The organism is Microcoleus sp. D3_18_C2, from assembly GCF_036702395.1.
Taxonomy (GTDB): Bacteria; Cyanobacteriota; Cyanobacteriia; order Cyanobacteriales; family Microcoleaceae; genus Microcoleus.
In genome coordinates, this window is record NZ_JAUBTG010000041.1 from 7,501 (window position 1) to 56,662 (window position 49,162).

Consider the following 49,162-nt stretch of genomic DNA (forward strand, 5'->3'; position numbering starts at 1 on the left):
ATCCGTTACATCCGTTACATCCGTTAAACAATCCGTTGCCGAACTTCCTTCAATCCGTTACATCCGTTACATCCGTTAAACAATCCGTTGCCGAACTTACTTCCCCATCAGCGACTTATAGGCTGTCACCTTAAGATCGATCCCAGTAATATCTGCCCCGACAACAACAGCCACCGCTCCTAAATCCAAGGCTTTTTTAGCCATTTCCGGCCCCGATATCCCGCCTTCGCAGATAACGGGAACCTTAAGCTTTTCTACCATTTCCGCAACCAAATCAAATCCCGGCGGCGAAAATTTTTCCGTCTGGGAAGTATAGCCAAAAAGAGTAGTTGCTACAGTATCTGCACCAGCTTCGGTTGCCGCGATCGCAGCTTCTATTGTATCTACATCCGCCATCACTAATTTGCCCAATTCACTGTGAATTCGCGCGATTAACGTCTTTAAATCTTCGCCGGGAGGACGGTTTCTCTCAGTAGCGTCAACGGCGATAATATCGGCTCCAGAAGCAGCGATCGCCCGCGCGTCTTCAAACCGAGGAGTAATGTAAATCTCGCATCCCGGCAATTGCTGCTTCCAAATCCCAATTATGGGAGCGGATATCTGTTTACGCACCGCCCCAATGTGAGCCGGAGTGTCAATCCGCACCCCCGATGCACCTCGATTGATAGCGGTTCGCGCCATTGCCGCAATTACGATCGGATCGTGCAGCGGCGAATCAGCAGGTGCTTGACAAGAAACAATTAATCCTGTAGGAATTTGACAATTAATCATGGGGAATTGCGGATGGGGAATGGGTAATTGGGAATTACAAATTATACCAGTTCAAAAAAAGAATGTAACTGTAGACCATATCCCAACCCATATCCAATGAGTCAATCGATTTTAGATTTTAGATTTTAGATTTTAGATTGAGCCCACGGATAAATGCTCTTTCTTGAGGATTTTCTATTTTCGATTTTGGATTGATTCCAGGGATAAATCACGTGGCGGGTACCACATGAAGAAATTCGTGGTCATTCCCCAATCTAAAATCTAAAATCTAAAATCTAAAATTGTATTACCCATTACCAATCCCAGCCATTAAAGAAATAATTTTGTCCAGCAATTGCTCGGGATGAATCGGTTTAGCCAAACAATCGTTAGCTCCCGCCGTCACAAAAGATATCTGATCGGGCGGAATTTCATTAGCGCTTAAAGCCAGAATCTTGATATTTTCAGTAGCGGGTTTTTCGCGCAGTTGGTGAATTATTTCGCAGCCATTCATACCGGGCAAACGCATATCGACAATCACAGCATTCGGCTGCAAAAGTTCAATTTGTTCCACCGCCGCTGAACCTTCAATCATCCACACCACTTGCAGTCCTGCTGCTGTCAGGATATCGCAAATCAACATAGCAGTTTCTTCATCTTCTTCCACGAGTACGAGACTGCCCCGCGAGGAATAATGCAGCGGTAAAGATGAATTAGATTTTTCATAGGTTAATTTTGTGGATTCATCTTTGGTTAGAGTTTGGATGGGTATAAAAACGGTAAAAGTAGAGCCGACATCAACTGTAGAGTTAACTTCGATCGCACCGCCGTGAAGCTCTACTAACTGTTTAGTTAAGGCCAATCCCAGACCGGTGCCGCCGTATTCGCGGCGGTAGGGGGAATCCAACTGCTGGAATTTTTGAAACAACAGCGATCGCTGATCTTCGGGAATTCCAATGCCGGTATCTTTGATTTGAAAAACAGCGGTGCTGCCTGCAGGTGCAGTACCGGGATGCCGCACTGCCGACGTTCGATTTTTATCTTCTGTCACCCAAACTCGCAGGATGACTCGCCCGCCTTTGGGAGTAAATTTAATCGCATTTCCTAAAAGATTGAAGAGAATTTGTCTCACGCGGCGCGGGTCAGCGATGAAGCGATCGCACTCTTGTTTTATCCGCTGTTCTTGCAGCAGTTCCACGCCTTTAGCCGCAGCTTTTTCTTTGAGGGCGTGCAGGCTCTGAGAAGCTAATTTAGAAAGTGAAAATTCACTAATTTTTAATACTGCTTTTCCCGCTTCTACTTGCGATAAATCTAAAATATCGTTAATTAATTCTAATAAGTGGTCGCCACTGTCTCGGATAGTTTGCAGGTACTGCCGCTGCTTTTGCACTGGCACTTCTTTACTGCCAACTTTGCCGTAAGACCACCGCAGCAGCGTGTCAGAAATGCCGATGACGCAAGTCAGAGGAGTCCGCAATTCGTGGCTCATAGCTGCCAAAAATTCGCTCTTGGCGAGGCTGGCAGACTGGGCTGCAACCAGTGCATCGCGCAGTTCTCGCGTGCGCTCTATTACGCGCTGTTCTGAGGTGCGCTTTTGCTGCTGGACTTGTGCATAAAGTTCGGCTTGGTAAATCGCGATCGCCAAATGTTCTGCTATTTGTCGCAAAAATGTTTTTTTGCTTTCTTCCCACTCGCGAAAAGTACACTGGTGGGCAATTAGCAGCCCCCACAAGTCGTCTTGAACTACGATCGGCACTAGCAACTTTGCCCGCACCTTCGCCCGCCGCATCAACTCTAAAAAACAAGGCTGCGAAGAGTAACTTGTTTCCACATCCGCGACGCACAAAGCCAAACCTTTGCGATATTTTTCTCGGTCAATGACTCCATTGGTAAAACACTGCGCGTCTTCACTAAAATTTAGTACAGACGAGATACCATCATTGGCTAAAGCTTCGTAGGTAACGCGACCTAAATACAAGTAAGACCCGGAAGTTTCTGGGATTTCGCCACACCCAGAAACTGCCGCAGGATTTTCTTTAGCTAACTCGACCTTGTGCGGCGCTGGCACTTTTTCAAATTGATAAATTAACAGGCGATCGACATCCAAAAACTCTCGCACTTGCTCGACTGCTTTTGACAAAATTACAGGCAATTCCAAACTCTGGCGGATTTGAGTTGTCACCTGATTCAAAAGTCGCTCTTGTTCAAGCTGTTGCTGCAAAGCATCTTCTACTGGCTGACAAAATGAAATGCAGGGACTGGCAATTTGTAATTGATTGACGGCTTCGGCAATCTGGCTTTGTAGCGTTTCTGGATCTATAATTTTGGGCGCTGATTTTCCCTCTATTTCTGTTTGGCTGTGTAGGGGCAGGCGATTATTTTGGCTGGCCTTAGCAGCGAGAATATCCAGCAAATTTAGGGTGAATTCGCTTTGCAGAACGGCCGAGTTGGGCTGTATATTTTTAATTGCTTGTTTGAGGGCGCGAATGTCAATTTTCCACGGGGGTGCGGGCTTTATTTCTGCGAGTTTGTCTGCGATGGGAGACAGGAAATTGGCGATCGCCCCAGGGTCGAAAGTCAACTGCACATTCAATTGCGAATAGAGATTTTTTTCGCTGTGTTTGCGTCCGTTTGTTGCGAGCTCATCTAATACCTTGCCCTGCAGCAGCGCGCTAAAATGCTCTGATACTACTGCTGCAAACCTTTCCGACGAATTTTCCAGATTTTGAGAATCAGCGATCGCATCGTCGGTGAGCCAAATCGCCCCTGGGATTTCAGCCATTTGCTGTAACAACTGGTAAGCAGCCTCAAAGGTTGCTAGCGGCAAAGTCCGATTTAAGGTTTTTGGTTTCAATCTAGATATTTTCCCGGTTGTTTTAAAGAACAAAATATGAATGCCCCTGTTGTGAGGACGGAACCCGTGGGACAACTGGCGTGGCCGATCCAACAGACTTGAGATGACAATAGTCAGACACTAGGTAATAGAAGGCCCCAGGGTCAGAGAGTTAATTTTTCCCTATAGTTGTCCTTTTTCTTCTGGGCGAGTAACCCCCACTTCAGCGTTTTACGAGCGCGAAAGCGGTAGGAGGAAACAGGGGGAAGGGATAGGGCTGTATAATCGATCGCTTCTGGTTGTGTTTGTGAACCGGGTTGTTGATGGAAACTAAGCAATTCCACTCCCATTGCTGGGGTGAAGTTAGCACGCGCCTTTGTTTTCTGAGCTGATTCGCCTAATGGCACGTCCTTAACCCAAATAAAAATGTTTAACCCTTAACGACAGAACAGGGGACTAGCTACGCATCCGCTTGGTGTCATTACTCACAAAACCTAGACATCAAAGGTCTCAGGCTGGTCAACTGAAAATGAAGTTTTAGGCCCCAAGCCCAGTCACTTCCGTGCTGGGTCGTTGACTACTTTCAACAATCTTATTCCAGTATTGTAAAACTTCGTTGAGTTTATAAGCCATTATAAACAAGAATGGTATCATATCGCTATGAGTGTTGAACAAGAAATACGCACAGCCCAAAGAAGGGAAGTCTCAAATGCAGCTAACAGAGAGGCACATCATTAAATCCACGGAACACCGTTTCGCCCAAATAGACGAACTAGCTTTCAAGTCCAAAAACCTCTACAATGCCGCCAATTACGTCATTTGTCAGAGCTTTATTTATGGATGGGGTTATGTCAGTTATAACGAAATGAACCGATTGATGAAGTCTCATGAAGCCTACAAGGCTTTGCCTGCTAAAGTAAGTCAGCAAATCTTGATGGTGCTAGACAATAATTGGAAATCGTTTTTTGAAGCCGTTAAAGCTTACAAAGCTGATTCTTCAAAATTCACGGGTCGTCCAAAACTGCCAAAGTACAAAGATAAGACTAAAGGGCGAAACCTTCTCGTCTACACGATTCAAGCAATTAGCAGCAAACAGTTGAAGAAAGGAATCATTAAACTTTCCGGCACTGAACTTTCAATTAAAACCCAACTCAATCCCAACCAGATTTGTCAAGTTAGACTGGTTCCGAAATGTGATTCCTATGTAATTGAGGTGATTTATGATGAAGCGGAGTCCACCCTTGGCAATGCCAACTCTGTAGCTAGTATTGATTTGGGACTGGATAATTTAGTGGCGTTAACTTCAAATCAACCGGGATTTATCCCTTTGTTGATTAACGGGCGACCATTGAAATCGATCAACCAGTTCTACAACAAGCGGAAAGCACGATTGCAATCCCACTTAAAAGGGAATCGCAAAACTTCACCCCGCATGAGCGCGCTTAACTCGCTGTCGCCATCAAAAAGTTGATAATTACTTACATCATGCTAGCCGTCTAATTATTAACCTTTTGCTCACCAAGCAGATTGGGACGCTAGTAATTGGCAAGAACGCGCAGTGGAAAACAGAAATCGAGTTAGGGAAGCAAACCAATCAAAACTTTGTTAGTATTCCTCACTCTCGATTAATTGAAATGTTGGAGTACAAAGCTCGGTTGGCGGGAATCACAGTAATTGTGCAGGAAGAATCCTACACATCCCGATCCAGTTTTTTAGGTTTAGACCCAATTCCTGTTTATGGAAAAACAGAAAAAGAGCCTGTGTTTACTGGTAAACGGATTAAGCGGGGTTTGTACAAAACGTCGAGTGGTCAGCTAATTAATTCCGATGTGAATGCAGCGTACAATATCCTCAGAAAAGCAATCCCAAATGCCTTTAGCAATGGGATAGGGAGCTGCGTAGTTCAGCCGAGGCGGGTCGATCCGCTCAAAGCAAAAGTGAAAGGGGAGGGACTTAACGCCCCCCATGTCTATAAATGACTATACTTTTGCCAGCTATAATATTAATATATAATTTGTTAACTTGTACTTAACACTATCCGGGTAAATGAGCAATCCAACTCAACTCACCCCCGATTTCACGATCGGACATCTGCCGTGTCACGACTTCCAAGTGAGCGCTGCAACTCTAGGACAGGTAGTGGCTGAAAGATTTGAGCAAGAACCCGACCTGCCGGGAGTCATTATTACTCATGAATCACAGGTATTGGGCATGATTTCTCGCGTCAAATTTCGAGAGCAAATGAGTTTTCCCGATCGCGTAGAACTTTACGGGTCACACCCGATTCGAGCCTTGTTAGATTTTATTAGAATTCCGCCTTTGCTGCTTTCGGAAAACTGGAAAATTGACGATGCTGTCCAAGCGTCTTTCAACAGGCATAGAGACTTGATTTATGAACCGATAATTGTGGTAATGGAAGACCAGAGCCACCGCCTTTTGAACATTCATACTCTGGTGATTGCCCAGTCAAAGATTTTAGCACAAACCAACAAAGCTATTCAAAAATACAGACTAGAAAGACACAAGTATTTGGCGCTGATTCAACAAGAAAGAGCGAAAGTTCATGAATGTAATGAACTTTTAAAAAGCTACCAACGTCAAGCAGAAAAATCCCAGGTCAATCCGAATTCCCATCAAGCGGCGCTGGTCAAACAAGCTGAAGAAATTGCTCAAATGAATCAGCGATTTGTGAGGATTGCAAAACTGATTTCTTCGGAAGGTCGCCAAGCATTTCAAGCTACTTTTCAAGGTGCTAATTCTATTTGCAACAATACAGATAAAATTTTGGGCGTGGGCAAAGCCATAGCTAATGATTTAGAAACGGTTAACCGCACTTCCCGAACCATCCGGGAGGCGATCGAACAAGTCAGGCATTTAGCAGTACAGGTGGCTGTAGTTACCAATCAAATGGGAAGTCAGCCCAGCGGCCTGAGTAAAGTGAGTCTAGAAATTGGCAGACTGGCAAGTAAAACTTTTGAATTGGGGACTCAAATGGAGCAAATTGCCAGCCGATTTAAACTTCGAGTTCACGAACTCACGGAGGCAGCAAGAGCGGGTGCTAATGTGGCTAAATCCGTGACTATCAAGATCGATCGCGCCGAAATGGCTCTGTTAGAGTTGGAAGAATTAATAGCGGAAAAAAACTTCAATTCATTGACGGCTATCCAAGAACCTTTGGGAGTCATAAAAAGTGTTACCGCTGATTCTTTAGTTCGAGAAATAGAACACACAGAAGTGGCGGCTTCCGAGTTGGAAGATTTAGTTAAAAATCAAGATTCCTCGCAATATTTGATTCAAAAGATTCAGCAGGCGTTGAAGTCCAAAAAGCCCTAAAATCTCAGCCGCAATCTAATGAAATATTTGTAGAGGAAAATAAATAAAAAAAAATAATTTACAATCATTCTATTTCAAGAATACCATAGCAGTTCTCAAGCGTGGTGAGGTATGCCCAATGCCCAATGCCTTAGATCCGAGAGTACCTCATGTTACTGAGAAAGGCTATATTTGTTATACTGAAGGTGAGGAATTTTCAAATTCAGTTGTAAAAAGGCTATTTAATTAGCCCCAAAAACCTCTAAAAAATTCCAAGAATAGTTGGAAGGACAGGTGACGTTTATGAAAATCCTGCTGGTAGAAGATGACACAGTTACAGTCAGTTTGCTGACTCAAGCGCTGAACTCTCACAATTACAATGTGAATGCGGCAGCAGACGGTGAAACAGCGTTGCATTTGGTGCAGGCATACGATTACGACCTGATTGTTTTGGATGTGCTGATTCCTAAACTCGATGGCATTAGTTTGTGTCGAAAATTGCGATCGTCCGGCTGCCAAATGCCGATATTACTGCTGACAGCGCTAGATAGCAGCAACGATCGAGTCCAAGGTTTAGAGGCCGGTGCAGACGATTATGTGGTCAAACCCTTTAATCTCGAAGAATTAATCGCTCGCATTCGGGCTTTGCTGCGCCGGGGTAAGGCAACTTTGTCAAGTACAAATTTGACATGGGAAAAACTGCAAGTCAACCCGGACACTACGGAAGTAACTTATGCCGAAAAAGTGCTGCACTTGACTCCTAAAGAGTACAATTTGCTGGAACTTTTCCTGAGAAATCCCCGGCGCATTTTCAGTCGCAGCGCCATCCTCGATCGCATTTGGTCGGCCGGCGAATTTCCTCAAGAAGAAGCCGTTACTGCTCACATCAAGGGGCTGCGGCAGAAGCTGAAAGCAGCCGGGATGACTGTAGATTTAGTGGAAACAGTGTACGGATTGGGCTATCGGCTCAAAAGTCTGCCGGAGGAGATTGAGAGCCAACAAGTTGGACAGGAAACGGCAGAAACTGCTAAAACTCAAGAGACTTTATCTACTGAATCCAGCGGGTCGAGCCAGGAATTAAACAAAGACGAGCGCCGTCTCAAAGTCTTGAATGCGATTGCCCAAATGCGCGGAAATTTAAAAGCTAATTTTATAGAAAAGGTGGCGATATTCGATCGCGCGATCGATCAACTCAAAAGCGGAAGCTTGGAGGGCGAAGTGCGCGAGGAAGCCCAGGCCCAAGCTCACAAATTAGTCGGTTCTTTGGGAACGTTAGGGCTGCCGAAAGGTTCGGAAGTTGCGCGCCAGATAGAACATTTGTTCAAGGCTCAAAACATCTTGAAACCGGGGACAGCCCAGCAAATTGAGGAATTTCTGCATCAGCTCAAACAGATATTCGATCGCCCTTCGGCCGAACCAGAAGGCGATTTGGTTCCTGCGGTTTCCCAAAAGCGCCGAATGCTGATTGTTGATGATGATACTTTTGGGAGCGATCAACTGCAAACAGTAGCATCCGGTTCCGGCTTCCAGATAGAAGTCGCCAACTCTCCGCAATTGGCAAGAAATGCGATTTCTCAACAGCCTCCCGACGCGATTTTGCTGGATTTGACATTTTCCAGATCTCAGGAAAACGGACTTTCTCTCCTAGCCGAACTCCGCAGTGAAAAACCCGAAATTCCGGTGATGGTTTTTAGCGAGCACAATCAATTGAGCGATCGAATAGAAGTTGCTCGTTTGGGAGCTTCGGGCTTTTTACACAAATCTATCCCCCCAGCAGATATACTCAAAGCAGTCGCCCAACTACTCGACCAGACTGGCCCTGCTGAAGCTAAAGTTATGGTGGTAGACGATGACGTGCATCTATTGGCTGCACTGCAAGTGATTCTCCAACCTTGGGGATTTCAAGTAACAACATTGGACGATCCCGAAAAGTTCTGGGAGGTACTCGAAACGACTTGTCCGGATTTGCTAATTTTAGATGTGGAGATGCCCGGTTACAGCGGTATCGAGCTGTGTTTGGCAGTTCGCAACGATTTGCGCTGGAGCAAGCTCCCCGTGCTATTTTTGACAGCTCATTCCGAGTCGGAAACCGTGCGCCAAATGTTTGTCGCAGGTGCTGACGACTACGTTAACAAGCCGATCGTGAAACCGGAATTAATTGCTCGCCTCCTGAATCGTTTGGAGCGGACTCAACTGAGAAACAGACTGGCTCAGGCACAGCGCTAATCCCATTTTAGATTTAAAAAATTAAAGAATTGAAGAACTGGGAATGGCTGATGAGATATGGGTTTCGAGCACGTACCTACAGTTGTATTCTTTTTTTTAAATGGGATAACTAGGAGCAAATATGCAGTGCGTGTCCGAAACAAATCAGGAAGCCTTAGCCAAGACTGGGGATTGTTAGATTGTGTAATTCCGACGGGGTGCGGTTGATTGATGCTTACCCGCCGATCGAGAACACAGGCTAATTTAGAGAAATATTAATCAGATGAAAGCGATGGTATTGCCCTCAGACACAGGCACTCTCAATAACAGCGACTGCGAACTAATTTACGCCCCAGGTTCGATTCAACCTCACGGCATCCTTTTGGTGCTGGAATCTCCGGCGTTAAAAATTTTGCAAGTTAGCAACAATACTTTTGAGGCGATGGGCCTTTACCCCGAACAACTTTTGGATAAATTTTTAGAGGAATTTGTCGAGACTGAGGAAATTGAGGCTATTGAAAAAGCTTTATTTGAAAAAGACCAACGTAATGGTATCAGATTATCATTCAAAAGTCAAGACCGCCAGTCTTTTTTTGAGGGGACGCTACATCTATCAAATTCAGCATTAATTGTTGAACTAGAGTCGGTTGTTTCTCCAAAAACGAGCGATTGTTTCAATTGTTATAATTTAGTCCAAGAGCCGATAGACAAAATCCACAAAACACCAAACCTGCAAGTGCTGTGTCAGACAGCAGTTGCAGAAGTGCGGAGGATAATCGGTTTCGATCGAGCGATCGTCTATCAATTTGATGCCACCGGGGCGGGGGAAGTTGTCGCCGAAGACAAAGTAGAAAGTTTGGCTCCTTTATTGGGACTGCACTATCCGGCTACCGATATTCCCGCCCAAGCAAGAAACCTCTTCAACATGAATTTAATTCGGTTTATTCCCGATATTAACTGTCAGCCTGTAGAACTAATTCCTCACTGCAATCCGCTGACGGGTAGCCCTTTAGATATGGGCTGCTCTTTGTTGAGAACAGTTTCGCCTTGCCACGTTCAATATCTCAAAAATATGAACGTTGCCGCTAGCATGACCCTGACATTAATCAAAAATAAAAAACTCTGGGGATTGATTGCCTGTCACCATCCAACACGAAAGTATGTCAACTACGAAACAAGAACTGCTTGCGAACTACTAGCGAAGTTTGTGAATTTAGAACTCAGCTATAAACAAGATAGCGAAGACCGGGAATATGCTATTTATTTAAAAGCACTTTGTCAAAAATTTATCACGGAAATTTCTCAAAAAAACTGCTTTGTAGAAGGTTTACTAACCTACCGAGATGAATTGCTTGCCTTAGTGGGTGCTACCGGTGGAGTTGTGTGTGCCAATGAAAATTTAACAACCATCGGGCAAACCCCGGAATTGGTAGAAATCGAAAACTTAATTGCTTGGATAAAAACTCAAATAAATAATGACGTTTTTTATACAGATTCTCTCTCAAAACTGTATCCGCCCGCCGAGAATTTTCAAGAATTTGCTAGCGGTTTACTGGTGCTTGCCATGTCCGAAATGCAAAATTATTACATTTTGTGGTTCCGTCCAGAAGCACTTCAAACTGTCAACTGGGCAGGTACACCAGAGGGAAAAATTGAATTTAAACCGGATGGCACCCGATTAATTTCTCCTCGCATTTCCTTTGAGTTGTGGCAAGAAAATGTGAGGTCAAAATCTTTGCCTTGGCAGCAGTGCGAAGTCGAAATAGCCAGAGAACTTCGAGTTGCTATTACTAGCATTGAGCTGCGGAAAATCAATCAGCAGCTTAGCTTAGCTTTGTCGGCTACCAAAATTGGATTTTGGGACTGGGACGTGCAGAAAAATCACATAGTTTGGTCGAGGGAACACGAAGAGTTGTTTGGGTTGCCCCCAGGGACTTTTGCCGGAACTTATCAAAGTTTTGCAGCTTGCGTTCACCCAGAAGATTTTAAAAATATGGAGAATGCTATCAATCAGGCGATCGCCCAGCGAGGAGATTACTGTCACGAAAAGCGCGTGGTTTGGCCCGACGGCAGCATTCACTGGATGGAGGGAAAAGGTAAGTTTTTTTACAACGAAGCCGGCGATCCAGTGCGGATGGTGGGGACTGTTAGAGAAATTACCGATCGCAAAGCTAGAGAATTGCAGTTGCGCCTGTTGGAATCAGCAGTCACCACCACTAACGACGCCGTGTTAATTACCGAAGCTGAACCGATTGAGGAACCGGGGCCGCGAATTATTTATGTCAACCCAGCTTTCACGCGAATGACCGGCTATACACTAGAAGAAGTTGTGGGCAAAACGCCACGCATCTTCCAAGGTGAAAAAACTGATCGCGCCAGTCTCCATCGAGTTCGGACAGCTTTGAAAACCTGGCAGCCGGTGCGGGTTGACTCGATCAATTACCGCAAAGACGGGACGGAATTTTGGGTAGAAATGAGCATTGTCCCCATAGCGGACGAAAATGGTGAGTTTACCCACTGGGTATCAGTCCACCGCGATATTAGCGATCGCAAACTTGCTGAAGCTACCCTCCAACAGCTCAACGAACGGTTAGAAATGCGAGTTTTGCAGCGAACCAGAGAACTAGAAAGCTCTCAAGCAGAACTCCGGGAAAGCGAAGCTTTATTTCGCTCTCTGAGCGAGAGTTCCCCCGTGGGCATTTTCAAAATCGATACTGAGGGGAAATGTACCTATACAAATCCTCGCTGTCAAGCAATTGGTGGCTTCACATCGGCAGCGGCTTTAGGAAACGGCTGGATGCGGTTTGTTCACCGCGAAGACCTCAAACTAATTCTGTCTAAGTGGTCTCAATCGCAATCGCTAGATGGGGAATTTTCCGGCGAATTTCGCCACATCCAGCGAGACGGAACCATTCGGTTTTGTCGGCTTAAAACAGCTCCGATTTTTTCCGACAAAGCTCAACTAATTGGTCACGTGGGCACAGTCACAGATATCACAGAAAGTCGGGCAATTGAAAAAATGAAAAATGAGTTTATTTCGATTGTCAGCCACGAACTGCGAACGCCACTTGCCTCGATTCGCGGTTCTTTAGGTTTGCTGGCGGCTGGGGTACTGAAAAATAAACCGGAAACTGCCAAACAGATGTTAGAAATCGCTTCGAGCGATACCGAACGGTTAGTGCGTTTGGTCAACGATATTCTCGACTTAGAACGGCTCGATTCGAGCCAAGTTATCCTCGTCAAGCAGTGGTGCGATGCCCAGGTTTTGATGCGGAAGTCTGCCGAAGCTGTACTTTCTTTGGCTGCTGAAAATAACATTGATTTGTTGATTTTGCCCGGAACAGCAAAAATTTGGGCTGACCCCGACAGAATCGTTCAACTGCTGGTAAATTTGTTGAGCAATGCGATTAAATTCTCCGCTCCTGGAAGTACAGTAACTCTCAGGGTGGAAGATTTGGGCGAGCGGGTTTTATTTGAAGTCAAAGATCGAGGGCGGGGGATTCCGGCAGATAAACTAGAAACAATCTTTGGACGGTTTCAACAAGTCGATGCTTCTGACTCCCGCCAAAAAGGAGGTACGGGTTTGGGTTTGGCTATCTGTCGCAGCATAGTACAGCAGCACGGGGGCAGAATTTGGGTCGAAAGTGTTGTCTCACAAGGCTGCAGTTTCTATTTCACAGTGCCTGCACCGTTGGAAGGCGAGGGGGGAAAAAGTTTGGAGGTTTGAGATTGCTTTGATAATATCTCGCGCAAGCTCAAGTTCCTGGCAACCCACGCGGGTAGGATGATTTTGGGAGGCTGATAGGTCGATTTTTATGTTCAGGGCTTAAGTAGGTAAGCGGCAAAATCTATCAACAGCGCCCGACGATTAGGACGTTTTTAAGTGCGGAAACTCTTAATTTTATCGCTTCTTCCTTTTGCTATATCTTTCCAGAAACCCGGTTGAGGAGGCAGCGTGCCTAAGTTTTTTTTCGGTTTACCATGATTAATTTAAAATTTGAGTTTTAATTATGTCAGCAAAGCGCATTCTGGTCATTGATGATGAAAAAAACCTCTGCAGCGTGATTCAGGCTTGTCTGGAACATTTAGGCGGCTGGATTGTACTAAGCGCGCCCGACGGCAGCCAAGGATTGCTTTTAGCTGAAACTCAACTCCCTGACGCTATTCTGCTAGATGTGATGATGCCGGATATGGACGGACTTACTCTGTTTGGTTTGCTGCAAAACAATGGGGCTACTCGGGGGATTCCGGTGATTTTCCTGACGGCTAAGGTGCAGGCGATGGATTTGAGCGAATTTGCTGATTTGGGGGTAGCGGGGGTGATTGCAAAGCCTTTCGATCCTTTGAGTTTGGCACAGCAAGTGGCGGAAATTCTGGGTTGGGAACCGTTGCTTTAAAATCGGGTAAAAGGCGATCGCAGATAGCAGATCAAACTCGGCAGTTGAAACCGCTACTAGACAAACAAAGTCTGCCCAGCCCGACGCAAGAATCAAGCGGGCATTCAAGCCTGATGACGATCGCAAATGCGCTTTCTCGTTCCTTTGATTCTTGCGAAAATTACGCAATTATGTTGGTAAACCGGGTTTATGCGTCCAGGAAAGTTCTAGTTTTTCCTGCTATTTTCAGAATTTCCTCATTTTTTTGATTTAGCTTTGAGATGGATCGGTGATTGGTTAATTTAAACTCTGATTCCCTAGAAGTTCTAGAGATGATCTCAGGGAGTCGGGGTTTTTTGTTACCTGCAAAGCCGATCGGCTATCACCGTATTTACAGGCAGAATAACTCCTGCAGAAGTTACACAGATTGGCCTCAAGAACGGTTTTTTTTAATCCGAGCTCACAGATGCAGCGAAGTTTTTTGGTAAAAAACCCGGTTTGGGCCTGCTAATCCAAGATTTACGCAGATTTCCCTCAGAAACCGGGTTTTTTAACCCAGGAGCACAGATGGAGTCAAGTTTTTGGCTAAAAAACCGGGTTTTTGCTTAAGTATTGTAATCCCTGCTTCGGCAAAAGTAGATTTATCAAAAAAAATTGATTGTCTTCATAATTTCCTCATATTTTTTAGATAAAGTTTACTCCAAGCTCTGGATCTAAAGGTCGATCGCACTCTCAGCACCATTCCACTGCCAAAGAGTGAATCTGTTGTCAGGAGAGTTCAGGAAAGTGACGGTATTTTCGATTAACGGGTGCAACAGAACAACAACCTTAATAAGTCAGGATATAGGCCCTGCATACCAAACAAACCGGGGGTTCTCGCCGGAACAAACGGGGTTTCTTCGCCAAACCTCTCAATGTTGGCAGGATTACTCAATGCTACAAAAATTAATAACTGAAGATGTGATTCGTGCTATAGAATAACACAAAAAAAATAAGTCTGTCCTTTTGTCAAGATCCAAACTCACAATTGCCACTAACAGGCAAAGCCAAGTCTCAGTAAGTTTTTGAAAGAGTGTGGAGATTTTTTAAATGTCTGATCGGCTATCTTATAAAGGTAACAACCAGATTCTGTGCTATTACGCAAATGTTACCAACCTAGTTCAGGTTGTTCGGATTGGGAACATTCCTAATTGGTACTTTGAAAGAGTGATGTTTCCGGGACAGCGACTGATGTTTGAAGCTGCTGCAGAAGCAGTTTTAGAAATTCACACTGGTACGGTGGCAAGTGCTATTTTATCCGACAAGATTCCCTGCTACGTGCTGCGGGTTATAGAAGAGGTAAGTTCTGAGTTCGAGCTGGTGATGACCGAAGAACGATGGGCGGTATTAGCCGGTTAAAATTCATGAGAAATCAGACGAAAACGAGAAGGATCACAAAAATATTAGTTAACGAGTCTTTGGGGACAGGGAAAATGCAGAAAAATCTTGTCAATATTACCTTGGCTGTAGTCACAGAGGAAGTAGAAATTATCTTGGAGTCTTATCCGAAGCACCCATACCAACAAGCTTTTTCGCCTTCGGGATTGCGACAAGATTTAATTGCTTATGTGCTCAGCCGAGTTCCTAATAGATATACTGCGATCGACTCCGGCGAGTCTTTGTCAAACCAAACAGTTCAGGTTCGCTGTTCTTCAGAACAGTTGCTGCACATAGAAAATTTGATTCATACTGGCATTCGCGACGTGCTGCACAGCTATCAGAAGATAGATTACCCCCTACCTGAAGAAGTTAAATTCGATTCGAGAGTTGCTAGTTGGTTTTGATAGTTTATTGTCATTGAGGGAGACGCCGAGATTCTCGGCACTCTCGGTTTCTCAGTTGGGCGAGGTGAAATTGTGTACTGACGGAAAGCATCCAGGATACCCGCCACGTGATTCATCCGTCCAGAAATAAAAAACCTGTATCCGATAAAGGCGCCCCCGAATTTATCCGTGGGCTCAATGCTTAAATCTAAAATCTAAAATCTAAAATCTAAAATCGATTGACTTGATGGTTCAAGACTTTTGGTAATCGCCACAGCCGTCGCAGGGGCCATTGGGATTGACAGCGCAGCGCAGAATTTCCGATCGAGCATTAAAGCGACAGCTAGCATCTCCAATAACCCAGATGCCGCTTACAAAAGTTCTTTCCGTCGGCGGTGTGGCCGACTGCACGTACAGGGCAATTTTTTGCAGTTGGTAGCGGCCGGATTTGAGTTGATAGCGGTGGTGGCGTTCCAAAACAGCGTAGGTTTGTCCCTCTAAATCTACATAGTTCCCCGGTTGTGGCGTCCAATCGAGCCGCAGGCTACCTAAATATTGGCGGGGGTGAGAGAGAATCACCTCTACGGGTAAAGTATTTTGTTCCATGTGGCGGTGCGTTGGCGAACTGAACTAAAGGGGCAAATAGTTGACTCAACCTACATCTTGTTCATCTAGAAAGATAAGTTTTTATAGATAGAGTAATTTAGGTTTAGGCGCTCAACTTAACTATAGAACCTTTGGCGATCGGGGAATAGGCGACTTATCTTGGGATAGCCGACTCCCTCCACTACGTTGGGCCCAACAGGCTAGGAAATAAACTTCAACTCGCTTGAGGTAACTCAAGTGAAGTTCGATTAGGTTTGATAAAGCAGTACACGCTGATGGTATCGCAACTCGCAGGTTCGATCGATACGCGGTTGAGATTCCTGAACAGATTTTAACTGTTTGCAGGACTTGGGGTGCTTGGGGTGCGTTTGTACTGAGGACTTCACAACTAACTACAAACCAAACCGAATTTTTGGCAATCAAAATTCCCAAAAATATGCCATTCCTTCCATGATTCCCCAAGCGGAAGCAGAACCGGCTAAATAATGATTTTCAGTGCCGCATTCGCGATGCCATTCTAAGAGTTCTGATAGAGCATTAGCGACGATTACTCCCCGGAAATCCTGCTCAAACATACTGATATCATTGCCCGAATCACCGCAAACTAATGTTGCTTCAGATGGAATTTGTAGGCGCTTTTGTAAATAAGTAAGGGCATTGCCTTTATTGCTAGTTTGTGGTAAAATATCTACATTACTATTGCTGCTAAAAATGATTTGAGCTGGCAGTCCCGATTCAGTTAACTTTTGCTGCAAAGCCTTGATTGTCGAGCTATTTTCTGCTGCTGGTTCCAGAGTATAACTGATTTTCCAAGGATTTTGTTCTTTTACGGATTGGGGTTTAAGTTGGGAAAACTGCTGTGCTAAAGAGGCGATCGCCATTTTATCCCAGCCTTGAGAAAGATATTCCGCCCAATCTAAATCGAGGATTCCGTCTTGGTAAATTTCGCTGCCTACACCTGCGATCGAATAGTCGGGTGATAGCAGTTGCTTTTGGGCAATTAATTCGCAAGTTGAAGCATAAGAACGCCCGGTAGCGTAAACCAAACAAATTTGCGATCGCACAGGTTGCAAGCGCTGGTTGAAAACTTGAGTTGCTTCGTCATCTCCGACTAGCGTGTTGTCTAAATCTGTAACTAATAAAAACTTCATTTGGGGAATTAGTCAGGAGTCAGTAGTCTGTAGTCATCAGTCATTAGTGATTGGAAATCGATCGCTTCCTAAAAGAATTTTAACTATTTATAAGAATTTGTTAAACCAACTACATTTATAAGCAAGCTTATCGTTTAAGATGGGCCAGATTTAATTTTCAACAAGTGGTGTGAGTGGTATGGTGAATAATTCAACCTCCGTTAAAGCTTTTTGGCTGTCTTTCTTGATTTCTGGTGCGGCAGTGCCTTTGGGGCCGATCTCCGCAACAGCTCAAATTCAGGATACCTCAACTCCAGAAGTTGCGCTAGAAGATAGTGCTCTCCCTAGGGCTACCCCAGACGCAGCGCTGGCAGCAGGTAAGATTGAGATACCGCAGTTAGCGGCGATTACCGCAGAGACTAACTCCGCAGTCGATCGCCCTTTACCCGAAACAGATGCAGCATGGGTGAATCGCGCTTTACCCGAAACAGATGCAGCATGGGTGAATCGCGCTTTACCCCAAACAGATATAGCAACAGTCGATCGTGCTTTACCCGAAACAGATGTAAAAGTCGATCCTGCTTTACCCGAAACAGATGCAGCATGGGTGAATCGCGCTTTACCCCAAACAGATATAGCAACTGTCGATCCTGCTTTACCCAAACAAGATATAGCAAAAGTCGATCGTGCAACAACAACCCCAGAAATAACCGAGGCAATTGGCGAATTGCCCCCACAGGAGTTAGAAATTGCAAACTCTCCTCAGTCTCAACAAGTTGCTGAAGCCAGCAAAGTTGACGACATCAGCAGCGAGACGGGCAGCGCTGATGACCTCAGCATACAAGAAGACGCAGCACAAGTCACTTCTGTTTCCCAACTCTCCGACGTGCGGCCGACAGATTGGGCTTTTCAAGCCTTGCAATCCCTAGTAGAAAGATACGGCTGCATTGCGGGATATCCAGACGGCACATTCCGAGGCAATCGGGCAATGACTCGCTACGAATTTGCCGCCGGATTAAACGCTTGCTTGGATCAAATCACCAAACAAATTGGCGGTTCTACTGGTAATTTAGTCAAGCGAGAAGATTTACTTGCTTTGCAAAGATTGCAAGAAGAATTTGCAGCAGAATTAGCTACATTGCGCGGTCGAGTAGATGCTTTAGAAGCCCGCACTGCCGAATTGGAGGCCAACCAATTTTCCACGACAACTAAACTAAACGGATTTGCTTGGTTTAACCTGACTGGAGCTTTTGCGGGCGATCGAGTCCGAGTTGAAGCAATAGATGGAAATGCTGCTCCGCTCGATCGAGTAGCCGGACGCGATCCAGTCACCAACAGACCAATTGTGCAGAGAGTGGACGATGATCCAGAAATCACTTTCAGTCAGTTAGTTTGGTTAACTCTCACTACTTCCTTTACAGGGAAAGACGAATTGATTACACAGCTAGCTGTAGGTAACGGCAATTCCCCCGCCAACCAGTATACTTCAACGGGTTTTTTCAATACATTCGGCACTCCTTTTCTCGATCAAACTGCCGGAGCAAATCCCAATGAAGTTATCCTGCGGGAACTTTCCTATCGGTTCCCGCTTACCAACAGCTTGCAAGTAGTAGTCGGGCCGCGGATTAATTTTTACCGCTACTTTGACAACAATAAATTTAACTTTTTCGTAGACGGTGCGAGCAGCTTTAATTCTAACAACAGCCCTTTGTTAAGCGCTACCCGACGCGGTGCCGGTGCTTTGGCTTTGTGGGATATCGGCCGCGCATTGAAACTGCGTTTTGGTTACTTGGGCGAGAGTACAGAATTTTTGCCAACTTCCGTGTTTAATTCGGCTTCCAATCCGTCTCAAGGCTTGTTTGACGGGACAAATACGACTACAGCAGAATTAACATTCAGTCCGAGCGATCGGACTAATTTGCGCTTTTTGTACAGCCGTTCAAACATCCAGCAAATCGGCGGCTTAATTGGATCTCCTAACAGCAAGCCGTTAAACGGTGTGGCAGATGACGGTTTTGGTGGTCGGCTGGGGAATGCGACTGCGAATACTTATAGTTTCAATTTCGATTGGTCAGTCACTCGCGGTTTTGGTCTTTTCGGCCGTTACGGCTACGCCGAAACCAACATATTTCCCAAGACTAACCGACCCGACGGCACGATCAAAAATCAATCTTATCAGTTAGGAGTTGCATTTCCCGATTTGTTTAAAGAAGGAGCTTTGCTTACGGTGTCATATTTAGTACCTTTTGACTTTACTGGCGGTCGGAGGTTTCTGGTTTCTGGCGGGGGGAATGGCGGCACGCAGTACGAAATTGAGGCAACTTATTATTTTCCTCTCACCGACCATGTTTCGATCGTACCAGCATTTTATGCGATCGGCAATCCCAACAATTTCGATAACAACCCGACAATTTTTGTGGGCAATTTGCGGACGCAGTTTAGTTTTTAAGTAAGTTAGGGCTGACTTGAACATAATTATATAGCAATCCTCAATGAGTCGTAAATTTTTTACCCCACCCCAACCCTCCCCGAACCCGCGGAGAGGAAGTAAGAAATTCACGAATGATGCGAGGATTGCTATATCCTGATTAGCGTCGTCCTGATGTCAACGAATTGGAATTTCGATGATAAATTCAGTGCCTTTACCGGGTTCCGAGTGACACTGCAATTTGCCGTTGTGTTTTTCAACGACAATTTGGTGCGAAATTGATAAACCCAAACCTGTGCCTTTACCTACGGGTTTTGTGGTAAAAAATGGGTCAAACAAACGCACAATATGATCTTCGGGAATGCCCAAGCCATTGTCTTTAATCCGAATTAAAATGCTCTTATCATCAATTGTTTCTGTTTGAATGGTAATAGTAGGAAAGATAGTATTTCCGGTGTTTTTTGCTTGGCTGCAGCTTTCTTCCAAGGCGTCGATCGCATTTGCCAATACATTCATAAATACCTGATTTAACAGTCCGGGATGACAGTTTATTTGCGGCAGTTCTCCGTATTCTTTAATAACTTTAATGCCCTGCCAGTTGGGTTTGGCTTTCAGCCGGCTGTTTAACATTAACAAGGTACTTTCTAAACCTTCGTGAATGTCGGCAGTTTTGATTTTTGCTTCGTCCGCCCGCGAGAAATTTCGGAGAGTTTGAATAATTTCTACAATGCGCTCGCATCCGGTCTGCATTGAATTGAGCAATTTGGGCAGGTCTTTTGCTAGAAATTCTAAGTCTATATCTTCGGCTTGTTGCTGAATTTTTGTAGGGGAATTTGGGTACTCTTCTTGATAGACTTGCACGATTTCTAATAAGTCTAGAACGTAGCCTCGGACGTGGCAGAGGTTGCCGGCGACAAAGCCGACTGGGTTGTTAATTTCGTGGGCAATTCCTGCTAGCACTTGTCCGAGGGAAGACATTTTTTCGGTTTGTACTAACTGCATTTGAGTTTGCTGCAAGTCGCGCAAAGCTGTTTGCAATTCTTGGGATTTTTGCCGATCGCGCGAGGCGGCGGCGGCCCGTTCTTCCTCAACTCCGATCGCCGCGGCAATAATTCCGATCAGCTTGCAGTCGGCTTCTGTGGGCGCGATCGACTCAGTGTAGAGAACGCACATCGCACCCACATAATTGTCCCCCAGCCGCACTGCTTGTCCCAGATAGCTTCGCAGTTGATAGCGGATGACAGCGGGATCGATTTGGCCGTAGATCGTGTTCTGCAAGTCAGGAATGACCACAGCCCGATCGCTTCCTTTGCTGCATACGTCGGTGCAGATGTGGCCCTCGGCGCGATCAACCAGCGGGTAGTCCGGCGGCGCTTGCCAAGTCGCGATCGCTTGCAGCAGTCCGCCACCGACGCGGCTGTAGATGGCGCAGCTTCCGCCCAAAAGCTCGCCGGCTAAGGATGTCAGGCGCTGGATGTTGTCACTGGCGTCGGTGGTGAATCCCAAAAAGCACTCGTTGATTTTGCTGAGGCGGTACTCTGCTTGCCGGCGCGCGGTCATGTCGCGGGAGTTGATCACAATTCCTTTCACAGCGGGGTCTGCTAGCAAGTTGATACCCACACCTTCGAGAAAACACCAAGAACCGTCAGCGCGCCGGAACCGACCTTCTAGGGCGATCGGATCACCTGGATTTGCGATCAGTTTTTCGCGGTCGGAAATCACCGAGGGTAGGTCATCAGGGTGGATCAAATCGAGAGCAATTTGACCGGCGAGTTCATCGGGTTCATAGCCCAAAACTCTTTCTACAGAAGGGCTTTCGTAAACAATGCGACCGCTGGCGTCCAGAATACTAATGATGTCGGAACTGTTGAGAATTAGCGATCGCCACTTAGCCTCATTTTGGAACAAAGCTGACTCGGCTTGTTTGCGATCAGTAATATCCTCTACCATTTGCAAAATAAACTGCGGCGTTCCCTGACTGCTGTCGATGACAGAAGCGCTGAGGCGTCCCCACCTGATGCTGCCGTCTTGGCGGAGGTAGCGCTTCTCGATTTGGTAAGCTTCGCGGGAGCCCGCCGCCAACTGTTGGCGCAACTGGCGCGAAACTTGTGCGTCTTCCGGGTGCGCGCAGTCGTCGATGCCGACACCCCGCAGTTGAGCTTCCGAGATCCCCAGCATAGCTTGAAATGCGGGATTAGTGGCGATCGCAACACCTTCGAGGGTAGCGACTACCATGCCGATCGCAGCGCGTTCAAAAATTGCCCGAAACCGCTGTTCGCTGTCTCGCAAAGCTGCATCCGCTGCCACTTCCTGGGTGATGTCCCGCCCCGCGACTGCCAAACCTTTGCGCGAACCGTCGGGGTTGAACAGCGGCACTTTCCGCACTTCAAACAAATTGCTGCCGCCTGTGGGCAAGGGGACAATTTGGCGGCGGTCGGTAAGAGTGCCTGCTTGCCAGGTGGTTTCGTCGGTTTCCTGCCAAGTTAGGAGGATTTCTCTGACTCTCGGATCGGCGGCGGCAGCGAGTTCGGCAGTAGTTTTGCCCTGGTAGTCTGAGGTTTCCCAGCCCAAAAGTTGGAGGGCGCAGTCGTTGGCAATCAGCCAGCGCCCCTCGCTGTCTGTGAGGTTGATGGCGTCGGGCACGGCGTCGATCGCGGTTTTCAGCCAGTATTCTCGATCGCGCAGGGCTGCTTCGGCTTGTTTGCGATCGGCAATTTCGGCGACGGTTCCTTCGTAGTAAAGGAGTTCGCCATCTTCGTCGCGAACTTCGCGCACGTTTTCCGAGATCCAGGTAGTGCTGCCGTCTTGGCGGCGGACGCAGGACTCAAACTCTTTCAGGGAGCCGTTTTTGCTGATTTCTGCCATGAACGAATCGCGGCGGGTGCGATCGGTGTAAATGTTTTTTGCCGAACATTTTGCGATCAATTCAGACGGCGAATCGTAGCCGTACATTCGGGCGAGTGCCTGGTTGGCGCTGAGGTAGCGCCCGTCTGGGGCGGTTTGAAATATGCCTTCGGTGGCGTTTTCAAAGATGCTGCGGTATTTTGCCTCGGCTTGTTTGAGGGCTTCTTCTGCTTGGAAGCGATCGGTGATATCAGATTGAACGCCGATGAAGTGGGTAACGAGCCCGCTGCTGTCGCGCACCGGCGAGATGGTGAGTTCGTTCCAGAAGGCGGTGCCGTCTTTGCGGTAGTTTTTCAGAACTACTTTGCAGTCGTGTTGTTCTTTCATGGCCGCGCGGATGCGATCGACGGCCGCGCGATCGGTATCTGGGCCTTGCAGGAAGCGGCAATTCTGCCCGATTATTTCGCTGCGATTGTAGCCTGTAATCCGCTCGAAAGCACCGTTGCAGTAAACTATAGGCTTGTCCGGCCGGGTAGCGTCCGCGATCGCGATGCCGTTGCTGGTAGCTGCCAGGGCGCGATCGTACAGCCGAAATACTTCTTCTATTAAATTCGGTGTGCCGCCAGTACGAGTCGGCGATAGCGTTTCAGAAGGAATGCTTATATCGATCTGCATAAGTTTCTATAAATTGAGTTTATTGTAGATACCGACTGCCAGCACACCCTAAAGTTTAACAGAATTTCCCTGTTTTCCGAAGGCAGAAGTTAGAAGGCTATCATGCAGAATTTTGGCGCTAAATTCTACCTAAAGAAAATCTGGCTTCCCTCGTTTTTTTTCCTTCTGCCTTCTGCCTTGTGCCTTCTACCTTCACAGGAATCCTAGTTGTTAATTTATAATAGTTGTTCCCACCATAACTCTATCTCTGGTATAGTTTACTTGGCAGAGTTTGGGCGGCTTACAAGTTCGGTCATTTATTTTTTAGCTTAAATAAAAATACATCGTCCGGCTATCGTAAAAAAAATAATTAAATACTTTATAGTTAAATGATTCAAACTATTCTCTCAAACAAACAGAGGAAAAATTAATTTTGAACGAACACAGCAAGTTCTGAAATATCGTCGATCGCGAAAGTCGGTTCTAGGGCGAGACACTGAGCGCGATCGCCATATCCGTAAGCCGCCCAACAAACATCTATCCCAGCATTTTTAGCAAACAGCAAATCAATCGCTGTATCGCCAACCATTAAAATTTGACTGTTATCCAACTCCGGGAACAGCGGTTTAATAATCGAGTGAAAAACAGTCGGATTGGGTTTCGGAATTATTTGTCCGTTATCACCTAATATCAAATCAAAAAAACTGTGAATGCTCAAATTTTTTAGTAATAAATTAACAAAAGTAACCTGTTTGTTGCTGAAAACTCCCAGGCTCAATCCCGACTGACGCGCCAACTGCAACACTTGCTTTGTCCCGGTAAATAACTCTACCTGCTTTTCACCTTCCGTCCGATAATAAGAGCGGTAAGTTTCAACCCATTCAGGAATTGCGCTTTCCTCGATCGCCGGATGGAGGATTTTAAAACTATTTGGTAAATTGATGCCGATCGTACCTATAATAGTATCAGCAGCAGGCGGGGTAATATTGTAAGTCTCAAAAGTTTTGGTAAAGCAAAATACAATAGCTTTGTGGGTAATTGCCAAAGTGCCGTCGAAGTCGAAAATAATTAAGTTGTACTGACTCATATTATTTAAAATATTCTATCTAGCAATCGGAGGTTTGCCACGATATAATAGCATAATTAATCTCTCATTCACCAATTATAAGTATAATTTTTCAACATTCAAGAGGTCAACATGAGTGTCACCGAAAAACCCGAACTTCTAGTAACAGATTTTACCGATTTTCCAGATCACACTCAATTACCCGACTCCGACGGTGCTTTTGTGAAAAACTTTCAAGAACTCCCTCAAAGCATCCTGTTAACAACATCTGTTCGCCCCATTTTAGACCAACTTCATCCCGACGGACAATACTGCATCGGTCAATATTCCGGTATTTATCAGGGCGTAGAACGGCCTTGGATGCGCTGGTGGGATGCTGAGGGGAATTTGCTGCTGGCTGCTGATGAACGGGTTGAACAAGCGGAATTGGCAGTCGAACAAGCGCAGTCAGAAGCAGAACAAGAGCGGCAAAAGCGAATAGAAGCCGAGCAGCGAATTCAAGCCTTAGAAGCGCGTTTGCGAGAGTTAGAAGGAGGTTAATAGGTAGCCAGAAACCGGGTTTTTCCGCCAAAATATTCGCAAAAAATCATCAATCTCCCAAAAACCCGGTTTCTTTGAACTTACGCAGCGGTGACGAGAAACCGGGTTTTTTCGCCAAAGTATTCGATTCAAACCTTCAATCTAGCCAAAAACCCGGTTTCTTGATTGGCACCTACCAGCCTCAAAAACAAGATCGACATCGGTTCTAATCCAGAAGCTGCTTGTATTATTTGATAAGTATTTTGTAGCTTTGTGTAGAATCTATGGCACTAATTGTTCAGAAATATGGCGGAACCTCGGTTGGTACAGTCGATCGCATTTTGGAAGTAGCCAGACGAGTAGTAAAAACAGCACAGCTCGGCAACTCTCTGGTTGTCGTACTTTCAGCGATGGGCAAAACCACCGACGGTTTAGTTAAACTCGCCAAGGAAATTTCCCCAAATCCCAACAAGCGGGAAATGGATATGTTGCTTTCCACTGGGGAACAAGTCTCGATCGCACTTTTAAGCATGGCATTGCAGGAAATGGGACAGCCCGCCATTTCCCTCACCGGCGCCCAAGTCGGCATTGTCACCGAAGCCGCCCACACCCGCGCCCGAATTTTGCGAATCGATCCGAATCGGCTTGAAAGCCAGTTAAAAAGCGGTAAAGTCGTTGTGGTTGCCGGTTTCCAAGGCATCGCCGATGCCGGAGAATTGGAAATTACCACCTTGGGCCGTGGCGGTTCCGACACAACAGCAGTAGCCTTGGCTGCTGCGCTGCGGGCCGACAGGTGCGAAATTTATACCGACGTGCCCGGAATTCTGACTACAGATCCGCGCTTGGTTGCCGACGCGCAATTGATGGACGAAATCACTTGCGACGAAATGCTGGAATTGGCGAGTTTGGGTGCAAAAGTCCTCCACCCGCGCGCGGTAGAAATTGCGAAGAATTACGGCGTGCCGCTGGTAGTGCTTTCTAGCTGGAGTGACGCCCCCGGTACCCGTGTAGTGTCCCCACCCCCGCAACCCCGGCCTTTGGAGGGCTTGGAGCTCGCAAAAGCCGTCGATGCGGTGGAATTTGACTTAGATCAGGCAGGGGTGTCGCTGCTGCGTTTGCCCGATCGCCCCGGCGTAGCAGCGCGGTTGTTTGGTGCGATCGCCCAACAAAACCTCGATGTAGACTTAATTATCCAGTCAATTCATGAAGGAAATACTAACGATATTGCCTTCACAGTGACGCGAAAATCTCTGCAACAAGCCACCGCCGTTGCAGATGCAATTATTCCCACCCTCGGCAAGAATTCTCGCCCAGAATTGGGAGAACCGGAAGTGAAAGCAGAAGAGCGGCCAATAGCTAAAGTTAGCATTGCGGGTGCGGGAATGATCGGTCGTCCGAGGGTAGCGGCGCAGATGTTTAAGACTTTAGCGGATGCGGGAATTAACATTCAAATGATTTCTACATCCGAGGTTAAAGTTAGTTGTGCGATCGATGCTGAAGATTGCGATCGGGCCGTTGCCGAACTCTGCAAAACATTTGATGTCGCCAACTCCCCTGTTGGGCTGCGTTCATCATCCCACAAACCGCCCGCAGTCCGCGCCGTTGCGTTGGATCTCAATCAAGCGCGTCTAGCAATTCGCCAATTGCCCGATCGACCCGGAGTAGCAGCAAAACTGTTCGGACTTTTAGCCGAGGAAAATATCAGCGTAGACACAATCATTCAGTCGCAGCGCTGTCACAATATCGACGGCATATTAACTCGCGACATTGCATTTACCGTAGCACAAATCGACGCCGAAGCTGCTAAAATAGTCCTCGAAAAAGCCGCCCCAGAATTCGGATGGGGCGAAGTAGCAGTCGATACACAAATTGCCAAAGTTAGCGTTGTCGGTTCCGGGATGGTAGCGCATCCGGGAGTAGCGGCAAAAATGTTTGAAGCGCTTTCCCGCCAGCAAATCAACATTCAAATGATTGCAACTTCGGAGATTAAAATTAGCTGCGTTGTGGATGAAGGACAAGGCGTAACTGCTTTGAAGGCAATTCACGCAGCCTTTGAACTTGCCGGCACCGAAAGAATCCAAGTTCCAGCTTAAGACAAGTAGGGAAAGGGCACTGCCGTGTCCTTACAAATATCGCGGTTTTCGGTAGGGAAACGGCACTGCCGTGTCCTTGCAAATATCGCGGACACAGCAGTGCTGTATCCCTACAAATATATTCGGATTTGGACACGGCACTGCTGTGTCCTTGCAAATATTGATCGAGAGTCAACGATCGCAGTTTTGAGTACAAATTTCACAGCATGAGGCTGTGTTAGGATTAAATTGGCGATCGCCTAAAAGGGATTGAATTTTATGACTGTAGCGAAAGAACAGATTACTGAGAGCAGTAGCAATAGCGGTTTATTGAATTTCCGAATCACTGTTGAACGTCTGATCGAACTTTTAGATTTAGAACAAGAGGATGAGTACGGGATTTTGAGACCAACTGAGTATGCTTTCAGAACAGCGATGAAATTGATTGTAGAAACCTATGATATTTTGGGTGATAATTTTCCAAAAGCCTCAACAGGTACAGATGACAGAGGCAGTATTACACTAGATTGGACAAGCTTAGAACCAGAGCGTACAGTTCGCCTATTTTGTCCATGCAGTGCGGAGCAACCAGTTGACATTTATCACCATGCAAACAATGAAAATGCGGTCGAAAATATAGCTTCATCATCAACATTAGTTTACTGGTTGCAGTGGTTTAACAAAATATGATAGAACCATCTTCAGGGAGTGCGTCAGAGTTTGAAACATTACCGGATCGTACACTTGTTTACCGAGCTCTCCGAAAAGGATGGATAGATCGGGATAGATCGATCGTCAAATCGGACGCCTACTATTTGCGCCAACGTATAAACGAACAGGGTATTTCTGTCAATTTTTCCCTAGAGCAATCTTTGAGTGCATTGAGAAATTGTGAAGGAGTTGCTAGCCTGGATTTAGGGAAAATTCGAGAACTAGGTCTAAATGTAGTACGTGACTCTTCATCTCATGGGAGTATTATAGGCTTGCCCTATCGTGAAGATAACCGTCCAAGGGCTGATGAGCTTGCACTTTTGTTAGCAAGACGGTCTCGAATTGTATGGGAATCTTCCTCAAGTTAATATCAGCAATTTAAAAGGACAAGCTGTATATATTCTTCAGTTTTTCTTTGTGGTTCATTTGGCTCATTTGACAATAAATTTTGACTTAATATTTCTTGCGCTATCGCCTCCACAACCGGCACACAAACCGAATTCCCAATTTGCTTGTAACTTTCCCCCGCACTCGGATAAGTTTTAAAATCTTCAGGAAAACCCATAAGACGGTAACATTCCTTCAGCGTCAACTTTCTCACCATATCTTGCTCAGGAATGTAGATAAAAAACCTGCCCGATGTTTCTTGCGAAGGAATTGTCGGATGCACTCCATCTACCGAATAAATGCGATTAGGCTGTCTGTGAACTCTCGATAAATGTTCTGTATTCGGCCTCACGCCAGTTTTCCAAGTACCTTTATTTCTGTAACCTACAAATAAAAGTCCCGAATCTTGCTTTCTCGGAGACTCAATTAGAGTATACTCGGATTTATCCAATATTTCAAAATCTCCTGTCTCGTCTAGAAATTCCCTGATTTTTGGAGTCAACTGGATTTTAAGCCGAGAAAAATTGAATGGTTTACCTTGAGTTGCAATAATAAATATTCTTTCACGATGTTGAGCAATTCCAAAGTCTTTAGCATTCAGCATTTTGTAATTCACGCTGTATCCCAAATCTTCAAGACTGGCAATAATTACTTTTAAGGTATTTCCCTTGTCATGATGGATTAAGTGCTTGACATTTTCGAGAACAACTACTTGAGGTTGCTTAATTTTGATAATTTTACAAATCTCAAAAAATAGCGTGCCTCTAGTATCTTCAAAACCTAGCTTTTTGCCACAGATACTAAAAGGTTGGCACGGAAACCCGGCGACTAAAACATCAAAGTCTTCTAACTCAACGGGATTAATTTTACTGATATCTCCAAAAGGAACCTCACCGAAGTTCTCCGTGTAAACTTGTCGGCATTTGCTGTTAATTTCGCAGGAAAAAACGCATTCAAAGCCCATTTTTTCAAAACCTTGTCTGAAACCTCCAATTCCTGAAAATAAATCTATAAATTTCATTTATAATTCAATACTAAATCTTACTAAAGCCAATCCTAACATATTTTGTTTCTCTCTCTTCTTTCACTCTGCGTTCTCTGCGTTCTCTGCGGTTCATTCTATCAAGTTCCACAAGTCTTGTGACAGTCCTCAATCTTATACCACTCATTAAAAGTCGCAGCAGCCACCGCCGGACACGGCAATGCCCTGTCCCCACAGATATCGGATAGAATGTCGATCGCCCGAAAATTTCCCCCGCATTCAACCAACCAATGTCCCAAACTTGTCCCACAGCCGACTAAACTAGAAATAGCAAAAAAAATATAGCTATTCTTTACTTCCTTTCACCAACCATGAGTCAAACATTGGAAAACCTCACCGCAATCGATGACAAGCTATCCAAACGCCACATCGACCTCGATCCAGGCGGCTACTTCATCATCTATCTCGATCGCGAAACCAGCTTAATTTGTGCCAAACATTTCACCAACATCATCGACGATCGAGGCCTCGCCGTCGATCCCGAAACCGGCAAACCCATCCCCGCCCGCGGCAAAGTAGAACGCACTCAGTCCACACTTTTTACCGGCAGAACCGCCAAAGAACTTTGTGTCAAAATTCTAGAAGAAACCCGCCCCAACCCGGTGACAATGTTAGATCACGCGGCTTATCTGGGACGGGAATTTGTACGGGCAGAAATTGCATTGTTGAGCGATCGAGAATACGTTCAAGATTAGTGCAGCCCTGCCATATTTTCTTGACAAAATGGCAACCGATCGGATGCAAGCAGCACCCGATCACGAAAAACCTTGATACCAGAAATAAGTCACCATCGGAATCACTGTCGCCAACACCAACAGCACAACCACAACAACTGTGGCATTGCCTTGATCTGTTTCTTCAGCTTTTTTAAACGTGCCTTCAACTTGAATGTTGTCAACAACTTCAGGAGGGCCCGGATCGGGTTCGCCCGACAAAACAGTTGCAATGCGCGTACTTGCAGCCGCAAATGCCTCGTTGTATTTATTCGCTTCCCGCAGTGGCACTTGCACAGTTTCCCCGGCCACACTCTGGGCAATTTCATCGGTTAGCAGGGATTTCACCCCTTCCCCCGTCCGAATTGCCGCGCTGTTGGTAACAGTGTCCAGAACGAGTAAAATTTGATTAGTCTGGTCTTCTTTTGCGGGAAACCACTGTTCAAACAGTTGGTCGGTGAAAGTGGCAGCCGTTTCACCGTAGTCTAAGCGGTGGATGGTGACAAATCGGACTTGTTTCCCTGTTTTGTTTTCCAGGTTGTCGAGCACGCTGCTGATATTGCTTTCGCTACTGCGGCTGAGCACGTCGCCTTTGTCGAACACCCAAGTTCGATCGCCCGCCGACAACACCGGTATTTCGTAAACGCCAGTCGCCAATGCCGGCAATACCGCCATCTGGGATGCGATTAGGGCGATCGCGATCGTCGCCGCCAAAGGTTGGAGATATTTTCTCCAGTTAAATAATTGCTTCAGGAGTCTAGTCATGAGGTTAACCGTAAAACTGACTTTTTTCCAAAAATACTATAGAAACCCCCGTAAAATTCATTTTATGCAGGGCAATATTTACAATTAGCTAGCCAGTGGAACTCCCCGCCCGATTATTTTAGGATTCTAACTATGGAACCAGCAGACACTTATAAAGGTTGGATTATTCAATCCCAGAAAGTCTTCTACGTCGAGGTTTGGGATAGCCGCGGCAACCGCCACGTCGCCGTCCAAAATGCCAAGACAGAGGAGGAAGCTTTGGAATTGGCCAAAAAGTGGATAGACAAATATGAGTCAAAACCCGGAAGAATGCCGATCGACGTACCCCATCCTTTCGGAGACATGATCGATATGCCATTTTGACTCAGTTGACTGTTGACTGTTAACTGTTAACTGTTACATTACAGCTTGTAGGGTGCGTCAGATAGAGAAAACCTCTTCTAATCGAGAAATTATTGGAACTGACGCACCCAAAGACTATGCCAGTTGCGTCCAGGACTGCATTTGTCATGAGATACAATTATGAAATTCCTCGCAATTTCCGCGTATTTTCTACTAAACTCCGAGCAAATTCGTCGAACCTTTCAGACAGTTTTTCATCCAACAATTTACCATCAGGACTAAAAGCTTTCCAAGCTTGTCCGATCGCAATTTGTTCGGGAATTACCCAAGCGTGCACCCATCTCAAAATCACGCGCAAATCGTTGAGTGCGTTGCTGTTAACTTGCCCTCCCAAAACGCTAATCCCACCCGCAACTTTCCCGTCCAAATGCTCAAAACTCATCAAATCCAGGGCATTCTTGAGAGCACCGCTGACGCTACCGTGATACTCCGGCGTTGCCAAAATCAAGCCGTCGGCTTGCTTAACTGCATTCTGCAGCTTTTCCACATCCGGGTAATCGAGATAATCATTCTCACCCTTGCAGAATGGCAGATTGAGCGATCGCAAATCCCATATTTCAACTTCCGCGCCCAAAGCCTGCGCCCGTTCTGCTGCCACCTTCAACGCTAACTGGCTGTAGGAGCCAGCCCGCAAACTTCCACCAATGCCGACAATTTTTACCATAAAGCTTAAAAACAATAACTGCTTGAGTAAAACGTACTCATTACGAGTATGATTAACATAGCAAGTTCGATCGGCAACTGTCAATCGATTTGAGATTTTCGATTTGAGATTTTAGATTTACCGACGGAACCCAGAAACCGGGTTTTTTGAGCAAAATCCTGGGTTATAGCCCGCAGATTAGGTAAAAAACCCGGTTTCTTGAGCAGCCGTGGGTAAGTTCAGTAGAGAGGCCCAGAAACCGGGTTTTTTGAGCAAAATCCATCGATTTGAGATTTGAGATTTGAGATTTGAGATTTACGGAGGGAGCCGAGAAACCGGGTTTTTTGAGCAAAATCCTGGGTTATAGCCCGCAAATTAGGTAAAAAACCCGGTTTCTTGAGCAGCCGTGGGTAAGTTCAGTGGAGGGAGCCGAGAAACCGGGTTTTTTGAGCAAAATCCTGGGTTATAGCCCGCAGATTAGGTAAAAAACCCGGTTTCTCGAGCAGCCGTGGATTCAAAACCCCCCTCAAGAGCAGGGCGGTTTCATTCTCACGAAAATCAGGCTTTTGTAGGGGCGGTGCGACCCCTAGTCCCCGTGCCCGCCCCCACCCACAGACCATTGCACAGGCGTTTGGGACATGGGGGCAACCACGGGGGATTGCCCCTACCGAGAATGAAACCGCCCCCCTCTTGAGGGGTTTCTTAAGATGCCCGCGAGAGATAAACCCATCCAACACCCGCCCTCTTGTTAAAATAAATGAACGTAGCAAACCACAAGCGGTCAATCTTGGCAGTCTTCAACCTTGGGCAAAGCAATATGAAAAATTCTTGGAAACACGCATGGCTGGGGCATCTAGCTGTAAACAAAGACAAGTCGAGCCAGAATCCTAAAAAATCAATTCCAGGACGGAATCTTTGGCGCATCCTGGGCAGTTTGGTGATTTCTCAAGGAATATTGCTCTCGACCCCGGTGTTTGCCGAGAGTGCGCCAAACACCATGAGTTACAGCCAACTCATCGACAACATAGAAAAAGGGCAAGTCAGTAAAATCGAAGTAGACGAAACTCAAAGAACTGCCAAGGTTAGGCTAAAAAATCAAAAAAGCGATCAAACCCAATCAGTTAGTCTGTTCGACTACAACAACCGAGAACTGTACTCGCAAATCCGCGCCAAAAAGATTGACTTTGAAGTCAAACAAACAGCAGATAACGCAGCGGCAGTCAGTTTAGTAATAAACTTGCTAGTGATTTTTGCAGTGTTGGCAGTGCTGATGGCAATCCTGCGCCGATCGACCCAATCTCAAGGAAATGCCATGAACTTCGGCAAATCCAGAGCCCGTTTCCAAATGGAAGCCAAAACCGGCGTGATGTTCGACGACGTAGCAGGCATCGAAGAAGCTAAAGAAGAACTGCAAGAAGTCGTAACCTTCCTCAAAAAACCCGAACGCTTCAACGCCATCGGCGCCAAAATTCCCAGAGGAGTTCTGTTAATCGGGCCTCCCGGAACCGGCAAAACAATGCTGGCCAAAGCCATCGCAGGCGAAGCAGCCGTCCCCTTCTTCAGCATCTCCGGTTCCGAATTTGTCGAAATGTTTGTCGGAGTTGGCGCCTCCCGCGTCCGCGACTTGTTCCGCAAAGCTAAAGAAAATTCGCCCTGCATCGTCTTCATCGACGAAATAGACGCCGTAGGAAGGCAGCGGGGCGCTGGTATCGGCGGCGGCAACGACGAACGCGAACAAACTCTCAATCAGTTGCTGACAGAAATGGACGGCTTTGAGGGTAACAGCGGTGTGATTGTGATTGCAGCTACTAACCGCCCCGACGTGCTCGATACCGCCCTGCTGCGACCCGGCAGGTTCGATCGACAAGTAACGGTAGATTTACCCAGTTACAAAGGGCGTTTGGGGATTTTGCAAGTTCACGCGCGCAACAAAAAACTCGACCCAGAAGTTGCCCTAGACACGATCGCCCGCCGCACTCCCGGCTTTTCCGGCGCTGACTTGGCAAACTTGCTCAACGAAGCAGCAATTCTCACTGCGAGGCGTCGCAAAGACACGATTACTAACTTAGAAGTTCACGACGCGATCGACCGGATCACGATCGGGCTGACGCTCAACCCGCTGCTCGACAGCAAGAAAAAGTGGATGACAGCATACCACGAAGTCGGACACGCCCTAGTCGCGACCATGCTCAAAAATGCCGACCCCGTGGAAAAAGTAACGATTATTCCCCGTTCCGGTGGCATCGAAGGCTTTACTAGCTTTGTGCTCGACGACGAAATGCTCGACAGCGAAGGTTTGAGGAGTCGGGCTTTGCTGTTAAACCGAATTAAAGTAGCTTTGGGGGGACGGGCGGCGGAGGCCGAAATTTATGGCGATGCTGAAATCGACACCGGTGCCGGTAGCGATCTCAGAAAAGTTAGCAGTCTCGCCAGGGAGATGGTAACGCTTTACGGAATGTCGGATTTGGGGCCTGTGGCTTTGGAAAGTCCGAACAATGAGGTGTTTTTGGGTCAAAGCTGGAATTCGCGATCGGAGTATTCCGAAGAAATGGCAATCAAGATCGATCGCCAAGTCCGGGAAATTGCCTTTGAGTGCTACGAAGAAGCTCGCCGAATTATCCGCGAAAATCGGGATTTGGTAGACAAACTTGTCGAAGCGCTGTTGGATGAAGAAACGATCGACGGCGACGAATTCCGGCAAATTGTCGCTCGCTACACCGAGGTAAACAAAAAAGAGTTGGCACCAACATAAAGAGTCATTAGTCATTAGTTATTCAAGTTTGTAGTGATGACTTTATTCCTCATTCTCGAAAAAATCAGGACTTTACTCATTACTACAAACCCCAAAAATGACTACTAACTAATCACTAATGACTAATGACTAATGACTACTAACTAATGACTAATTAAGATTGTTGCGCGTACATTTCCCGGAGAACCAAAGCCGGGTCAACCCAGCGGCCGCCGTACTTCAATCCCCAGTGCAAGTGAGGCCCACTCGTGCGGCCGGTCATCCCAACTCTGGCAATTCTCGCACCCGCAGGCACTGTTTGACCTTGCCAAATTTGCAAAGTACCTTCGCGATCGGTATAATAACGCCCGCCGTTAGCCGTTAGCACTCGGCCTCTGAGGTGACAGTAGATGTGTTCCCAATTTCCCGATCGCACGATCATACCAGTGCCGCATCGGCCATCTTCCCAAACTTCCACAATTTGCCCGCCCCACCAATTGCGGATATAGCTGCCTTCCGGGGCGGCCAAGTCCAAACCGTAATGAAAATCCCCGCCACGGGGGCCGAAGGGGGAAGTGTAGGTTTCAAAGTTTTCGACTGGAAAAGAAGCTTCTTGCCACAAATTACCCGTCGCTACTCTGGTTGGTAAGCCTGACTGAGCTTTGACCACCTGCTGCTGCAAATAAGGGCTAATCAACACAATGCCGATCGAAAGTGCCAGCAGCAGCATCTGTCTGAGACGAAAAAAGCGTTTTGCCGTCAGCGGGCCTCTAGAGTCTTGCAGGATTTTTTTCACGGCTCAAAGTTAAATGTGTGTGGGAGTTTGCGTTGTCTGTTAGCCTCACATCTTGCACCCTTGTCAATAAAGCTTTCAGGGGCGGGCTTTCCGGCCGAGCCCACAAAAAAATCATCCTTTGTGGAACGGGCCGGAAAGCCCGTTTGTGAGAAGGGTGCAAAATGTAAGTTATGCCAATTCGCTGCAAGATTGGCTTTGAGCTCTACCCGCGATCGCGAATCAGTTTATCAACAACGTGTATCTTACTCCATCCAAAACCCGTGTCAAGGCTTCCGGGTAAATGCCCAGGGGAGATAAAAAAAGTTGGCAGACTAATTCGTGCTGCGGTTGAATCCGATCGAGCTTTTGCTTGACACTATAGTTAGTTAGTTCCGGGATTTTGGATGTCATCCAAAATCTCAAATTCATAACACATCAAGCAATGCTTACTGAAATTTTTCCCTTTAGTTTTGCCATAGACGCAACTGCGATCGCCGGTGCGTCCTTGTGGTCTTTGGCCCTGTACTGGGGCCTGTCGCCCCTCACAGAATGGGTAATCCTGCAACTCAACCGCTGGATGAATTTTGCTGAGAGATCCCTCTACACCTCGGAAGCCGAGTTTGAAAGAACCCGCCAAGCCAGAGAAGCCCAAAATGCGTTTTACGCTTCGCTGTTGAGCATTGTGCCCTTTTTGATTGTGGGCGGATTGTGCAATTGGGGCGTAGAATTTTCTCTGGGTACTGGTTGGGCGGTATCTATGGGTACGATCGCCTGTATTGGTGGCGGCGTGTACGAGCTCGGCCGCCGAGACGGCGAGGAGTCTTAGGGGATTTTGGATTTTGGATTTTGGATTTTGGATTGCTCAAGATATTTGGAGATTTACCATTCTCTAGAATTGATCGTAATCCCAAATCCAAAACTCCAAGTCTCAAATAACTTTGACATTATAATGTTAATGGATTTGTGACAGATATTTTTTTTGATGAACCGCAGAGGGCGCAGAGGACACAGAGAAAGAGCAGAAAAGAGAAAGGAATAGAAGAGAATAGATGGTGTTCATATTTCTTCTAAGGCTTGCTATACAGGTAATCAAACAGAATTAGCCATGTATTTTAACCGTAATTTGACTCAGGATGTTTGCCTAACAGCCGCAGTTGGCGTTCAGTAGCGGTAGCGATTATTTCGGGGTTAAACTGCCACGGCCAAGGCGAAAATTTCTGCGCGATGTTGCGGTGGGAATAATGCACTTGCAGTAAGTAGCGAGTTCCATCTGTTGTCGTATTTCTGCCGCCGGAGTGCCAAATTTCACTGCGGAAAAACAGCACATCTCCTGCTTTGCACAAAACTGGTTCTGGGGAGTGTCCGTTCCAAGTTTCTTCCCCGCGTTCTGGTTTTCGACCAGATTTGTGACTACCAGGAATAATGTAGGTAGGACAGAGGTCTTCTGCGATGTCGCTGAGATAGAAATGGGCTGTACAAATCCATACTGGTAGTTGAAAAGTGCGTTCCTCTTCGAGGGCTCCGCTAACGGCAAACACGCTTTCGGGCAGGGGTACAAACACCTGATCGACGTGGACGCGCCAACCATCATAACCGGGCCCGCTTTTCCACGCAGTCATGCCGATAATATGGCAATCGCTGCCCATTAATGCTTCGGCTAATTCAATTATACCCGGTCGATCGGCATAGGAAAGCCACAGGCGATCGCGATTAAAAACGCACTTAAAATGCTGGTTCAATTCACTCCAACTGCTACCATCGAGTCCGAAGGGTTGCAGGCGATCGAGTGCTTCCTTTGTTTGCGCCACTTCCGACGGACTGAGTACACCAGGCATCAGCGCAAAACCATCTTCGCGCACCGCTTCTACCGCCCCTGCTGTGTCGAAAAGATCACAAGTCTTTTGCCGATAGCTGAAAACTTCGCTTAACGTGCTTGCGTTCATACTTAAAAAAGTAAAATTATTAACTGTTATTAAATTAACACTTATTCTGCTCGATACTTGCATATTATGAAACCAGCCACCCGGTTTCTTGGTACATCAGGACTTACACAAAATTTAATTATTTAGGGCAGGCACTGCTCACATTACGTCTGATTTGGGGATAAATTAAATGAAAGACCAACAAGAACCAACATCATTAAATCAAGCCCGCGCTGCCTTCCAAAAAATCTGGGGATACGACGACTTTCGACCACCCCAAGGAGAAATCGTCGGTAGTTTATTAGCCGGAAAAGATACACTTATAATTATGCCGACAGGTGGCGGCAAATCCATCTGCTTTCAACTGCCAGCTTTGTTACAAACAGGTTTAACTTTGGTAGTTTCGCCGTTAGTCGCACTGATGGAAAACCAAGTACAAGAATTGCGCGATCGCAATTTACCCGCTTCCCTCCTCCACAGTCAATTGCCAACAGCGCAGCGCCGACAAACTATGCAATCGCTGCAACAAAACAAATTAAGATTGCTGTACCTGTCTCCCGAAACATTACTCAGCAAACCTGTTTGGGAAATTATCAGTCAGCCACACATCCAAATCAACGGTTTAATATTAGATGAAGCTCACTGTTTAGTGCAGTGGGGCGATACTTTTCGACCAGCTTACCGCCGTTTGGGAACAGTGCGATCGGCTTTGTTGAAAGCTAAACCAGCAAACAGTAAAATTGCGATCGCAGCTTTTACCGCTACCGCCAACCCGGAAGCACAGCAGACAATCAAAAATGTCTTGCAACTGCAAAAACCCGAAGCATTTTTGCTAAGTCCCTACCGTTCTAATCTGCACCTGCAAGTGCAAACAGTCTGGACGCCGAGAGGACGCAAACAGCAGTTATTAAATTTTATTAAATCCCGACCCAAACAAGCAGGTTTAGTCTATGTCCGCACTAGAAAAGATAGCGAAAGCTTGGCGGATTTGTTGGAAGCAGCAGGTTATGAAACAGCAGCATATCATGCAGGTTTGAGTCCAGAATCACGGCGAAAAATCGAAAACGCTTGGCTGAAAAACGAGCTTAAATTCGTGACTTGTACCTCAGCATTCGGGATGGGAATTAACAAGCCCGATGTCCGGTGGGTTGTTCATTATCAAGCACCTTTGCTATTATCGGAATACATTCAGGAAATTGGTAGAGGCGGACGCGACGGCAAATCAGCGATCGCCCTGACATTGATTAGCGAACCTACGGGTTTGCTTTATCCTGAAGATAAACAAAGAAAGGAATTTTTTCAAGATAAATTGCGATCGCAATACCGAGAAGCTCAGCAATTAGCTAAAAAACTGCCTGTTAAAGGCGATATAGAAGCAGTTTCCCGCGAATTTCCCGAAAGTGCGATCGCCCTTTCTATCTTGCACAGTAGCGGACAATTAACATGGCAAGATCCTTTTAATTATGCGATCAATAAATCTCCCCAGCAAAAAGCAGAAAAATCAACTTTTACTGCAGCGGAAGAAATGGCAAAATATCTCAAACATCGCGAGTGCAGGTGGCAATTTTTGCTGCAAGCTTTTGGGTTTGCAAATGAGGCTAAATTTATGCGGTGCGGGCACTGCGATAATTGCCGGTGATTGGAAATTTACCCTGGGTGGGGGCGGGTTTACGAGATTATTAGTTACAGGCGCGTATTGTTGGTGAAACCCGCCCCTACAGGATATGTACTGCATACAAATCGATCGATTTTAAATTAGTGATATCATGTCCGGTTGAGGGGCCGGGATTTTTGTAGGGGCGGGTTCACCAACAATACCTGCCAATAATTGACCATCCCAAAAACCCGCCCCGACCGGGATAGTATGGTTAATCGCTCGGACATGATATGATTACCGATTACCAAAGAAAGTATAATGATAGAAATAGACACTGCGGCACAGATTTACACAGTAGAAAATACAGAAGAATTCGATCGCAGTAATGTCAATCAGCGATTAGATATTTGGCTGTCAAACCAGATACCGGACTTATCCCGATCGCGAATCCAAAGCCTCATATCACAAGGTAACGTCAAAGTCAACGACGAAACCTGCACCTCGAAAAAAATATCAGTAAAAACGGGCGATCGCATCCACCTCACTTTACCCGAAACCGAACCCACAAAGTTGCAGGCCGAAGCAATTCCCCTGGACATCCTCTACGAAGATGACAGCCTAATTATCATCAACAAACCAGCCGGATTAGTCGTCCACCCAGCCGCCGGACACGCAGACGGTACATTAGTCAACGCCCTGTTAGCGCACTGTCCCCTAGCAGAAATAGGCGGAGTTCAGCGGCCGGGAATCGTACACAGATTAGACAAAGATACAACAGGTGCGATCGCGATCGCCAAAACCGACATCGCCCACCAACACCTGCAAGCCCAACTCAAAACCAAAACCGCCCGCCGCGAATATTTAGGCATAGTTTACGGGGCTCCCAACACCGAAACAGGTACAATAGACCTACCCATCGGGCGGCATCCCACAGATCGCAAAAAAATGGCGGTAGTACCAGTAGAAAAAGGCGGTCGCCCCGCAGTTACTCACTGGAAAATCAAAGAAAGAATCGGCAACTATTGCTTAATGCACTATCAATTAGAAACCGGCCGCACCCATCAAATTCGCGTGCATACAGCGGAGATCAAACATCCCATTGTCGGCGACCCGATGTACAGTTCCAACCGTTCTATCGGCGTCAATTTAACCGGACAAGCCCTCCACGCATGGCGGCTGACATTGCAGCATCCCGTAACCGGAGAATTAATAGAGGCGATCGCGCCTTTACCCGATCAATTCAACACTTTGTTGAAAATATTGCGGTTGCGCTCTCACACTTGATATGTTAGGCAGTTAACACTGGTAATTTCTATGTCTAAATTTGAGAAACTTTGCAAAGCTTACGCCGCATCCCGGCAAGCATACCGCGAATCCTGCGAAGCTTGTCAGGATTTTAGTGACATTTTTATCACGCAAATGAGCGATTATTTGGAATGCCCGATTCAAAAGCAAAATCAGAAGTTTGATGACAATGGCATTCTGTATTTTGATGGTGCGATCGATGTTTGTGAAAATCCCGAAACTCCCGAAAATGGCGATCGCGAAACAGTCGAAATATCTTTGAGTGTTAACAAAGTTATTGACAATTTCATTGTCACCGTTTATCCTTGGGGTCACGAATTCAAGATTCTCATTGATGAACCCAGACACTTTGAAGAAGCTTTTGAATACATTTTTGATAGACTCCAATCTGCTTATACTGGCGTAAGTCTGTTACCGTCAGAACCTGATCCTTTACCTTTTTAATGACTAAAGGCCTTACTATAAACATTTTTCCCCCTGCCTTTTTTCTTGATTAAACTTCTTGCCTAAATTTTTGATGTAATAGGCAAACCGCAGATGGAATGAGAATTAAATAACTTCCACAATAACAATTAAAATTGTAAGTTATTTAATTCGCGATCCGATGAAGGCAGATGCACGCAGAGGAACGCAGATACATTTCAAGATAGGAGAGCAAAGAATAGCTTCAATTCAAGTCTAATATTTATCGGTTAAATCCTGTAGATTGCTCGTTGCCGAACTTCCTTTTTTCCCCAAAAATTATGAGCCCTGAGTTTTGGATTCCAAGTTTATCAAAAAACTCAAACCTCAAAACTCAAGACTCAAAACTCTCTCAGCCTAAAAGCCGATCGATTCAGTCGATCGCCCGACACAAATAATCGCATCAGGGCAGCATCAATTACCGGCGACGGGGAACCATCGTGTCGATATTGATATTAGCCAGAGGCACGCGCTGGGGCGGAGTAGCAGGCATGGGCATATTGCGCGCCATACCCAAATAGTTCGACGGATCGCCAGCTTTCGGCTGCTGTTCTTGAGGAACAAAACGGCGGACACTTGTTTGCCAGATGATTTGCGGGAAGCCAAGCTGCGAACGGTGGTATTCGCTGTAGCGGGGCGTCTTCAAGTTGAAAGGAGTTTCCCCTCCAACTCGCTGAGGCAAAATTCGGCGCTGCTGGTAAGGTATTGTGTCATAACCGAACTTATCCAGGTACTCTTCGCTATTGACCAACTCGTCAATAAAGCCTTGAGGCCCCTTATTGGCTACGACGATCGACCAAGCAATCTTTTCGCGCTCGCTGTACACATCCCGACCCAAAATGCGCTGCACGCACATTTCTACAAATCGGTAATTGCTGTTAGTTTGATAATTCCGCTCCAAGAAAGGAGAAGAAGTCGCCAAACCGCGAATAAAGTCCCGCACAGTAATTTGGCCGAACTTGAGTTGCGACTCCAAAGACGTTTGGCGGTTGCTCTTGAGGATTTGGTGTTCGCTGTAAATCTGGCGATATCCAGCCCAAATCAAATTTTCCATGTCTCCAGACGAGAGCACATTTTCAGTTGTGAAAATTCTCGGCTGCTCGTCGCTCCCCACTTCATAACCAGCAACGCGCTGGTTTTGGCTCTTGGGGGCGTAGCTTAATAAAGGAAGCGCCACGTTAAAATCTCCGTTATCTCAAATTTCAGAAATAGTTGACACCGTGAGCTGCCAGCAAAACGGATACAACTAACCAACATACAGATTAGGGGATTCCCGCAATCTAAATCTGATTTTCCTGAATTTTTGCAACAATCTGTAACATTTGTTGACTGTTGTCAGTGGGCAGTTGGCAGTGGGCAGTTGGCAGTTGGCAGTTGGCAGATTTTAGTCAACCGTAAACAGTCAACCATAAACAGTCAACCGTTCACAGTCAAATAAATTACCAACCCAGAGCCGAATAAAACTCGCTGCCGGCCACTTGATCTGCTGCTGCTTCTGATGTTGCATCCGAGTCTGGTTGCACCCGAATTTCGGTACAAAAAGTCGATGTGCTGAAACCGCCAAAGCGCTTTACGGTACTTGTCCGCATCCGCACGTTCGGATTAGCAAACCAGAAACGCTCGATCGAACTCATCGTCTCGTATTCGGTAATCAGCAGCAGCCCATCCTCATCATCCATCTCAAAACGGCCAGCCACCGGCACAATTTCCGCATAGCCCCGTTCGCGCAACATCAAGCCCTGTCGGGGATTTTCAGGATCGGGGACGATCGCGAACACCGTAGACCCTTTATGATTCTCATCATCCTTATCCCACGCCATCGAGCCGTGCCAAGTCACAAAAGCCCCCCCAGCAGCCCGGCTCGGATCGACTTCGTGCATCTTGCAAATATCGGCGACTCGCGCGTCATCCGCACCCAGCGCCGTTACCTGAATATTTGAATCCCCAATCTCCGCTTGGCGGAAAGCGAGGTGGTGAGTGCTGCGCTGAGAACGCCACTCCCCAGCACTGCTTTGAAAAAACTCCATGGCATCCATACGAACTAGCTCCTTTGGCTTAGGCTTCCCTGTCTTTACGCCTTTTTATGATAAGGCTCCCCTCACTTTGATGTACTTTTGCGACACAAATTAGTTTCAAAATGTCTACTTTGGACATATTGTCAAGGGAATGTTATGATAGTTTACAATGTAGGAGACACAACAAATCCTGCGAAAGGTCATTCCGATCAATTTCGCATTAATCTCAGCAAACTGGAGGAGCGATTTATGGATATGCCTACAACCAACCTCAGCATGGAACAGCAGTTCAAACTTCAAGTGCTGCGCGAAGAAGTCAAAAGGTTAAGCCAAGACCAAGCTCAGGAATACTTGCTCGAAGTTATGCGGCAAAGTATGGTCAAAGAAAACCTGTTCAAGCATTGGATGAAGAATATGTGAACTCTTCGAGCATTTCTTCACAACAATCAGTGGCTTGTATCTGCAAAAAGTACGATCGACTCACATCTTGCACCATTGTCAAGAACAGGCTTTCCGGCCTGTTCCACAAAGAGTGAATTTTCTTGTGGAACAGGCCGGAAAGCCTGTTCCTAAAAAGCTTATTGAGAATGGTGCAACATCTCAGATCGAGCTTTTAATCATAAAATCCAGAATCCCGCTTCCTCCAAGAAAGCGGGATTCTAAATTGACAAAAGTTTTATGCAGTTTTTTTTGTCGCTACCATACTCAGCAAATTAAATCTTTTTAGTCTCAAGTGAGAGAGACGAGAGTTTGTGTAGCCCGATTGTTTCAACCTGTCGGGGACTCAACCAAAACGGCCGCTGACATAATCTAAAGTAGACTCTTCCTTCGGACTTTGGAAAATTACCTCAGTCTTGTCACACTCCACAAGATAGCCAAACCGCTTCCCATCGTCAGAAAGTTTAGCATTGAAAAAAGCAGTCAGGTCAGAAACCCTAGAAGCCTGCTGCATATTGTGAGTAACGATCACAATCGTATACTTCTCCTTGAGTTCCCGCATCAACTCCTCAATCTTAATCGTAGAAATCGGGTCAAGAGAAGCGCAAGGTTCATCCATTAACACTACATCAGGATTAATCGCGATCGCCCTAGCAATACACAAACGCTGCTGCTGGCCACCCGAAAGAGAAAAACCACTTTGCTTCAACTTATCCTTCACCTCATCCCACAAATAAGCTTGGCGGAGCGATTTTTCCACCAGCTCATCCATATCCCCCTTATAATTGTTTACCCTCGCACCGTAAGCAATATTGTCATAAATCGACTTCGGGAAAGGATTCGGCTTTTGGAATACCATCCCAATCTTGCGGCGCACCTCTACAGCATCAATATCAGGAGCGTAAAGATTTTGATCGTAGTAATCAATTCTACCCTCTAAACGAAAACCGTTAACTAAATCGTTGAGGCGGTTAAAACATCGCAGAATTGTACTTTTACCGCAGCCAGACGGCCCAATCAAAGCAGTAATGCGATTTTTAGGAATCTCCATACAAACATTTTTAACCGCGTGAAAAGCGCCGTAAAAAATATTGATATTTTCTGTCCGTAAAATTGTTTCCGTTTGCTGGTCTAAATCCATCATCATACAGCTAATTATCCAATCGAATTTTACAAAATAACAAGAAGGCGAGACTGGGAGACACAGAAAGTAGGAGACGAAAGGAAAAACAGTTAAATTCATCCGTGTATCGGTGTCCAAATCCGTGTCGTGCCCTTCTTCCTTCAATAAACTTTTTGGCGAGTAGCCCAGCGAGAAAGAATACTCGTCAGCAAAACCATAATCACCAAAATCAAAGATGCCGCCCAGGCCAATTCTTTCTGTGCCTTAAAAGGAACCGTTGCAAAGTTGTACACCAAAACCGAAAGACTCGGAGTTGGCTTATCAAATCCAGCCGGCCAAAAAGGCGAATTCAGCGCCGTAAAAATCAAAGGAGCAGTTTCTCCAGCAGCGCGAGCAATTGCCAGCGTCACGCCCGTTAAAATAGCCGGAATTGCCGCAGGCAAAACCACCTGCAATACCGTCTGATAATTAGAAGCACCCACACCAACCGACGCCCATCTAATATCTTGCGGGACGATTTGTAGAGCTTCGTCAGTAGTCCGCACAATCGTCGGCAACATCAGCACAGCTAGCGCCGCACCCCCTGCAATTGCCGAAAAACCTCCCATATTTACCACGAACAAACCGTAGGCAAACACCCCTGCAATAATCGAAGGAACGCCGCTGAGGACGTTGGTAGCAAAGCGTACCCAGCGAGCTACTTGGCCGCTGCTGAACTCCGACAAATAAACTGCTGCTAATACACCAAAAGGAACAGCAATTAAAGAAGCAATTCCTACGGTCATTAACGTACCGACAATTGCATTAGCAATACCGCCTCCCGATAGTCCCGGCGGCGGTGGCAGCTTGGTAAACAAGTCTAAATTCAGGCGATTGAAACCTTGTACGGTGACGTAGGAAAGCACTGCAAACAAAGGCAGCAGAGTGATTGCCAGACCAGCTCCAGCCAGTACAGTCATACCCAGATTAAACAGCGCTTGCGGGCTGTTTTTAACCTTCTTCAAACTGCCTGCTTTCGATACTAAAGGATTCTCATCGGAGACGCTATTTGACATAAACTAAAACTATGTAGGAAATTGGGGCAAAATTCTAGTTGTACTTCGCTCTTACTTGAGAAACAATCCACTCTGCCAAAATATTAACAATCAGCGTCAGAATAAACAGAATTAGCCCAGTGTACATCAGAGCTGCTACTTGCAATCCCGAAGCTTCCGCAAACTGATTTGCCATCAGAGAAGCAATAGTATTTGCTGGAGCTAGCACAGAAAGACTTAACTGATTGGAATTGCCAATTAACAGAGTTGCAGCCATTGTTTCTCCCATAGCGCGACCGAGCCCAAGCATAATTCCGCCGACAATGCCGGAAAAAGCCGCCGGTACGAGCACTCTAAAAATTGTTGTCCAGCGAGTAGCTCCTAAACCTAGAGATGCTTGCCGCAATTCGGGCGGGAGACTTGCCAAAGAGTCGCGGGAGATAGCAGTAATAATGGGCAAAGTCATGATTCCCAATATTACTCCTGCTGGTAACATTCCCGGCCCAACTGGCGAGGTGCTAAAAATCGGCAGCCATCCGAAGTTACCGTTGAGAAACTTGCCGAGAGTGGTAATCATGGGAATCAATACAGCAATTCCCCACAAACCGTAGACTACGCTGGGAATGGCGGCTAAAAGTTCTACTAAAAAAACTAAAGCTGTACGCACTGGCAGCGGCAAAAAATCTTCACTCAAGAAGATGGCAGTCCCTACTCCTAATGGTACAGCAATTAGGAGCGCGATCGCCGAACTGACGATCGTCCCGTAAATCATTGGCAGCGCACCGTACTCTTCTTTAACCGGATTCCAGCTACTGCCAAATAGAAATCCCAAACCGTACTCTTGAATCGCCGGTAAAGCCCTGTAACCAACGGTGAGGGCGATTAGCAGCAAAATTACACCAACTCCTATTCCCAAAATCCGAGTCAGCCAGATAAAGCCTTGGTCTAAGGATTTTTCTGCCCCAGAGCGCGATCTGCTCTGTGATTGAGCGCTGTGATTGTCTGAAATCATAGAAAAAAAACCAAATATATAGTAGCGGAAAATAGTCTGTTTCGGAAAAAGCTAGAAAGAAGCAGAAAGAAAGACCATAAATAAAATCAAAGAGGGGCGGGTTTATTAATCCCCTGACATTTCAACAATTATTTCGGGTAAAACCTGACCATTGTATTTTCAAAGAGGTAAATGGCGATTTACCGTTGGGTGGGGCGGGTCGATCGGATTATTGATTTTAGGCAATTATTGTCGGTGAACCCGCCCCTACACAAATATCTCTCTTGCTTTTTTCTTTCCCCTTTTTTCCAACAGTCAACAGTCAACAGTCAACAGTCAACAATTACTATTTGGCCACCTCAATTTTGTAGTCGGGGCTGATGCCGTCGGCGGCCGCTGCTACTTTTTCTTTAACGTTTTGGGGCAGAGGAACGTAGCCCAATTCAGGGCTGACCTTTTGACCTTCATTCAAGCCGTATTCAATCATGGCCTCGATTGCTTTGGCTTTGTTGGGGTCAGCAACTGTTTTGGGGATGAGCATCCAAGTGTAGCTAACAATAGGATAGGACTCTGCCCCTTCCGGATCGGGAATGAACGCCCGCAGATTCTCCGGTAGTACCACTGCTTCAAGGGTTTTGGCCCCCGCTGCGTCGTTGTAGACTACAAAATTGCCGGCTTTATTCTCCAGGGCAGCAAACTTGATATTGTTGTTCTTGGCGTAGCCGTACTCAATGTAGCCTATAGCGCCAACGGTTTGTTGAATAGAAGCTGTCACACCTTCATTCCCCTTGCCACCAATCTTACCGGCAGAAGGCCACTCTACTGTCTTGCCTTCCCCTACTTTTTCTTTCCATTCTGGACTGATGGCGCTGAGGTGTTTTGTGAATACGTCTGTCGTACCACTGCCGTCAGAACGGTGTACAACTGTGATATTTTGGTCTGGCAGTTTAGCGCCTGGGTTAGCTGCTGCAATTTTGGGGTCGTTCCACTTGGTGATGTTCCCCAAGAAGATATCTGTGTAAACGGCTCTTGGCAACTTCAGTTCGGGTACGTCTGGCAGGTTGTAGGCGATCACGATGCTGCCAGCCGACATCGGCAGCAAGAGCACGCCTTTGTCCGCTGGCACCTTCCCAATTTCCTCGTCACTCATGGCGGTGTCGCTGGCTCCAAAGTCTACCGTACCTTTGGTAAACTGTTCGACTCCGGCACCGCTGCCCACTGACTGATAATTGATCTGTAATTTGGGATTGGCTGTGTTGAAATCTTGAAACCAGCGCTGGTACAGGGGTGCTGGGAATGACGCGCCGGCACCCGTCAGGGCTACGTCTGAGGCTAGGGCGAGTTTGGTGTTTGCTGCTGTGCCTGTGGCTGCAACGGGGCTAGCTGCGGTGTCGCCGGGGCTGGGGCTGGTGCTTGTGTTTGTGCTGGGGCTGCTGCAAGCTGCTACACTGAGGGCGATCGCCATAGCGGAAATTGCAGTAGTCAGACGGTTTGAATTAATCAAGTTAAGACGAAAAAGCATAGGTATACAAAAGCTGCGATCGTTATATGGGTGTCCCGCATCAGCATAGCGCGCAAAAGTAAAGGTTAGGTTAAGAATCTTTACATTTAATGGCAATTTAATATTAATTAATATTATTAATTAAGAGATGATCTTGACAATTGTGATTTCATGAGATATAGGCAAGATAGATTTGTACGGAAACCAGTCGATCGCCCGTTAGCGAAGCCCTCGAAGAGGATCGCGAAAAATTCTCCATTAAATTATCACAAGATCGAAGCTTGAGAACCAGAAAACCATACAATGGTGGTTATTTTGATAGTAGTGCTAGGATTAAGAATTTAAAAGCTGCGGGCATTGAAGCTTGCATCTGACAAATACATTCTGAGGAATGCTGTTTGATGATATAGCAACCGCCCTGACGGTGAGGACGTTCTTAATTGCACAAACATAAACGGTCGATTGCAACTTCGGTCTTCCTTCTTTCTTCTGCTATAATGCCTGCTCCTATTGAATTAATCTGGGCTGTTATTGGTTTGCTCCTGACGATAGGAGGCACTTTTTTGCCTGCATCTGTCACAATCCCGATTGGGTTGTGGGACGATCGAGGACTTCAGGCGTACTCTTTAGGTGTTACCTATCAAATTGGAGCCGTTTTGCTAGTAGGCTGCATGGGGGGAAAAAATGCTGCGGCTCTCTCGCAAATTGCCTATTTGGCATTAGGATTAACTTTGTGGCCAGTTTTTTCTCAAGGCGGCGGCATCGGCTATCTCAAAGAAGCGAGTTTTGGGTATTTGCTGGGTTTTGTGCCTGGTGCTTGGGTGTGCGGCTGGGTGGCTTTTAAGGTGGCTTCGCGGCTGGAATCTATGGCTTTTAGCTGTTTGTGCGGTTTGTTCACAGTTCACGCGATCGGCTTAATTTATCTAATTTTTACTTACTGGCTGCCTCCAGCAAAAAAAACACCTTTATTCGATGAGATTCTTAAATATTCGGTTTATCCTCTGCCGGGACAATTGGCGGTAGTTTGTGCGATCGCAGTGTTGTCATTTACTTTGCGCCGCTTGATGTTTTATTGATTGGGTAATTGGGAATTGGGAATTGGTAATCGGGGATTGGTTGTTGTGTCAAATAAGGTTATACTATACATTGCCCAACGAGAGAGTCATCGCGCTGCGGCTGGGATTGCTTTCCTGCACTGCATTCTGCTCATAATGACACGTGAGATTGGAGTAAATTCTCTCATGCCCGATGCCCCATTTTCTATTGCTTAATTCATGCGTTTTAAAAGAAATCCCTTGTTCTGGGTTGCTGCTGTTATCAGTTTAGTTTTAGACCACCTGGCTAAGTTTTGGGTGGTGCAAAATTTTGAATTGACGGTTCCTCCGCAGACGCAGCCGCTGTTACCCGGAGTGTTTCACTTCACTTATGTTGTTAATACCGGTGCGGCTTTTAGTCTGTTCAGCAATGGCGGGGCGATTTGGTTGCGGTGGCTGTCTTTGGCCGTTAGTGTGGGATTGATGGTGCTGGCTTGGTTCGGGCCGCGAATTAACCGCTGGGAACAAGCTGGCTACGGTTTGATTTTGGGGGGAGCACTAGGGAATGGGATCGATCGATTTGTTTCGGGCCATGTTGTAGATTTTATCGATTTTCGGATCATTCGGTTCCCCGTATTTAATCTAGCCGATGTGTTTATTAATGCTGGGATTATCTGTTTGCTGATTGCAACTTTTCACAGTGCACCGCCGACTCCGAAAAGTCAGGACGATCGCGATTCTATTTCAGACTAACTTTCAACAAGTCAATCGATTTTCGATTTTCGATTTTCGATTTTCGATTAACCACCCACGGGCTGTACCGTTCTCAGGTTTATGGGATGCCGAGCTTTTTTTGCTTAGGCTCGCGAATTAAATAACTTACAATTTTAATTGTTCTTGTGGGATGGGCGTCCCGCCCGTCATGAGTGGACGGGCGGGACGCCCATCCCACTTTCAAGAGTGGAAGTTATTTA

Annotated in this window: 39 protein-coding genes and 1 pseudogene; 21 read left to right on the forward strand and 19 right to left on the reverse strand. The window is 46.3% G+C overall.

Going from position 1 to position 49,162, the window contains the following annotated elements:
- Positions 1-96: 96 nt before the first annotated feature.
- From QUA88_RS21075 to QUA88_RS21085, 3 genes are all read right to left on the reverse strand, one after another.
- Entirely contained in the window at positions 97-771 is a 675-nt protein-coding gene (locus QUA88_RS21075) for an N-acetylmannosamine-6-phosphate 2-epimerase (RefSeq protein WP_333273666.1), read from the reverse strand.
- Between the two features lie 286 nt (positions 772-1,057).
- Complete coding sequence (locus QUA88_RS21080; protein WP_333052276.1) at positions 1,058-3,604, reverse strand: ATP-binding protein; 2,547 nt, start codon at positions 3,602-3,604, stop codon at positions 1,058-1,060.
- Between the two features lie 143 nt (positions 3,605-3,747).
- Positions 3,748-3,990, reverse strand: coding sequence for a hypothetical protein (locus tag QUA88_RS21085; RefSeq protein ID WP_333052273.1), 243 nt, complete (start codon positions 3,988-3,990; stop codon positions 3,748-3,750).
- A gap of 302 nt (positions 3,991-4,292) precedes the next feature.
- Here QUA88_RS21085 and QUA88_RS21090 point away from each other — a divergent pair.
- The 7 genes and pseudogenes from QUA88_RS21090 to QUA88_RS21120 all read left to right on the forward strand — a co-directional run bounded on the left by QUA88_RS21090 (position 4,293) and on the right by QUA88_RS21120 (position 15,299).
- Positions 4,293-5,562 (forward strand): annotated as a pseudogene (locus QUA88_RS21090) (RNA-guided endonuclease InsQ/TnpB family protein).
- A 67-nt stretch (positions 5,563-5,629) separates the two neighbouring features.
- Entirely contained in the window at positions 5,630-6,916 is a 1,287-nt protein-coding gene (locus tag QUA88_RS21095; RefSeq protein WP_333052270.1) for a chemotaxis protein, read from the forward strand.
- A 282-nt stretch (positions 6,917-7,198) separates the two neighbouring features.
- Positions 7,199-9,121 carry a response regulator gene (locus tag QUA88_RS21100; protein WP_333273670.1) on the forward strand — a complete coding sequence of 641 codons (1,923 nt, stop codon included), beginning with the start codon at positions 7,199-7,201 and terminating at the stop codon, positions 9,119-9,121.
- 271 nt (positions 9,122-9,392) lie between these two features.
- Entirely contained in the window at positions 9,393-12,827 is a 3,435-nt protein-coding gene (locus tag QUA88_RS21105) for a PAS domain S-box protein (RefSeq protein ID WP_333273673.1), read from the forward strand.
- Positions 12,828-13,110: 283 nt separating this feature from the next.
- Positions 13,111-13,497, forward strand: a complete 387-nt coding sequence (locus tag QUA88_RS21110; protein WP_333273676.1) for a response regulator — start codon at positions 13,111-13,113, stop codon at positions 13,495-13,497.
- Between the two features lie 1,068 nt (positions 13,498-14,565).
- On the forward strand, positions 14,566-14,874 hold the full coding sequence (locus QUA88_RS21115; protein WP_333052260.1) for a DUF1830 domain-containing protein: 309 nt from the start codon (positions 14,566-14,568) through the stop codon (positions 14,872-14,874).
- A 74-nt stretch (positions 14,875-14,948) separates the two neighbouring features.
- Positions 14,949-15,299: a late competence development ComFB family protein gene (locus QUA88_RS21120; RefSeq protein ID WP_333052258.1), complete on the forward strand. Its 351-nt coding sequence runs from the start codon at positions 14,949-14,951 to the stop codon at positions 15,297-15,299.
- A 231-nt stretch (positions 15,300-15,530) separates the two neighbouring features.
- Here QUA88_RS21120 and QUA88_RS21125 read toward each other — a convergent pair whose 3' ends face one another.
- A complete protein-coding gene (locus QUA88_RS21125; RefSeq protein ID WP_333052256.1) occupies positions 15,531-15,884 on the reverse strand; it encodes a DUF6464 family protein in 354 nt (117 codons plus the stop codon).
- Between the two features lie 419 nt (positions 15,885-16,303).
- Positions 16,304-17,035 (reverse strand): sucrose-phosphate phosphatase, encoded by a 732-nt coding sequence (locus tag QUA88_RS21130; protein ID WP_333207791.1) that lies wholly within the window; start codon positions 17,033-17,035, stop codon positions 16,304-16,306.
- Positions 17,036-17,213: 178 nt separating this feature from the next.
- Between QUA88_RS21130 and QUA88_RS21135 the strand changes: the two genes are divergently transcribed.
- Positions 17,214-19,463 (forward strand): iron uptake porin, encoded by a 2,250-nt coding sequence (locus QUA88_RS21135; RefSeq protein ID WP_333273680.1) that lies wholly within the window; start codon positions 17,214-17,216, stop codon positions 19,461-19,463.
- Positions 19,464-19,619: 156 nt separating this feature from the next.
- Here the strand turns inward: QUA88_RS21135 and QUA88_RS21140 are convergent, their stop codons facing one another.
- Both QUA88_RS21140 and QUA88_RS21145 read right to left on the reverse strand, forming a co-directional pair.
- Entirely contained in the window at positions 19,620-22,961 is a 3,342-nt protein-coding gene (locus tag QUA88_RS21140) for a PAS domain S-box protein (protein WP_333273683.1), read from the reverse strand.
- Positions 22,962-23,367: 406 nt separating this feature from the next.
- Positions 23,368-24,027 (reverse strand): HAD family hydrolase, encoded by a 660-nt coding sequence (locus QUA88_RS21145; RefSeq protein WP_333052247.1) that lies wholly within the window; start codon positions 24,025-24,027, stop codon positions 23,368-23,370.
- Between the two features lie 111 nt (positions 24,028-24,138).
- Between QUA88_RS21145 and QUA88_RS21150 the strand changes: the two genes are divergently transcribed.
- The 3 genes from QUA88_RS21150 to QUA88_RS21160 all read left to right on the forward strand — a co-directional run bounded on the left by QUA88_RS21150 (position 24,139) and on the right by QUA88_RS21160 (position 27,287).
- Positions 24,139-24,546, forward strand: a complete 408-nt coding sequence (locus QUA88_RS21150; protein WP_333052244.1) for a hypothetical protein — start codon at positions 24,139-24,141, stop codon at positions 24,544-24,546.
- Positions 24,547-24,809: 263 nt separating this feature from the next.
- Positions 24,810-26,618: an aspartate kinase gene (locus QUA88_RS21155; protein ID WP_333273687.1), complete on the forward strand. Its 1,809-nt coding sequence runs from the start codon at positions 24,810-24,812 to the stop codon at positions 26,616-26,618.
- 258 nt (positions 26,619-26,876) lie between these two features.
- Positions 26,877-27,287, forward strand: a complete 411-nt coding sequence (locus QUA88_RS21160) for a hypothetical protein (RefSeq protein WP_333052239.1) — start codon at positions 26,877-26,879, stop codon at positions 27,285-27,287.
- Between the two features lie 391 nt (positions 27,288-27,678).
- On the opposite strand, the gene dcm is transcribed toward QUA88_RS21160, so the two are convergent.
- Positions 27,679-28,716, reverse strand: coding sequence for a DNA (cytosine-5-)-methyltransferase (gene dcm, locus QUA88_RS21165; RefSeq protein ID WP_333052235.1), 1,038 nt, complete (start codon positions 28,714-28,716; stop codon positions 27,679-27,681).
- Positions 28,717-29,048: 332 nt separating this feature from the next.
- Here dcm and QUA88_RS21170 point away from each other — a divergent pair, with 332 nt between their 5' ends.
- Positions 29,049-29,432 carry a DUF4346 domain-containing protein gene (locus QUA88_RS21170; RefSeq protein WP_333052232.1) on the forward strand — a complete coding sequence of 128 codons (384 nt, stop codon included), beginning with the start codon at positions 29,049-29,051 and terminating at the stop codon, positions 29,430-29,432.
- Between the two features lie 60 nt (positions 29,433-29,492).
- Here QUA88_RS21170 and psb32 read toward each other — a convergent pair whose 3' ends face one another.
- Positions 29,493-30,215 (reverse strand): photosystem II repair protein Psb32, encoded by a 723-nt coding sequence (gene psb32 / locus QUA88_RS21175; RefSeq protein ID WP_333052230.1) that lies wholly within the window; start codon positions 30,213-30,215, stop codon positions 29,493-29,495.
- Positions 30,216-30,347: 132 nt separating this feature from the next.
- Here psb32 and QUA88_RS21180 point away from each other — a divergent pair, with 132 nt between their 5' ends.
- Positions 30,348-30,578, forward strand: coding sequence for a hypothetical protein (locus QUA88_RS21180; RefSeq protein WP_006635545.1), 231 nt, complete (start codon positions 30,348-30,350; stop codon positions 30,576-30,578).
- A gap of 157 nt (positions 30,579-30,735) precedes the next feature.
- Here the strand turns inward: QUA88_RS21180 and QUA88_RS21185 are convergent, their stop codons facing one another.
- Positions 30,736-31,281, reverse strand: coding sequence for an NADPH-dependent FMN reductase (locus QUA88_RS21185; RefSeq protein WP_333052309.1), 546 nt, complete (start codon positions 31,279-31,281; stop codon positions 30,736-30,738).
- Between the two features lie 796 nt (positions 31,282-32,077).
- Here QUA88_RS21185 and ftsH point away from each other — a divergent pair.
- Entirely contained in the window at positions 32,078-34,012 is a 1,935-nt protein-coding gene (ftsH, locus tag QUA88_RS21190; RefSeq protein WP_333052227.1) for an ATP-dependent zinc metalloprotease FtsH, read from the forward strand.
- A 154-nt stretch (positions 34,013-34,166) separates the two neighbouring features.
- Here the strand turns inward: ftsH and QUA88_RS21195 are convergent, their stop codons facing one another.
- Together QUA88_RS21195 and QUA88_RS21200 are read right to left on the reverse strand one after the other, a co-directional pair.
- On the reverse strand, positions 34,167-34,721 hold the full coding sequence (locus QUA88_RS21195; protein WP_333207798.1) for a M23 family metallopeptidase: 555 nt from the start codon (positions 34,719-34,721) through the stop codon (positions 34,167-34,169).
- A gap of 285 nt (positions 34,722-35,006) precedes the next feature.
- Positions 35,007-35,177: a hypothetical protein gene (locus QUA88_RS21200; protein WP_333273692.1), complete on the reverse strand. Its 171-nt coding sequence runs from the start codon at positions 35,175-35,177 to the stop codon at positions 35,007-35,009.
- Between the two features lie 31 nt (positions 35,178-35,208).
- Here QUA88_RS21200 and QUA88_RS21205 point away from each other — a divergent pair, with 31 nt between their 5' ends.
- Entirely contained in the window at positions 35,209-35,592 is a 384-nt protein-coding gene (locus QUA88_RS21205) for a hypothetical protein (RefSeq protein ID WP_333052219.1), read from the forward strand.
- 286 nt (positions 35,593-35,878) lie between these two features.
- Here QUA88_RS21205 and QUA88_RS21210 read toward each other — a convergent pair whose 3' ends face one another.
- Positions 35,879-36,709: a phytanoyl-CoA dioxygenase family protein gene (locus QUA88_RS21210; protein ID WP_333052216.1), complete on the reverse strand. Its 831-nt coding sequence runs from the start codon at positions 36,707-36,709 to the stop codon at positions 35,879-35,881.
- A gap of 169 nt (positions 36,710-36,878) precedes the next feature.
- On the opposite strand from QUA88_RS21210, the gene QUA88_RS21215 reads away from it, so the two are divergent.
- The 3 genes from QUA88_RS21215 (at position 36,879) to QUA88_RS21225 (ending at position 40,034) form a co-directional block, all read left to right on the forward strand.
- The gene (locus QUA88_RS21215; protein ID WP_333052214.1) at positions 36,879-38,327 is read left to right on the forward strand and encodes a RecQ family ATP-dependent DNA helicase; all 1,449 of its coding nucleotides are present in this window, start codon (positions 36,879-36,881) and stop codon (positions 38,325-38,327) included.
- A gap of 276 nt (positions 38,328-38,603) precedes the next feature.
- Complete coding sequence (locus QUA88_RS21220; RefSeq protein ID WP_333052211.1) at positions 38,604-39,569, forward strand: RluA family pseudouridine synthase; 966 nt, start codon at positions 38,604-38,606, stop codon at positions 39,567-39,569.
- Positions 39,570-39,599: 30 nt separating this feature from the next.
- On the forward strand, positions 39,600-40,034 hold the full coding sequence (locus QUA88_RS21225; RefSeq protein ID WP_333052208.1) for a hypothetical protein: 435 nt from the start codon (positions 39,600-39,602) through the stop codon (positions 40,032-40,034).
- A gap of 436 nt (positions 40,035-40,470) precedes the next feature.
- Here QUA88_RS21225 and QUA88_RS21230 read toward each other — a convergent pair whose 3' ends face one another.
- Both QUA88_RS21230 and QUA88_RS21235 read right to left on the reverse strand, forming a co-directional pair.
- On the reverse strand, positions 40,471-41,229 hold the full coding sequence (locus tag QUA88_RS21230; protein ID WP_333052205.1) for a phycobilisome rod-core linker polypeptide: 759 nt from the start codon (positions 41,227-41,229) through the stop codon (positions 40,471-40,473).
- Positions 41,230-41,491: 262 nt separating this feature from the next.
- Positions 41,492-42,088 carry a phycobiliprotein lyase gene (locus QUA88_RS21235; protein WP_333231532.1) on the reverse strand — a complete coding sequence of 199 codons (597 nt, stop codon included), beginning with the start codon at positions 42,086-42,088 and terminating at the stop codon, positions 41,492-41,494.
- Positions 42,089-42,223: 135 nt separating this feature from the next.
- On the opposite strand from QUA88_RS21235, the gene QUA88_RS29555 reads away from it, so the two are divergent.
- A complete protein-coding gene (locus QUA88_RS29555) occupies positions 42,224-42,487 on the forward strand; it encodes an NblA/ycf18 family protein (protein WP_445242989.1) in 264 nt (87 codons plus the stop codon).
- 364 nt (positions 42,488-42,851) lie between these two features.
- Here QUA88_RS29555 and pstB read toward each other — a convergent pair whose 3' ends face one another.
- The 4 genes from pstB to pstS form a co-directional block, all read right to left on the reverse strand.
- A complete protein-coding gene (pstB, locus tag QUA88_RS21245) occupies positions 42,852-43,652 on the reverse strand; it encodes a phosphate ABC transporter ATP-binding protein PstB (RefSeq protein WP_333052302.1) in 801 nt (266 codons plus the stop codon).
- A gap of 137 nt (positions 43,653-43,789) precedes the next feature.
- Positions 43,790-44,683, reverse strand: coding sequence for a phosphate ABC transporter permease PstA (gene pstA, locus QUA88_RS21250; protein WP_333052200.1), 894 nt, complete (start codon positions 44,681-44,683; stop codon positions 43,790-43,792).
- A gap of 34 nt (positions 44,684-44,717) precedes the next feature.
- Entirely contained in the window at positions 44,718-45,674 is a 957-nt protein-coding gene (pstC, locus tag QUA88_RS21255) for a phosphate ABC transporter permease subunit PstC (protein ID WP_333052197.1), read from the reverse strand.
- A gap of 325 nt (positions 45,675-45,999) precedes the next feature.
- On the reverse strand, positions 46,000-47,175 hold the full coding sequence (gene pstS / locus QUA88_RS21260) for a phosphate ABC transporter substrate-binding protein PstS (protein WP_333052194.1): 1,176 nt from the start codon (positions 47,173-47,175) through the stop codon (positions 46,000-46,002).
- 476 nt (positions 47,176-47,651) lie between these two features.
- Here pstS and QUA88_RS21265 point away from each other — a divergent pair, with 476 nt between their 5' ends.
- Positions 47,652-48,230, forward strand: coding sequence for a biotin transporter BioY (locus tag QUA88_RS21265; RefSeq protein WP_006635529.1), 579 nt, complete (start codon positions 47,652-47,654; stop codon positions 48,228-48,230).
- Between the two features lie 198 nt (positions 48,231-48,428).
- Positions 48,429-48,941, forward strand: a complete 513-nt coding sequence (gene lspA / locus QUA88_RS21270) for a signal peptidase II (RefSeq protein WP_333052190.1) — start codon at positions 48,429-48,431, stop codon at positions 48,939-48,941.
- Positions 48,942-49,162: the final 221 nt, after the last annotated feature.

Bases quoted from the DNA above. Each gene is read 5' to 3' on its own strand.
- QUA88_RS21235 (WP_333231532.1), bottom strand. From the start codon at position 42,088: ATGGATGCCATGGAGTTTTTTCAAAGCAGTGCTGGGGAGTGGCGTTCT.
- QUA88_RS21120 (WP_333052258.1), top strand. From the start codon at position 14,949: ATGCAGAAAAATCTTGTCAATATTACCTTGGCTGTAGTCACAGAGGAA.
- QUA88_RS21225 (WP_333052208.1), top strand. From the start codon at position 39,600: ATGTCTAAATTTGAGAAACTTTGCAAAGCTTACGCCGCATCCCGGCAA.
- QUA88_RS21215 (WP_333052214.1), top strand. From the start codon at position 36,879: ATGAAAGACCAACAAGAACCAACATCATTAAATCAAGCCCGCGCTGCC.
- QUA88_RS21135 (WP_333273680.1), top strand. From the start codon at position 17,214: ATGGTGAATAATTCAACCTCCGTTAAAGCTTTTTGGCTGTCTTTCTTG.
- ftsH (WP_333052227.1), top strand. From the start codon at position 32,078: ATGAAAAATTCTTGGAAACACGCATGGCTGGGGCATCTAGCTGTAAAC.
- QUA88_RS21155 (WP_333273687.1), top strand. From the start codon at position 24,810: ATGGCACTAATTGTTCAGAAATATGGCGGAACCTCGGTTGGTACAGTC.
- QUA88_RS21200 (WP_333273692.1), bottom strand. From the start codon at position 35,177: ATGACATCCAAAATCCCGGAACTAACTAACTATAGTGTCAAGCAAAAG.
- QUA88_RS21180 (WP_006635545.1), top strand. From the start codon at position 30,348: ATGGAACCAGCAGACACTTATAAAGGTTGGATTATTCAATCCCAGAAA.
- QUA88_RS21195 (WP_333207798.1), bottom strand. From the start codon at position 34,721: ATGCTGCTGCTGGCACTTTCGATCGGCATTGTGTTGATTAGCCCTTAT.
- QUA88_RS21115 (WP_333052260.1), top strand. From the start codon at position 14,566: ATGTCTGATCGGCTATCTTATAAAGGTAACAACCAGATTCTGTGCTAT.
- QUA88_RS21170 (WP_333052232.1), top strand. From the start codon at position 29,049: ATGAGTCAAACATTGGAAAACCTCACCGCAATCGATGACAAGCTATCC.
- lspA (WP_333052190.1), top strand. From the start codon at position 48,429: ATGCGTTTTAAAAGAAATCCCTTGTTCTGGGTTGCTGCTGTTATCAGT.
- psb32 (WP_333052230.1), bottom strand. From the start codon at position 30,215: ATGACTAGACTCCTGAAGCAATTATTTAACTGGAGAAAATATCTCCAA.
- QUA88_RS21265 (WP_006635529.1), top strand. From the start codon at position 47,652: ATGCCTGCTCCTATTGAATTAATCTGGGCTGTTATTGGTTTGCTCCTG.
- QUA88_RS21095 (WP_333052270.1), top strand. From the start codon at position 5,630: ATGAGCAATCCAACTCAACTCACCCCCGATTTCACGATCGGACATCTG.
- QUA88_RS21150 (WP_333052244.1), top strand. From the start codon at position 24,139: ATGAGTGTCACCGAAAAACCCGAACTTCTAGTAACAGATTTTACCGAT.
- dcm (WP_333052235.1), bottom strand. From the start codon at position 28,716: ATGAAATTTATAGATTTATTTTCAGGAATTGGAGGTTTCAGACAAGGT.
- pstC (WP_333052197.1), bottom strand. From the start codon at position 45,674: ATGATTTCAGACAATCACAGCGCTCAATCACAGAGCAGATCGCGCTCT.
- QUA88_RS21100 (WP_333273670.1), top strand. From the start codon at position 7,199: ATGAAAATCCTGCTGGTAGAAGATGACACAGTTACAGTCAGTTTGCTG.
- QUA88_RS21110 (WP_333273676.1), top strand. From the start codon at position 13,111: ATGTCAGCAAAGCGCATTCTGGTCATTGATGATGAAAAAAACCTCTGC.
- QUA88_RS21145 (WP_333052247.1), bottom strand. From the start codon at position 24,027: ATGAGTCAGTACAACTTAATTATTTTCGACTTCGACGGCACTTTGGCA.
- pstS (WP_333052194.1), bottom strand. From the start codon at position 47,175: ATGCTTTTTCGTCTTAACTTGATTAATTCAAACCGTCTGACTACTGCA.
- QUA88_RS21075 (WP_333273666.1), bottom strand. From the start codon at position 771: ATGATTAATTGTCAAATTCCTACAGGATTAATTGTTTCTTGTCAAGCA.
- QUA88_RS29555 (WP_445242989.1), top strand. From the start codon at position 42,224: ATGATAGTTTACAATGTAGGAGACACAACAAATCCTGCGAAAGGTCAT.
- QUA88_RS21140 (WP_333273683.1), bottom strand. From the start codon at position 22,961: ATGCAGATCGATATAAGCATTCCTTCTGAAACGCTATCGCCGACTCGT.
- pstB (WP_333052302.1), bottom strand. From the start codon at position 43,652: ATGATGATGGATTTAGACCAGCAAACGGAAACAATTTTACGGACAGAA.
- QUA88_RS21185 (WP_333052309.1), bottom strand. From the start codon at position 31,281: ATGGTAAAAATTGTCGGCATTGGTGGAAGTTTGCGGGCTGGCTCCTAC.
- QUA88_RS21160 (WP_333052239.1), top strand. From the start codon at position 26,877: ATGACTGTAGCGAAAGAACAGATTACTGAGAGCAGTAGCAATAGCGGT.
- QUA88_RS21105 (WP_333273673.1), top strand. From the start codon at position 9,393: ATGGTATTGCCCTCAGACACAGGCACTCTCAATAACAGCGACTGCGAA.
- QUA88_RS21125 (WP_333052256.1), bottom strand. From the start codon at position 15,884: ATGGAACAAAATACTTTACCCGTAGAGGTGATTCTCTCTCACCCCCGC.
- QUA88_RS21210 (WP_333052216.1), bottom strand. From the start codon at position 36,709: ATGAACGCAAGCACGTTAAGCGAAGTTTTCAGCTATCGGCAAAAGACT.
- QUA88_RS21130 (WP_333207791.1), bottom strand. From the start codon at position 17,035: ATGAAGTTTTTATTAGTTACAGATTTAGACAACACGCTAGTCGGAGAT.
- QUA88_RS21220 (WP_333052211.1), top strand. From the start codon at position 38,604: ATGATAGAAATAGACACTGCGGCACAGATTTACACAGTAGAAAATACA.
- QUA88_RS21205 (WP_333052219.1), top strand. From the start codon at position 35,209: ATGCTTACTGAAATTTTTCCCTTTAGTTTTGCCATAGACGCAACTGCG.
- pstA (WP_333052200.1), bottom strand. From the start codon at position 44,683: ATGTCAAATAGCGTCTCCGATGAGAATCCTTTAGTATCGAAAGCAGGC.